Source organism: Kosakonia sp. Marseille-Q7440, assembly GCF_965119485.1.
This window is the reverse complement of sequence record NZ_CBCPLT010000001.1, coordinates 1721001-1776987: the sequence shown is the minus strand read 5'-3', so window position 1 is coordinate 1776987 and position 55987 is coordinate 1721001. Positions and strand designations below refer to the sequence as shown.

The following is a 55987-nucleotide window of genomic DNA, read 5'->3' as shown; positions in this document are numbered from 1 at the left end:
TCCCTCGGCTTAACCAGCACGGATCTGCTGTCGGAAACCACCGCTGGCATGACGATGGGTAAACTCGACCAGGCGCTGGAGAAAGTGAGCGGGTATCGGGCGCAATACGGCGCTTTTATTAATCGTTTTGAATCAAACAAATCGGTGCTGGCGCAGCAGAGTGTCGCCACGCAGGCGGCAAGAAGCCGGATAGAAGATGCGGATTATGCGCTGGAAGCGAGCAAGATGGCCAAAGCGCAGCTTTTACAGCAGGGTCAGGATGCCGTATTAAAAGTGGCTAACCAGGCGGCGGAGAATATTCTCTCGCTCCTGCGTAGTTGATAGTCTGAGATTTAACGCAACCAGAAATAAGCGTTATTAGCGCACCTTTTGCAAATAACCTGTCAGAAAGAACTCATTCCTAAACCTCTCTTGCCAACTTTAAAAACCGGTACCACATAATCCGGTTTTTAAAATAAGCAGATGAAACGGCTAAGAATAATCTTTATTCCCACTCACCGGCTACCAGCGTATGCGCATTAAAAGCAGCGGCGTTAGAGCCGTTTACTGCATGCGTACCGGGGATCATGTTTGAACCCGCTTCGATGGTGGTGACGTGATTAGTAGATTGTGCAGGCTGTGCCGCGAATACGCTAAAAGAGAGCGCAGAAATAACCAGCGCGGCTGCGGTTGTTTTGATTGTTTTCATGATCAAATTCTCTTGCTTGAATAGATTTAACTGGCCGGGCAGCAAAATGCCCACAGCAAGAATTGTAGATCTGGATCACACTTTTTCCCAGTCAATTTATTTAGCCGTTCGTGTCAAATAAACTGAATATGTTTCTCAAATAGGAAATGTGGAGAGAAAATGCAGGAGCGGACTTAAATAAAATTAACTGGCTAACTGCGCACTTCACGTAAATAAAAACGGGCCGGATAATCCGGCCCGTCCAATTAAATTTTGTAGCCTAAGGTAATCGACGTTCTGCGATCGGTATGATCCGGTGCCGATGACGGCGGCTCAGAGTTCCAGGTCACGTTGTAGGCGACCTTCAACGCGAAGTGGGAGTTAATCGCCACGTTCAGCGCGGTTTCGGAGTTGACGGTAGTATCGTCCGCACCAAATACCGAAACGCCCTGGGTAAATTTCGCATTGTCAGAGAACTGCCACGCGTATGTACCAGACGCGTAGCCCAGCGCCGTCGTTTTGGTATCGCCGTTTGTGTACTTGTCATAACGCACACCCGGACCGAATTCGAGACGGAAGCTGTGAACCGGGCCATTCAGGAACTGACGACCATAACCAGCGGTAGCGATGTCACGGGCATGATAACCGTTGTAGCGATCGGTCAACCAGCTCGCCTGGCCGAACAGGTAGTCGTAGTCAGTCATGTTATAACGGCTACGGCCACCAACAGCATACTTCTCGGAAGAACGTTCGTCGTTAGACGAGGTGTTACTGGCGTTGCCCCACAGGGACCAGGCCGTAGAATCGCCATACCATGTCAGGGTAGAGTCGGCCGTCAAAGAGGAACTCTTTGTGTTGCCTGACTGACCGAGATAGCCACCGTTGACATTACCTTCAAACGGTTTTTTCGCGGAGGCGGGGTCATCCATGACAGTAAAAACGGTATCATCTGCGACAGCATTCATCGACGCAAGCACGCCCGCAGCCATAACCAGCGCGGGTACTGTCTTAAAAAGCTTCATTTTTTTTAAATCCGTACAGTAAATGAGACCAACACGGTCCCGGAAACTTTCTTATGGATCAATGACCAACGGTCCGCAGAAAGGTAACAAATTATAAAAAGACCGCTTAAACATATCAATGAAATCTTATTTGATTTTTTGAATAAGAGAGATCTCAGAATAATTGTTATAGATTCCGAAATATCACCGTAAAAATAATATCGTATTTAAAATCATACTGTTATTTACTTTCCCTTCACTGTAAATGGTGCCAGGCTTACTGCACGCTACGTAACAGGAGGTCAAATATGGTACCGATTTATACGCTTACCCTCGCGCCATCCCTCGATAGCGCGACAATAACGCCGCAAATTTATCCGGAAGGAAAACTCCGTTGTACCTCGCCAGTATTTGAACCGGGCGGCGGCGGCATTAATGTTGCCCGCGCCATTGCCCACCTCGGGGGCAAAGCCACCGCGATTTTCCCGGCGGGCGGCGCAACCGGTGAACACCTGACTGCCCTGCTCGCCGATGAGCATGTCCCGACCCTCAGCGTGCAGACCGCCGACTGGACGCGACAAAACCTGCATGTGCACGTTGAGGCGAGCGGCGAGCAGTATCGCTTTGTGATGCCCGGTGCCGCCCTCAGCGAAGATGAGTTCCGCCAGATAGAAGAGAAAGTGCTGACGATAGAGAGCGGCGCGATTCTGGTCATCAGCGGCAGTCTTCCGCCGGGTGTCCAGCTCGAAAAGCTGACGCAGTTGATTACCGTTGCGCAAAAACAGGGGATCCGCTGCATTATTGATAGCTCAGGCGACGCACTGGCCGCTGCGCTGGAGATTGGCAATATCGAACTGGTCAAACCCAACCAGAAAGAGCTCAGCGCGCTGGTGGGCAGACCGCTCAACCAACCCCATGACGTGCTGCGCGCGGCGCAGGAGATCATTACCAGCGGCAAAGCGCGTCGCGTGGTGGTCTCGCTCGGACCGCAAGGCGCGCTGGGGGTGGATCAACAGGGCCATGTGCAGGTTGTGCCACCACCAATGAAAAGCAAGAGCACCGTTGGCGCGGGCGACAGCATGGTCGGTGCCATGACGCTTAAGCTTGCCGAAGATGCTCCCCTCGACGATATGGTGCGTTTTGGCGTCGCGGCCGGCAGCGCGGCAACCATTAATCAGGGTACCCGCCTGTGTGCCAGTGAAGATACGCAGAAGATCTACGACTATTTACGCGGTGCGTAAGCGCAGCGGAATCTCTGGCATCCAGTCGACAAATATTTGTCGCCGACTATGCTAAAAAAATTTGCATTAACAACGAGGTGAAATATGAGTAACGATGGCATCACCCGCTACGTCGTCACGGTGAAATTTCACGATGAGACGTTAACGGACATTAACGAGCTAAATAACCACTTTACACTTGCGGGCTTTCTTATCACCATGGCGGACGACGATGGCAAGGTGCACGATCTCGGCACCAACACCTTCGGCCTGATTAGCGCCTTAAATGAGCAAGAGGTTCATGAGCTTGCCAGCGGCCTGGCGGAAAGTGCCGTCGGGCGAAAAACAGACGTTACGGTTTCCACCTGGGAGACGTGGCGGCAACAAGAGCAATAAGTGCCATCCTGCGCCGTGCGTGCGCCTGGTGTGCGTTAAGTCGAATTTTTTCACAGCTTTAGTGCGCTAACCTAATGATCTGGCTGATTACATGGGAGAAATATCATGTGGCAAGCGATAAGTGGTCTGTTAAGCGAGCAACTGGGTGAAGGCGAAATTGAACAACGCGATGAGCTACCGGGCGGTGAAATTCACGCTGCATGGCGCATACGTTACGCAGGACGCGACTGTTTCGTTAAATGTGATGAACGCGCCCTGCTTCCCATCTTCACTGCCGAAGCCGATCAGCTGGCGCTGCTGGCGCGCAGCAATACGGTACGGGTTCCTGAAGTGTGGGCAGTCGGCAGCGACCGCGACTACAGCTTCCTGGTGATGGAGTATCTTCACGCCCGCCCGCTTGATGTGCATAGCGCCTTTTTACTGGGTCAGCAGCTTGCCCGGCTTCATCAGTGGAGCGATCAGCCGCAGTTCGGTCTCGACTTCGATAACGATCTCTCCACCACGCCGCAGCCCAACGCCTGGCAGCGCCGCTGGTCAACCTTTTTTGCCGAGCAGCGTATCGGCTGGCAGCTTGAGCTGGCAGCGGAGAAAGGGCTACAGTTCGGCAATATCGATGCAATTGTTGAGCATGTTCAGCAGCGGTTAGCTGGCCACCAGCCGCAGGCCTCTTTACTGCATGGCGATCTCTGGTCCGCCAACTGCGCGCTCGGCCCGGACGGCCCCTATATTTACGATCCCGCCTGCTACTGGGGCGACAGGGAGTGCGATCTGGCGATGCTGCCCCTCCATCCGGATCAGCCGCCGCAGATCTACGACGGTTACCAGTCCATCTCCCCGCTCCCGCCCGACTTCCTTGACCGCCAACCGATTTACCAGCTTTACACCCTTTTCAATCGCGCCATTCTCTTCGGCGGTGAACATTTGATGAACGCACAGAAGGCGCTGGATCGCGTATTGGCCGCGTAAAAGTGAAAGGCTAAGAAGCCCGATCGCGAATGCCATCGGGCGCTGTAACTTTACAGAAAGCCGAGCAGCTTAAAGAAGAAGTAGCCCGCCACGATAATGATCGCTGGCAGCCCGTAAAGCGGGAAAATCTGCAGGAAAATGGTGTGGTTTGGCACGTTAATGCGCGCTTCTATCTGCTCGCGGCTAAGCCCCTCATCGCCTTTGGCTTTTTCGAGGATCAGCTGGTTTTCCACCCCTTCGCGCACAAAGCGCGCCTGGCGGCTCATGCGCGCGCCGGAAGCCTGTAGAGCCAGGCCAACAAAGATCAAGGCGAAAATAATCCAGAACAGAACGTTCAGGCCCTGCTGAAAATGGGGCGTCGGCGAGTTGTACCAGAAGAGATTGAGGAATGGCGTATTGAACCGCATCATCTCAATCATTACATGGGCAAAATCGAGCATCACGGCGTTAATGCCGGGCTGTTTATCACTATGCTCATACATAAACTTCAGGATCGAAATAACGGTCGAAATAACGGCCGGAATAAAAATCACCCAACCCAGAACGCGTTTCAGTACGGCGATGCGTCCAGCTTGTTGATACGTCATGGATTCCCCTTGTTGTTGACGCACTGTTTGTGCCTTAGTCTACCTGCTGATAACTATTTTCGCCTGATTTTTAAAGACGCCAGGGTGAACGCATTGCCATACTCACTACCTTCACCCTGTTTTATTTCGCTAACCGGAGAGGTGTTATGTCTGCCCCGCGCCAAACAGTTGCAGCAATTTTTGATATGGATGGTTTATTAATTGACTCGGAACCGCTGTGGGATCGCGCCGAACTTGAGGTGATCTCAAGCCTCGGCGTCGACATCTCGCGCCGCGGCGAGCTGCCTGACACGCTGGGCCTGCGCATCGATATGGTGGTTGATTTGTGGTATGCGCAACAGCCGTGGAGCGGCCCGTCCCGCCAGCAAGTGACCGCACAAATTATTGAGCGCGCAATTGCGCTGGTAGAAGCAGAGCGTCCGCTGCTGCCGGGCGTGCGTGAAGCGCTGGCGCTTTGCAAAGCGAACGGTCTGCGCGTCGGGCTGGCCTCCGCATCGCCGCTGCATATGCTGGAGAAAGTGCTGGCGATGTTCGACCTGCGTGACAGCTTCGATGCGCTGGCCTCCGCCGAGAGCCTGCCTTACAGCAAACCGCACCCGCAGGTTTATCTCGATTGCGCGGCGAAGCTCGGCGTCGATCCCTTAGCCTGCGTGGCGCTGGAGGATTCCGTAAACGGGATGATTGCCAGCAAAGCGGCACGTATGCGTTCGATTGTCGTTCCTGATGAGGAGCATCGCGCTGATCCGCGCTATGTGCTGGCGAACGTCAAACTTGAAAGCTTGCAGCAACTTACTGCCGCCCATCTGCTCGGTTAAAAATGTGCAGGAGCGGTGCAAAGCCGCTCCTGCATCACAAAAATATTGAAACATCATTTCATTTGTTTGTATTTTGCGCTCCCGCCTTCTATTCTGATTCGCAGGCATTGACGCCCGTCACGACATGACATCACGCCGGAGTAGATATGATACTGGATGCTTTTAAGCTAACGGGTAAGGTGGCTCTTGTAACCGGATGCGATACCGGTCTGGGCCAGGGAATGGCAACAGGGCTGGCGGAAGCGGGCTGCGATATTGTCGGTGTTAACCGGAAAATCCCTCATGAAACGGCACAACGCGTCGAGGCGCTTGGTCGCCGTTTTCACGCGATTCAGGCCGACCTGCGCGACCAGCAGCAGCTGACGTCGATTGTCGATGAAGCGGTAGCGAAGATGGGGCACCTCGATATTCTCATCAATAACGCCGGAACGATCCGCCGCTGCGACGCCATCGATTTCAGTGAAAAGGATTGGGATGAGGTGATGGATCTCAACCTCAAATCGCTCTTCTTCCTCTCGCAGGCTGTCGCCCGGCAATTTATCGCCCAGCGCAGCGGCGGCAAAATTATTAATATCGCCTCGATGCTTTCATACCAGGGCGGCATCCGCGTTCCCTCTTACACCGCCTCAAAAAGCGGCGTGATGGGGCTGACGCGTCTGCTGGCCAACGAGTGGGCGAAGCACAATATCAACGTCAACGCGATTGCGCCCGGCTATATGGCGACCAACAATACCCAGCAACTGCGCGAAGATGCTGAACGTAATCAGGAGATCCTCGATCGCATTCCCGCTGGCCGGTGGGGCACGCCGGAGGATTTGCAGGGCGCGGCGGTTTTTCTCGCCTCTTCGGCGGCTGATTACATAAATGGTTACACGCTGGCGGTCGATGGCGGCTGGCTGGCGCGCTAAATTAGCAGGATTGTGACAAAGAGTTACACCGTCACCTCTTCCGCCTACTGTACAAACATCCTATACTGTATGCATCGACAGTTTAGCGAGTTTGATCATGACGGCGGAAGGACACCTGCTTTTCTCCATAGCCTGCGCGGTGTTTACCAAGAATGCCGAATTGACGCCCGTGCTTGCACAGGGCGACTGGTGGCATATTGTGCCTTCAGCCATTCTCACCTGCCTGCTACCGGACATCGATCACCCGAAATCCTTCCTTGGACAGCGGCTAAAGTGGATCTCAAAACCCGTTGCGCGCGCCTTTGGTCACCGCGGTTTCACCCATAGCCTGCTGGCGGTGTTTCTTGCGCTTATCCTCTTTGCCTTAAAAGTGCCTGACAGCTGGATCCTGCCGGCGGATGCGCTGCAGGGGATGGTGGTCGGCTATCTCAGCCATATCGTTGCAGATATGCTCACACCCGCCGGCGTGCCGCTGCTTTGGCCCTGCCGCTGGCGCTTTCGCCTGCCGATCCTCGCGTCGCAAAAAGGTAACCAGATGGAGCGTGTACTCTGCATGGCGCTGCTCACCTATGCCGTATGGATGCCGCAAACCCTGCCCGAAAATGGTGCAATCCGCTGGTCATCCGAAGCGATAAATATCCTGCAAAATGAGTTCAATCGCTTTATTGATCGCCAGTCTGCACGATAAATAGTCGATTTCGAACACTTCGCTATAAAGCATTCCATTTGGATATAAGCCGCCCCGGGCACTTCTGCTAACCTTGCGCCACAGGATGACCTCGATGTCATCAATATAATGAAATCAGGAGAACGGGGATGAATTTTCCATTAATCGCGAACGTTGTCGTGTTCGCAGCACTGCTGCTTTTGCTGGCGCAGGCGCGCCACAAACAGTGGAGCCTGGCAAAAAAAGTACTGGTTGGTCTCGGGCTTGGCGTGGCGTTCGGCCTCGCGCTGCAGGCCATTTACGGTGCCGATAATCCGGTGCTGAAAGAGTCTATTCAGTGGTTTAACATCGTCGGTAACGGCTATGTGCAACTGCTGCAAATGATCGTCATGCCGCTGGTTTTCGCCTCGATCCTCAGCGCCGTTGCGCGTCTGCACAACGCGTCGCAGCTGGGCAAAATCAGTTTCCTTACCATCGGCACGCTGCTGTTCACCACCCTTATCGCCGCGCTGGTCGGTGTGCTGGTGACCAATCTGTTTGGCCTCACTGCTGAAGGGCTGGTTCAGGGCAGCGCGGAAACCGCGCGTCTGAACGCCATTCAGAGCAACTACGTCGGTAAACTGGCCGATCTGACCGTGCCGCAGCTGCTGCTGTCGTTTGTGCCGAAAAATCCGTTTGCCGATCTGACTGGCGCAAGCCCGACGTCGATCATCAGTATCGTTATCTTTGCCGCTTTCCTCGGCGTTGCCGCGCTGAAGCTGCTGAAAGATGATGCGCCGAAGGGCCAGCGCGTGCTGACCGCCATCGACACCTTGCAGAGCTGGGTGATGAAGCTGGTGCGTCTGGTGATGCAGCTGACGCCTTACGGCGTGCTGGCGCTGATGACTAAAGTGGTCGCAGGCTCCAACATCCACGACATCATCAAGCTGGGCAGCTTTGTTATCGCCTCTTACCTCGGCCTCGGCATTATGTTCGTGGTCCATGGCGTGCTGCTGGGCGTGAATGGCGTAAGCCCGCTGAAGTTCTTCCGTAAAGTATGGCCGGTGCTGACCTTTGCCTTTACCAGCCGCTCCAGCGCCGCCTCTATTCCGCTGAATGTGGAAGCGCAGACCCGTCGCCTTGGCGTACCGGAGTCGATCGCCAGCTTCTCCGCCTCCTTTGGTGCGACCATCGGCCAGAATGGCTGTGCGGGTCTCTACCCGGCAATGCTGGCGGTAATGGTAGCGCCGACAGTTGGCATCAACCCGCTGGATCCGATGTGGATTGCAACGCTGGTCGGCATCGTCACCATCAGCTCTGCCGGTGTGGCGGGCGTGGGCGGCGGTGCAACGTTCGCCGCGCTGATTGTGCTGCCGGCGCTTGGCCTGCCGGTTACGCTGGTTGCGCTGCTGATCTCCGTTGAACCGCTGATCGATATGGGCCGTACCGCGCTGAACGTCAGCGGCTCAATGACCGCCGGGACGCTGACCAGCCAGTGGCTGAAGCAGACGGATAAAACCATTCTCGATAGCGAAGAGCACGCCGAACTGGCACATCGCTAAGCTTCCCGCGTAAAAACAAAAACGCCTGCACACTGCAGGCGTTTTTTTATTCCTCTATCTCGCCTTCCTGGCGCATCTGCGTCGCCCAGCGCTGCGCCGCATCCGGCGTAGTGAAAGTCGGCGAGCGGCGAAAATGCTCGCCCATCAACACAAACGCGACATATTTAGCGCGCAGCCTCCAGACATCACGATAACCTTCGACCTTTGACGCATGATCGGGGGGCGCCGGTTCGACGCGCGGGACATAGCTGATAATGACTCGATTCTGTTGACGAAGCGTTTTCATAAGCGATGCATTCACTAAAGACAAATTTCACACACACACGAAATCCAATGATAGCCGATTGTGACCCCGCGCGTCGCGCCCGGCGTGAGCTTCTGCGCGTTTTCCAGTCGCGGCCGGTTAACGGGCGCGACCGGGACATTGTTCTATAGTTAGAAGGGTTAATGGCAACAACCTGCCTTTTTAGTCATGGATAACAGGAGACGAGTTCAATGTCGCAGCATGAGAAAGAGACGCAACCTTCCCGCGCGCCGGTTGATGATGAAAACGAAGCCCGCCCGGGACTGGATTCCCTCGCACCATCTGATAATTCCCACCGCCCTTCGCCAAAACCGACCGCACCCGGTGAAGAGCCCACCGCACCAGGCAGCCTGAAATCACCCGATACCGCCAATGAGAAACTGAATGCGCTGGAGCCGTTCCGCAAGGGCGGCGAGAATGCCGCGCTGACCACCAACCAAGGGGTGCGCATCAGCGACGATCAGAACTCGTTGCGCGCAGGCTCACGCGGCCCGACGCTGCTGGAAGATTTTATTCTGCGCGAGAAGATCACCCATTTTGACCATGAGCGCATCCCTGAACGTATCGTGCACGCGCGCGGCTCGGCGGCGCACGGTTACTTCCAGCCCTATCGCAGCCTGCAAGATGTCACCAAGGCCGATTTCCTCTCCGACCCGGAGAAGATCACCCCGGTGTTTGTGCGCTTCTCAACGGTGCAGGGTGGTGCCGGTTCAGCGGATACCGTGCGTGATATTCGCGGTTTCGCCACCAAGTTCTACACCGAAGAGGGTATCTTCGATCTGGTCGGCAATAACACGCCAATCTTCTTCTTGCAGGATGCGCACAAATTCCCCGATTTTGTCCATGCGGTGAAACCGGAGCCACACTGGGCTATTCCGCAGGGCCAGAGCGCACACGACACCTTCTGGGATTATGTCTCCCTGCAACCGGAAACGCTGCATAACGTGATGTGGGCGATGTCCGACCGCGGCATTCCGCGCAGCTATCGCACCATGGAAGGGTTTGGTATCCATACCTTCCGCCTGATTAACGCCGAAGGAAAAGCGACCTTTGTGCGCTTCCACTGGAAACCGCTGGCGGGTAAAGCCTCGCTGGTGTGGGACGAGTCGCAGAAGCTGACCGGGCGCGATCCGGACTTCCACCGCCGTGAGCTGTGGGAAGCGATTGAAGCGGGCGACTACCCGGAATATGAACTGGGGCTGCAACTGATCCCGGAAGAGGATGAGTTCAAGTTCGATTTTGACCTGCTCGACCCGACCAAGCTGATCCCGGAAGCGCTGGTGCCGGTGCAGCGGGTCGGCAAAATGGTGCTCAATCGCAACCCGGATAACTTCTTTGCGGAAAACGAACAGGTTGCCTTCCATCCGGGCCATATTGTGCCAGGGCTGGATTTCACCAACGATCCGCTGTTGCAGGGGCGTCTCTTCTCCTATACCGATACGCAGATTAGCCGTCTCGGCGGGCCAAACTTCCACGAAATTCCGATTAACCGCCCGACCTGCCCGTACCACAATTTCCAGCGTGACGGCATGCACCGGATGGATATCGACACCAATCCGGCCAACTATGAGCCGAACTCGATCAACGATAACTGGCCGCGCGAAACGCCGCCGGGGCCGAAACGCGGCGGATTTGAGAGCTATCAGGAGCGTGTTGAAGGGCATAAAGTGCGCGAGCGCAGCCCCTCATTTGGCGAGTATTACGCCCATCCGCGCCTCTTCTGGCTGAGCCAGACGCCGTTTGAGCAACGCCATATCGTCGATGCCTTCAGCTTTGAGTTAAGCAAAGTGGCGCGTCCCTATATCCGTGAGCGCGTGGTCGACCTGCTGGCGCATATTGATGTCAACCTGGCGCAGTCCGTCGCGGAAAACCTGGGTATTACCCTGACGGAAGAGCAGTGCAACATTACCCCGCCGCCTGCGGTAAACGGCGTGGAGAAAGATCCCTCCCTCAGCCTGTATGCCATTCCGGATGGCGATGTGAAGGGCCGTGTGGTGGCAGTGCTGCTGCATGACAATGTTCGCGCGCAGGACGTGCTGACTCTGTTGCAAGGGCTGAAGAATAAAGGCGTGCACGCCAAACTGCTCTACTCGCGCATGGGCGAAGTAGTGGCTGATGATGGCTCGCGCCTGCCGGTGGCGGCAACGTTCGCCGGTTCACCTTCGCTGACGGTGGATGGGGTATTTGTGCCCGGGGGCGATATCAGCACGCTACTGCAAAATGGCGATGCGAAATATTACCTGCTGGAAGCCTATAAGCACCTCAAGACTATCGGTCTTGCCGGTGACGCTCGCCAGTTTAAAGGGGTGATCCACGTCAACCCGCAGGGTGAAGAGGGCATTATCGAAGGCGATATCGCCTCGACCGCGCTGGTGGAGGATTTTATCGAGCAGCTTTCAGCGCACCGTGTCTGGTCACGTATCAGCAAGATAGATAACGTGCCGGCATAAGGCATAAAAAAACCGGCCAGCTGGCCGGTTTTTTGTTTGCTCAGGCGAAATCAAAAAATTACTGCAGAGGTTTTTTCTGCTGAGACTGCTGCTGCGGTGCCTGCGGGTCGGTGTCGTATTCGGAACAGGTCTGATAACCCGAGTTCAGCACGTGACCGGTTTCGTCCAGTGCAACGAAGTAGGTTTCAGTTTTGCCGTTACGCTGGCCCAGGATATAAGTCTGGCAGGTACCACGAGCGTGAACCATGCTCACTTCTGATGACGGACGGCCTGCAATCTGCATTACCTGCTGGCGGCTCATCCCTTTTTTCACATCTTTAACGACCGGCTGACTAACCTGATCTTTCGCGCGATCGTAAGCGGTACAACCTGCCAGCATAGTCAGTACTGCTGCGGCGCCCAGAATTCCTGCGATATTCTTATTCATATTCCATCCTCTTTAGTATCCGCTTCTGTATCAGCGTGTTAACTAAGCCTGGAATATAATATTGGATTTTTCAACTCGGGACAGAAAATGATATATCTTTCAGAAAAATCTAATAAAAGTGCGTAAACGACCTGAATCGGCGCAAATTACGGCACGTAAAACTGTGAACCTTGTCGTTTTCCCACGAAGGGGTTAGCTTTAATGAATAACAATTTGCAACCTGCACAGCAGGATTCAACAACGGAGGGGTTAATGGCTCTGCAACAAGAGATTATTCAGGCACTGGGCGTCAAGCCAACCATCAATGCCGAAGAAGAAGTTCGCCGCAGCGTGGATTTTCTGAAAACGTATCTGAAAACCTATCCCTTTATCAAATCACTGGTGCTCGGCATCAGTGGTGGCCAGGACTCGACGCTGGCGGGGAAAATCTCCCAGTTAGCCATCTCGGAACTGCGTGAAGAGAGCGGCGACAGCGAGTTACAATTTATCGCCGTACGTCTGCCCTACGGCGCGCAGGCGGATGAGCAGGATTGCCAGGACGCCATTGCCTTTATCAAACCTGACCGCGTGTTGACCGTAAATATCAAAGCGTCGGTGCTGGCAAGCGAGCAGGCGCTGCGCGATACCGGTATTGAGCTGAGCGACTTTGTGCGCGGGAATGAGAAAGCGCGCGAGCGTATGAAAGCGCAGTACAGCATCGCCGGGATGTGCAAAGGGATTGTTGTCGGAACTGACCACGCGGCTGAAGCGGTCACCGGCTTCTACACCAAGTATGGCGATGGCGGCACCGATATTAACCCGCTGTTCCGCCTGAATAAGCGTCAGGGCAAGCAGTTGCTGGCGCACCTTGGCTGCCCGGAGCATCTCTACAAAAAAGCACCGACTGCCGATCTGGAAGATGACCGCCCTTCTCTGCCCGATGAAGCCGCGCTCGGCGTAACCTACGAAAATATCGATGATTATCTGGAAGGCAAAACGCTGGATGAAGCAACCGCCCGCATTATTGAGGGCTGGTATGTGAAGACCGAGCACAAGCGCCGTCCGCCGATCACCATTTTCGACGATTTCTGGAAAAAACAGTAAATCGTGACGCCCGCTCAGGCCTACAGATAAGCTGTAGGCCTGCTAAGCGAAGCGGCACAAGCTTCTCTCTCCCACCTGCACTTGCCTGATCTTTCCAAATGTTTCTTTTTTAACCTGAAGTAGCCTGCTACACTGTACAAGTAACCAGTATCAGGAGTTCCGTGTGGCAAGGCGTCAATCGGCCCCGCGTCTTTCATTTGAGGCGGCGGCAATCTATGAATACCCCGAACATCTGCGTCAGTGGCTTGAGGCGATGCCTAAGCACCCTGGCGTCTATATTTTTCACGGTGACAGCGAGGCGATGCCGCTCTATATCGGCAAAAGCGTCAATATTCGCAGCCGGGTGATGTCCCATTTCCGCACCCCGGATGAAGCCTCCATGCTGCGTCAGTCCCGGCGCGTTAGCTGGATCTGCACCGCCGGTGAGATTGGCGCGCTGCTGCTGGAAGCCAGGCTTATCAAAGAGCAGCAGCCGCTGTTTAATAAACGCCTGCGCCGTAATCGCCAGCTCTGCTCACTGCGCGTGGAGGAAGGTAAGCCGCAGGTGGTTTACGCCCGCGAAGTGGATTTCTCCTCTTCTCCCCATCTTTTTGGTCTGTTTGCCAACCGGCGCACGGCGCTGCAATCGCTGCAATCCATCGCCGATGAGGAGAAGCTCTGTTACGGCTTGCTCGGGCTTGAGCCGCTCAGCCGTGGCCGCCCCTGTTTTCGCTCGGCGCTAAAACGCTGCGCCGGTGCCTGCTGCGGAAAAGAGAGCGTTGAAGAGCATAACAGCCGTTTTCTCGCCGCGATGGCGCGTATGCAGCTGGTGTGCTGGCCGTGGCAGGGGCCGATCGGGTTAAAAGAGAGCTTCGGTGAGATGACGCAGTATCACATCATCCATAACTGGCTCTGGCTGGGTTCGGTCAATACGCCAGGCGAGGCGGCAGCGTTGCTGCGCACCCCCGCTGGCTTCGATCACGATGGCTATAAAATTCTGTGTAAACCGCTGCTGTCGGGCGAGCATGAGATTGTAGAGCTGGCTTAGTGCCCGGCCAGCCAGGTGATTTCGCTAAAGAGTAACTGCCCTTCGGCGCGGAGCAGCCGCAGGGTCTGCCGCCCCTCCTGCCAGCACGCGCCCTGATCGGCGGTGAGCAGTTTATCGCCCAGCTGCCATGCGCCGCTCAGCACGAAAACCACCCCGCCGCGCGAACCGAAGGTGGTGAAGGTGCGATCGGCGATGCGCACGTTCGCCTGGCAGCGATCGCGGCGGGTCATAATATTAAAATCCATCGACATACGGCCTTCGCAAAGCTCGGCCTTGACCGGCTGATCCCCTGCGAAAGTAAAAGGCTGGTGGCGCTTCAGGGTATGGCGCACACTGCCGCCGTTGAGCGTCACTTCCCCACCTTCTATCAGCGTGATCACGCGATCGACGCCGGGGAAAGGCGTAAATTCGCCGTTCCCGGCCAGCGAGGCAATGCTGGCGCGCCAGTTAAATTCGCGGGTAGCGGGCGGAAAGCAGCAAATCTCGCGGGTTTCGCCTGCGCCATTTCGCCAGAGATTGACCGGCATTTTGCGAATATCAAAGAATTCCATCATCACTCCTGAATAGCACAGCGATACGCTGCGCCGCTGCTTCTGAAACAGCGTGCATTCTTGTTCTTGTTCACATTGCTATAAACAGGTTATCGGCAGCCAGGCAGCGATGCCTTAGGCTACGACGTAACCAGAGATGTAAAAAAGTATAAACTTCAGATAAGTAGCAACTTCGGGCACACAGGAACAACGAGGATACCGCGCCGGTAGCGGCTGGCAAGAGGCAGGCGAGAAAAAACCGCCGGTTCTGCCCATCATGTGCTACTGGCGATGGGCAAAACCGGCGGTCTTAAGAGGGGTCGACTAATTTATTCAGCCGGTGCAGGAGGCATTTTATCGCCTGCGGCAGGACGTTCTGTCAGACGCTTCTCAAAATTGGCATTGAACTGTTTTTTCTGATCCGGCGTCAGAATGTTGTAAATCTTGTTCTGCGTTTCCATATGTTTGAGCATGTCGGCTTTGCGCTGCTCATCCATCTTATTGATTTGCGCTTCAGCTTTGGCTTTATCGAAGCTGTCGCTGGCGACAATCTCATGCATCGCGCGCAGTTCTTCCACAGGCGGACGCTTCATCTCTTCACGCTGGCTCTTCATGATGTCGCGGATTTGCGCTTTCTGCGCATCGGTCAGGTTCAGACCCTGGAACATCATCTCATGCGGCCCTTTTCCTTTGTGATGATGCATCATCGGTTTGGCATCAGCCGGTGCAGCCGGAGCATCATCAGCGTGCGCAAGGCTTGCAGCACCAAACGCCAGGGTAGAGGCAACAAACAGGGCAGTCAATTTACGCATAATATTCTTCCTTACTTCAGTTTTATATACGGCGGTTGCCGTGTTGACGCTAATCACTTTAGCGCTTCAAGCGTCAATTAATCAGAGCGATGGTAAAACAGTGAAAGTGTAAAAGTGAGAATTTAATCAAATATGAAGGAAATAAGGATAAACGGTGAAGAGTGGAAATAAAAATAAACAAGCCGCTGAAATATAAGTTTTTTATGGAGATAAGAAAAACCTGAGTATGCTATTTTTTTCAGCACTCAACAAGATAATTCCGTAATAAGTTCAGAGAGCAAAAATAAGCCCTGCGGTGGCAGGGCTTAACGCTACGCTATTTTTTCCAGCATTAATCCGGCGCGTAATCCAATCTCGACATTGGGGTTGGGAAATAGCACATACTCCTGCGGGTGCGTCACCAGATAGCGCTCGCCGCGATCCTCCGCCAGCAGCGTCCCCTCGCTGAACGGGGTAAAGTTCAGCGTCTCATTGTCCATATAGAGGGTAAACGCCTCACTGCGCCGGGTGAGTTGCTGCACCACCCGGTAACGCAGCGGAGGATGCTCGGTATCAGGCGCGGGTTCGCCGGCAAGCAGCGCCGCCAGCGCCCAGGCGGTGCGTTGAAACTGGCTGAGATCGTTGGCACCAAACGGCAGCGCTTTGCCCAGTTCCAGCGTGCAGGCGAGCGCATCGAAGGATTCACAACTGAAATGGGTAAAGGTTCCACCAGGTGCCTGGTGGAACACCAGCGCTTCAAGCCCTGCCGCGCCGAGCCACGTCAGGAAAGATTCATCCCACGGGGTGGCGCGCTGCGGCAGAACGCCAAAGCGCACATGATGCGAGCCGCGAATAGCGGTATGCAGATCGAGATGCCAGCGCGTCTCGTCGCCCTCAGAGAAAAAGTGCGTCACCGCGCGCTCAAGCTGCGCCGCGCGGATGGTTTCATCACTCGGCGGAAGCTGCTGCCAGCGCCCGCCGAACATGCGGTTGAGATCGCTTTTGATATAGCGCTTACCCTGCGCCAGCGCCTGCGGATTGCCAAGGATAATCAGCAGACGCCAGCTCAACGGCTGCTCACCGGAGAAGAGGTTGTGCAGCAGTTGATCGATAAGCTCTACCGGCGCTGTCTCGTTGCCGTGAATGGCGCAGGAGATCACCAGCGAACGTCCTGTCGGCTGCGGCGGCACCAGCTCGAGGATCCCCTGCTCATGCCACAACCAGTGAATTCCGCCCGCTTCACCGGACATCTTGCGTGGAATATCGCCCGCAATGGTTGCTGCCAGAAAGTTCTCCATACCGCCTCCGCTTAACGCTGAAAAGGATAAACCGACCCGAGATCCAACAGTTGAGTGAGGCGATCCAGTGCTTCACGCCCTTCGCGCAGCAGCTGAGGATCGGCTAAATCGGCCTGCGTAAGACGGTCGCGATAGTATTTGTCTACCCACGCATTAAGCGCGGCAAACAGCGTATCGTTCATCATCACCGCCGGGTTTACCGCCCGCTGCTCCGCCTCGCTCAACACCACCCGCAAACGCAGGCAGGCTGGCCCGCCACCGTTCGCCATACTTTCGCGCAGATCGAAGACCTGAAGGGCGCTAATCGGGTTATCCTGCGCCAGCAGGTCATTGAGGTAACGCCAGACGCCTGCATGCTCCTGCGACTCCTGCGGCAACACCAGCGTCATGCGGCCATCATCATGGCTCAATAATTGACTATTAAACAGGTAAGTTGCCACCGCGTCTGTGACCGATACCGCCTGTTGCGGCACTTCGATCGCCATAAAGCCCGGCACTTTTGCCGCAAGCTCAGCCAGCAGCTGAGCTTGCCCGGCAAACGCCTGCTCGTGGCAGAAGAGCAACTGGCGGTTGGAGACCGCAATCACATCATTATGGAAAACGCCCAGATCGATAACGTCCGGGTTTTGCTGAGCATAGACCACCTGATGCGCACGCACCTGGTTGAGGCGGGCCACCGCCTGGCTCGCCTCCAGCGTCTGGCGCGCCGGATAACGTCCGGGAGCCAGTTCGTTGCCCTCCTCGCGGCCATACACAAAGAGCTGCACGCCCGCATCGCCATACTCGCCGCCGAAGCGGTTATGGTTAGCGGCCCCCTCGTCACCAAAACGTGCCACCTGCGGCAGCGCGCCGTGTACGCTGAAGGTGTGCGGATCGCGGAAAATCGCCCGCAGCAGCGCTTCAGTCGTCGGCGCTTCGATTGAGCGGTGGAACTTGTTGTTGAGGTTCGCCACCGTCAGGTGGACTTTGCCATCCTCGGCATCTGCCGACGGGCAGACGGTGGCGGCATTCGCCACCCACATCGCTGAAGCGGAACTGGCGGCAGAGAGCAATTCCGGCGCCTGGGTTGCGGCTTTTTCAACGACCTGCTCATCGCTGCCGCAAAAACCTAACTGGCGTAACGCAGCAATGTTCGGGCGCTCGTGAGGCGGAATAACCGCCTGCGGAAAGCCGGCGTCCGCCAGCGCTTTCATCTTCAAAAGCCCCTGCTTCGCCGCCAGCTTCGGGTTGGAGCGCTGAAAACGGTGTTTGGTCGAGGCTTCATTACCAAAGGATAAGCCCGCGTAGTGGTGCGTCAGCCCGACCAGGCCATCAAAGTTTACTTCACGCGCGCTCATGGCTGCTCCTCACGCAAATGACTAAGCCCCGGGCTGAGGCTTTGCGGCAGAGTCAGATCTGCCGTCTCCAGGCTCGCCATCGGCCAGGCGCAGTAATCCGCCGCATACCAGGCGCTGGCGCGATGGTTGCCGGACGCGCCAACGCCGCCGAACGGCGCAGTACTCGCCGCACCGGTTAACGGTTTATTCCAGTTAACGATCCCGGCGCGCGCCTCCAGCAGCAGGCGATCAAACTTCTCCCGCTGCGGCGAAACCAGGCCGCAGGCGAGGCCATAACGCGTGTTGTTCGCAAGCGTGATGGCATCGTCGAAGTCGTCATAGCGCCAGACGCAGAGCAGCGGGCCAAACACCTCTTCATCAGGCACGTTGCCCACCGCGGTCATCTCAATAATGCCCGGCGTCAGCAGAGAGGTGCCCGCCGCCAGCAGGCGCGGAGCCAGTAACGTTTTGCCGCCGCGCGCTTCATGCTCCTGCCAGGCGTGATAGACCTGCTCCGCCGCCTGGGGTGAGATCAGCCCGCCGAAAAAGGGCTGCGGCTCGGCGTCCCAGGCAGCCGGTATCAGCTTGCTGGCGACCTCCACCAGCCTTTTCAGGAAGGCATCGCCCGCCGCCGAGCGTTTCACCAGCAGCCGCCGCGCGCAGGTGCAGCGCTGTCCGGCGGTCACAAAGGCGGACTGGATCGCCAGATGCACCGCCGCATCAATATCGTCCGGATCTTCAACAATCAGCGGGTTATTGCCGCCCATCTCCAGCGCGAGGATCTTCTCCGGCTGACCCGCCAACTGGCGATGCAGCTGATAGCCAGTATTGGCACTGCCGGTAAACAGCAGCCCATCCAGCCCCGGCAGCGCGCTCAGCGCCTGGCCGGTCTCGCGCCCGCCCTGCAACAAGTTGAGCACTCCAGCCGGTAAGCCAGCCTGCTGCCACAGTTTCACCACCGCCTCGCCGATCCACGGCGTCAGCTCGCTCGGTTTAAACAGCAGCGTATTGCCCGCCAGCAGTGCCGGGATGATATGCCCGTTGGGCAAGTGGCCGGGGAAGTTATAGGGGCCAAAAACCGCCAGTACGCCGTGCGGACGATGACGCAGGGTCGCTGCACCGTCTGCCATCTCCGTCTGCTGCTCGCCGGTACGCGCGTGATACGCCTTCACCGAGATCGCCGCTTTGTTGATCATCGCGGTGATTTCGGTCGCTGCTTCCCAGCGCGGTTTGCCGGTTTCACGGGCGATGATCGTCGTTAACTCCTCTTTATTGCTCTCCAGCAGCGCGGCAAACTTTTCCACGATCGCCTGGCGGGCGCTAAAGGGCTGACGCGCCCAGGCGGGGAAAGCCGCGCGCGCGGCCTGATAAGCCGCTTCGACCTGAGCGCTATCCGCATCAAAGCCCTGCCACAGCACCTCGTGATTCACCGGGTTGGTTTTCTCTCGCCGTGCGCCCTGGCCCTTTATCCACTCACCGTTGATCCATAAACTCATTGCGCTCTCTCCTCACCACTCTTCTCTTCCGCACACAGGCGCACCAGCCGGACGCTATCGCCGGGCTGACACTTCAGCGCATCCAGTTCGCCCGCCGACAGCAGCAGCCGTTCGGTCTGCGGGTCGACGTTGATCAGCATCGCGCGAAAATCGTCATAGCGCTCATTCGACACCATGCAGGCCGGCCACTCGCCCGGCGCACGCTGCCCTTCGCCAACCGCCACCAGGCGACTTTTGCGGATTGCCCGCACGCGGTCGATATCGCACTCCAGCGTTGGCCCGCCATCAAAGATGTCGACATAGTTACGGTAGCGGAACCCCTCTTTCTCCAGCACAGCTCGCGCAGGCGCGGTTTGCGGATGGACGTGACCGATCACCGACTGCGCCTCTTCCGAGAGGAAGTGGGTATAAATGGGGTGTTTCGGCATCAGCTCAGCGATAAACGCTTTCTGCCCGGTGCCGCAGAGATAATCCGCGCGGCTGAACTCCATTGAGAAGAAGCGTTTACCCACGCTCTCCCAGAAGGGGGAGTAGCCATGCTCATCAATTACTCCGCGCATCTCGGCGACCACTTTCTCGTTGAAGCGATCGCGAAACGCCGCCATAAACATAAAGCGCGATTTCGACAGCAGGTAGCCGTTGCCTGCTTTGCGCCAGGCGGGATCGAGAAACAGCGTGCAGAGCTCGCTGCTGCCGGTGTGATCGTTACTGAGAAACAGCGTCGGCAGCGCGTTGTAGACATTCAGCTCTTTCGAGGCGTGCACCTGGGTACCAACGCGGTAGTTGTACCAGGGATCATTTAGCCCGACGGCGACCTCAATGGCGCAGATGCCGCCCACTTCGCCGCTCTGCGTATCTTCCAGCACAAAAACATAGCCCTGCTCGCCCTTCGGCAGCGTGCCTTGCCAGGTCTGGCGGGCGCGCTCAATACGCGCCGCCAGGGTTGCCTCATCGGCGGGCAGCGAGGTTAAACCGCCGCCGGTTTTGCCGGCGAGTTTCATCAGGGCTGCGAGATCGCTTGCCGCGACCGGACGAATCACCATCATGTTGTGCTCTCCGAGAGGAATTTTTCACAGGCGCGGGCAAAGCGCTCAAGGCCGATGCGCACCTCCTCTTCGCTGATGTTCAGCGCCGGGGCGAAACGCAGCACGTTGCTACCGGCAATCAGCACCATTACCCCTTCCGCTGCCGCCAGCTGGGAGATCTGCTTCGCTTTACCGCTGAAGGCGGGCACCAGCTGGCAGCCTATTAACAGCCCAAGGCCGCGAATATCGCTGAACAGCAGGTGGCGGGCGTTGATGGCGTTAAGCTGTTCGGTGAACCACTCGTGGCGCTGTTTCACGCCGTTGAGCATTTGTGGGGTGTTGACGGTATCAAGCAGCGCGCCTGCCACCGCGCCCGCCAGCGGGTTACCGCCATAGGTGGTGCCGTGGGTGCCGACATTCATCACCTTGCCGAAGGTTTCGGTAGTTAGCATCGCGCCAATCGGGAAGCCGCCGCCGAGCGCTTTTGCGGTGGTTAACACATCCGGCGTCACGCCATAGTGCATATAGGCATAGAGTTCGCCGGTGCGGCCGACGCCGGTCTGCACTTCATCAAAAATCAGCAGTGCATTGTGGCGGGAGCAGATCTCGCGCAGCCCCTGTAAAAAGGCTGGATCGGCAGGCACTACGCCGCCCTCACCCTGCATCGGCTCAACAATCACCGCGCAGGTGTCGTCGTTAATCAGTGCGCTGGCAGAGGCGAGATCGTTAAAGGTGGCATGCTGGATCTGCGGCGGCAGCGGCGCGAAATCCTGCGAATAGGCGGGCTGACCACCGGCGCTGACGGTAAAGAGCGTGCGGCCGTGGAAGGCATTTTTGAAGGCGACAATGCCGCTCTTCTGCGCGCCAAAGGTGTCGTGGGCATATTTACGCGCCAGTTTCAGCGCCGCTTCGTTGGCTTCCGCCCCGGAGTTACAAAAGAAGATCCGGTCGGCGAAGGTGGCATCAATCAGCCGTTTTGCCAGCCGCAGCGCCGGCTCGTTGGTATAACCATTGCCGGTATGCCAGAACTTCGCCGCCTGCTCGCTTAATGCTTTGCACAGCACCGGGTTAGCGTGGCCCAGCGCGTTAACCGCAATGCCACCAGCGAAGTCGATATACTCCGTACCCTGCTGATCCCACAGACGTGAGCCCTCGCCGCGAACCGGGATAAAGGGCGCAGGCGCATAGACCGGCAGCATCCATTGATCGAAATTTTCACGCGTAACAGACAGAGACATAGCGACCTCACCCGTAAATAAATAGTTGAATAAATGTTAATAAAAATGACGTTTTCGCCCTTAATGTAGATTGCACGCTTCGTGCCAGCCAGAGGGAAAAATGCATAAACGGTGTACAAGAACGTTATTTCAATAACTTACAACCGAGCGCTATTCACTTATCATGCATAAAAAGTGAATAATTTTAGATATTGCGGCGAAGCAGGGCGGGATTTAGCGATAGTTTATGCATTTATAAAATTTAATTCTGGAACTGTGACTGTCCTCGAAATTAATTCTGCCAGAACGCCCCATTTTGGCGCAGCGCGCCCTGAAAAGAGGCAGCTGGCCTGATTTTTGCGCAGACGCGATGCGCGCGGGAATAAGTGGCAGTGATTGAAAGTAAACTCTGATAACATTCCTGCATCTTTCACCCCATTAAGTGGCTGCGACTATGAAATTTGTCTCGTTCAATATCAACGGCCTGCGCGCCAGACCCCACCAGCTTCAGGCGATCGTCGAACAACACCAGCCCGATGTGATTGGTTTGCAGGAGACGAAAGTCCATGACGATATGTTCCCCCTCGAAGAGGTGGCGCGTCTCGGTTACAACGTCTTTTATCACGGGCAAAAGGGTCACTACGGCGTGGCGTTGCTGACCAAAGAGACACCGGTTCTGGTGCGTCGCGGCTTCCCGGAAGATGACGAAGAGGCACAGCGCCGCATCATCATGGCGGAGATCCCCTCCCCGCTTGGCAATATCACGGTAATTAACGGCTACTTCCCGCAGGGGGAAAGCCGCGACCATCCGACCAAGTTCCCGGCAAAAGAGAAGTTCTACCGGGATCTGCAATACTTCCTCGATAACGAACTGAAGCGCGAGAACCCGGTGCTGATTATGGGCGATATGAATATCAGCCCGACGGATCTCGATATTGGGATCGGAGAAGAGAGCCGTAAACGCTGGCTGCGTGCCGGCAAATGTTCCTTCCTGCCGGAAGAGCGTGAGTGGATGGAACGCCTGAAAAACTGGGGGCTGGTGGATACCTACCGCGAAGCCAACCCGGACACCACGGATCGTTTCTCATGGTTTGATTACCGCTCAAGAGGTTTTGATGATAACCGTGGGCTGCGTATCGATCTGCTGATGGCGAGCCAGCCGCTGGCGGAGCGCTGCATTGAGACCGGCATCGATTACGATATCCGCGGCATGGAAAAACCCTCTGACCATGCACCAGTCTGGGCGACGTTCAAACTCTGATGACGCAGACGCCAAAGAGCATCGACGTGGTCGCCGCCATCATTGAGCGCGACGGCCATATTCTGCTGGCGCAACGCCCGCCGCACGCGGATCAACCCGGGTTATGGGAGTTCGCAGGCGGCAAGGTGGAAGCGGGTGAAACGCAGCCGCAGGCGCTGGTGCGCGAGCTGCGTGAAGAGTTGGGTATCGAGGCGGTTCCGGCGCGCTTTGTTGCCAGCCACCAGCGGGAAATCTCCGGGCGGCTGATTACGCTTCACGCCTGGCACGTGTACACCTTTGCAGGCGAGCCAACGCGCCATTATCACAGTGAGCTTGCGTGGGTGACACCCGCCGACGCGGTCAACTACGCGCTGGCTCCGGCGGATATCCCCCTGCTGGAGGCGTTCAGGGTTTTACGCGACGCCACACCAGCGGATTAGTGGAAATCGTGCGTTCATCGCGCTGGCACTGCAACAGCACCCCTTCCATTTTGATCACCGACCCTTCGCTGTAATTTTGATTGCCATAGACGCAGCACTGCATGCAGGGCTGTGTCGTTTGCGTCTGCCCGCCGCTGCTGAATACTTCAGCCGGCACATTCACTTCCACACCCGGCGACGGGTAGCGATCCGCGAGCGCGCTGCCCGATGCGACCAGCAACAACGCGGCGGCAACGCCTGTAAATCGGCTCATAGCCTCTCCTTTTTGATTGACTGCACTTATTACTATAACGGATCTATTTTCCGGGACTTTAGTTTCCCGCTTCATCGTTTTTCATTATGACCGTAAACAGGTTCTTAATTTATCTGATGAGCGAGATTTTCCCTTGCGGCGTGGCCTGTCGCCGATGTTATAGTCGAAAAGCGCCCGTTTTTTGCGCATTGCAAACACAACAACACTCATCAACATAATAAGAGACGCTTATATCTATGGATCAGACCCCCTCTCTTGCAACATTCCTTGATACCGTTCATCAGCGCGATCCGCACCAGCCGGAGTTCTCCCAGGCCGTTCGCGAAGTGATGAGCACCCTCTGGCCCTTTCTCGAAGCCAACCCGCGCTACCGTCAGCTTTCGCTGCTTGAACGTCTGGTGGAGCCGGAGCGCGTGATTCAGTTCCGCGTCGCCTGGGTGGACGATCGCAACCAGGTGCAGGTTAACCGCGCGTGGCGCGTGCAGTTCAGCTCCGCCATCGGCCCCTATAAAGGCGGCATGCGTTTTCACCCCTCGGTAAACTTATCGATCCTCAAGTTCCTCGGCTTCGAACAGACCTTCAAAAATGCCCTCACCACGCTCCCGATGGGCGGCGGTAAAGGCGGCAGTGATTTCAACCCTAAAGGCAAAAGTGACGGCGAAGTGATGCGCTTCTGCCAGGCGCTGATCACCGAACTTTATCGCCACCTTGGCGCAGACACCGACGTGCCTGCCGGCGATATCGGCGTGGGCGGGCGCGAAGTGGGCTTTATGGCCGGGATGATGAAAAAGCTCTCCAACAACACCGCCTGCGTCTTTACCGGAAAAGGCCTCTCGTTTGGCGGCAGCCTGATCCGCCCGGAAGCGACCGGTTACGGCCTGGTCTACTTCACCCAGGCGATGCTGGAGCGCCACGGCCTTGGCTTTGAAGGGATGCGCGTGGCGGTTTCCGGCTCCGGCAACGTTGCCCAGTATGCGATTGAGAAAGCGATGTCGCTCGGCGCGCGCGTGATTACCGCCTCTGACTCTGCGGGAACGGTGGTGGACGAAGCGGGCTTCACGGCAGAAAAACTGGCGCGCCTGTGTGAGATCAAGGCGAGCCGCGACGGCCGGGTAGCCGATTATGCGCGCGAGTTTGGCCTGACCTATCTGGAAGGTAAACAGCCGTGGTCGGTGCCGGTCGATATCGCGCTGCCCTGCGCCACGCAGAATGAGCTGGACGTCGAGGCCGCGCAGACGCTTATCGCCAACGGCGTCAAAGCGGTGGCCGAAGGGGCTAATATGCCGACCACCATCGAAGCGACGGATCTCTTCCTCGATGCGGGCGTGCTGTTTGCCCCGGGCAAAGCGGCGAATGCTGGCGGCGTGGCAACATCGGGTCTTGAGATGGCGCAGAATGCGGGCCGCATCAGTTGGAAAGCCGAAGAGGTGGATGCCCGTTTGCAGCACATCATGCTGGATATTCACCAGGCCTGCGTGGAGTACGGTGGCGAAGAGAAGCAGACCCATTACGTGCGCGGTGCGAATATCGCGGGCTTTGTTAAAGTCGCCGACGCGATGATCGCCCAGGGCGTGATTTAACCGCAGCACACTGCCGGATGGCGGCGTAAACGCCTTATCCGGCCTACGGGCTGTCACGCTCTTGTAGGCCCGATAAGCGCAGCGCCATCGGGCAGGTTTTCAGACACGCTGCGGATTGCCGGATGGCGGCGTATCGCCTTATCCGGCCTACGGGTCGGCACGCTGTTGTAGGCCTGATAAGCGCAGCGCCATCAGGCAGGGTTTCAGACCCTGTGCGCACTGCCGGATGGCGGCGTATCGCCTTATCCGGCCTACGGGTCGGTACGCTGTTGTAGGCCTGATAAGCGTAGCGCCATCAGGCAGGTTTTGAGGCACGGTGCGGATTGCCGGATGGCGGCGTATCGCCTTATCCGGCCTACGGATCGGCATGCTGTTGTAGGCCTGATAAGCGTAGCGCCATCAGGCAGGGTTTCAGGCACGGTGCGCATTGCCGGATGGCGGCGTATCGCCTTATCCGGCCTACAAAACCGTAGGCCCGATAAGCGCAGCGCCATCGGGCATTGCTGACGGGATTACGAGGCAGGTGCTTCCGCCGCGGGCGGGCGTTTCTTACTCTTTCCTTTGACGAAGGATTTTTTCTTATCGCCGCCGGGTGCCATCAGGCCGCGGAACTGCCGCACCGGGGTGCTGCGCGCCTGGTGGATCAACTCATGCAGCGTGCCGACCAGCGGTTGCATAAAGTCCTGGTAACGACACTCCTTTTCGCTGATCTGCGTCAGCACCGACTCCCAGTGCGCGGTCATATCCGGCCGCGCCGCCATCTCCGGCAGCGAGTGAATCAATGCCCGCCCTGCGTCGGAGGAGTGAATATAGCGCCCTTTCTTCACCAGAAATCCGCGCTTAAACAGCAGTTCGATAATGCCCGCGCGCGTCGCTTCCGTGCCTAATCCATCGGTGGCGCGCAGGATCTTTTTCAGATCCTTATCCTGCACAAAGCGCGCAATACCGGTCATCGCAGAGAGCAGCGTCGCATCGGTAAAATGGCGCGGCGGCTGCGTCTGGCGCGCCACTACTTCGCCCTTCTCACACAACAGCTCATCGCCTTTTGCTACCACCGGCAGCGGCGTGCCGTCATCATCTTCATCGCGCTCTTTCGCGCCAAGCAGCGTCCGCCAGCCCGCTTCCGCAAGGAAACGCGCTTTGGCGAGAAACTTGCCGTTGGCGATATCGAGATCGATCTGGCACTTGCGGAACACCGCATCCGGACAGAACTGCATCAGATATTGCCGCGCAATCAGGTTATAGACTTTGGACTCGTTATCGCTGAGGCTCACCTTCGAGCTGCGCGCGGTCGGAATGATGGCGTGGTGAGCATCCACATTTTTGTCATCCCAGCAGCGGTTGCGCGTATCGGGGTTGACCACCGGCTGCGGCAGCAGATCGGCGGCATGCACGCCAATCGCGTTTAGCACCGCATGGCGACCGGCAAAGTGCTCCTCCGGCAGATAGCGGCTGTCGGAGCGCGGATAGGTAATTAATTTGTGGGTTTCATAGAGCTTCTGGCAGATATCGAGCACGTTCTGCGCGCTCAGGCCAAAACGCTTCGCCGCCTCAATCTGCAGTGAGGAGAGGGAGAACGGCAGCGGTGCCATTTCTGATTCCCGTTTATCGTTATAAGCGGTGACCATCGCCGGTTGACCGCTGATGCGGTTAACCACGTGCTCCGCGAGCGCGCGATGGAGCAAACGCCCCTCTTCATCCTGGTAAGGCTCACAGGCATCGCTCGGCTGCCACAGGGCGGTAAAGCGCTCCCCGGCGGGCGTCACAATGTGCGCTTTCACTTCAAAAAAATCTTTCGAAACGAAGTTCTCAATCTCTTCATCGCGCCGCACCACCAGCCCCAGCACCGGCGTCTGGACGCGCCCAACGGAGAGCACCCCCTGATACCCGGCGTTGCGGCCTAAAAGCGTATAGGCGCGGGTCATATTAATGCCGTAAAGCCAGTCTGCGCGGGCGCGGGCCAGCGCGGAGACGCAGAGCGGGATAAACTCGCTGTTGGCGCGCAGCCGCCCAATCGCTCTCTCCACCGCCTGCGGGTTGAGATCGTTAATCAGACAGCGCTGCACATGCTGGCGCTTTTCCGCCGGCAGTTGCAGGTAGTCAATCACCTCATCCACCAGCAGTTGCCCTTCGCGATCCGGGTCACCGGCATGCACCACTTCGTCGGCGTCGGCAAGCAGACGCTTAATAACGTTGATCTGCTTGAGCACCGACGGGCGCGGCTGCAGCTGCCACTTCTCAGGCACGATAGGCAAGTCCGCCAGGTTCCAGCGCGCATAGCGGCTGTCATAGACATCCGGCTGCGCCTGCTCCAGCAGGTGACCGATGCACCAGGTCACCACCTGGCCATTACCGCACTCAATGTAGCCGTCGCCTTTGCGATGCGGCTTAGGCAACACATCGGCAATGGCGCGCGCCAGACTGGGCTTTTCGGCAATAAATAACCGCATCGACTTATCGGATCTCAATCATCGGGCGACCACCGCGGGCGGTAACCAGTTCGCCAATGGCGCTCAGTTCAATGCCGTACTCCGCCGCCGTGGCTTTCACCTGTGCTTCAGCGTCCGGCGTCACCGCCAGCAGCAGGCCGCCGGAGGTTTGCGGATCGCAGAGCAGATTGCGCACCGCGTCGGGCATCTCGCCCATCAGGTGGCCGTAGCTGGCAAAATTACGCTGCGTGCCGCCCGGCACCGCGCCCTGGGCAATATACTCTTCTACGCCCGGCAGCTTCGGCACGTCGGCGTAGGTAAGTTGCGCCTGCACGCCCGCGCCCTGGCACATCTCGCTCAGGTGGCCGAGCAGACCAAAACCGGTGACGTCGGTCATCGCTTTCACGCCCTCAATATCGGCAAACGCCGCACCGGCGAGGTTCATCCGGCACATCACTTCCGTTGCCAGCCCGACATGCTCCGGCTTAAGCAGGGATTTCTTCTCAGCGGTGGTCAACACGCCAATGCCCAGCGGTTTGGTGAGGAAGAGTTTGCAGCCCGCCTGCGCGGTGCTGTTTTTCTTTACGCGCTCGGTCGGCACTACACCGGTGACGGCGAGGCCAAAAATCGGCTCCGGCGCGTCAATCGAGTGGCCACCGGCCAGCGCAATGCCCGCCTGCTGGCAGGCAAAACGCCCGCCTTCGATCACTTCGCGGGCAACCTCAGGGGGCAGCTTATCGAGCGGCCAGCCGAGGATAGCGATCGCCATAATCGGTTTACCGCCCATCGCGAAGACGTCGCTGATGGCATTGGTCGCAGCGATGCGGCCAAAGTCGAAGGGGTTATCGACGATCGGCATAAAAAAGTCAGTGGTGCTGATAACACAGGTGCCATTACCAAGGTCGTAAACCGCGGCGTCGTCACGCGTCTCGTTGCCGACCAGAAGGTTGGGATCGAGGAATTTCGCCTGCTCGCTGTGCAGAATGGTGTCCAGCACTTTGGGGGAAATTTTACATCCGCAACCGGCTCCGTGGCTGTATTGCGTTAAACGAATAGCTTGCTCGCTCATGGAGATCTCCTGTCTTTGCAATGGCGCTATGGTAGCGCCCAAACCGTAAGGTGGTAAGTGTGACTATCCGATTTCGCATCCCGTTGCTCATTAAGCGAACGAAAGAGTGACATCACCAGGTTATATCTTGAGCAATCGCCACCGCTAGAACCCACTCAGGTGCGGTTTTGCGATTCACCGCAACGTCATTTCCTAAGAATTATGACAAAAAGATGACAACAGCCACTTATGGCTGTTGCAGTCAAAAATCTAAGGAATCTCTAATGAAAAAAAGCCTTATTACCCTCTGTCTTGCGGGTTTACTTTCTGCCAACGCCTTTGCTCTTGTACCGACTGGAAATGATGCCACCACCAAACCGGATCTCTACTACCTGAAAAACGACCAGGCGATAGATAGCCTGGCACTGCTGCCACCGCCGCCGGAAGTGGGCAGCATCGCCTTTTTGAACGATCAGGCGATGTATGAGCAGGGTCGTTTACTGCGCAATACCGAGCGCGGCAAGCTTGCCGCAGAAGACGCCAACCTGAGCAGCGGCGGCGTGGCCAATGCCTTCTCCGGCGCATTTGGTTCTCCGATCACCGAGAAAGATGCCCCGCAGTTGCATAAGCTGCTGACCAATATGATTGAAGATGCGGGCGATCTGGCGACGCGCGGCGCAAAACAGAAGTACATGCGCATTCGTCCTTTCGCCTTCTATAACGTGCCAACCTGCAATACCAAAGATCAGGATGAGCTGTCGAAGAATGGTTCCTACCCGTCAGGCCATACGGCGATTGGCTGGGCCACGGCGCTGGTGCTGGCGGAAGTGAACCCGCAGCGGCAGAACGAAATCCTCAAGCGCGGCTTCGACCTGGGCCAAAGCCGGGTGATTTGTGGTTACCACTGGCAGAGCGACGTGGACGCCGCGCGCGTTGTCGGCTCGGCGGTTGTCGCCACCCTGCACACCAATCCGGCTTTCCAGCAGCAGTTGCAGAAAGCCAAAGAGGAGTTTGCCGCGACTCATAAGTAACCCTACTGCCGGATGACGGCAGCGTTTAATCCGGCCTGCAAAACCTGCGAGGTGGCCCAGGCCGGATTAGCGTTTAACGCCATCCGGCAAAAGCGGCACTCAGAAGTGGGTAACGAACGGCGTATGATCCGGCACGGTCACCGTGGTAGAGGCTTTCAGTTGCGGGGTACCGAGGTAGAGGAAGCCAACAACCTGATCCAGCTCACCACAGTTAAACGCCTGGCGAACCTCGGGGCTATTGGTCAGCGGGCCGGTGCGCCAGATGCCGTTAAAGCCCTGCGCCAGCGCCGCCATCTGCATCGCCATCACCGCACACCCGGCGGAGAGCAACTGCTCCCACTGCGGCACTTTGTGGTGCTCCTGACACTTTGCCACCACGGTGATAATCATCGGGGCACGAAACGGCGAGGTGCGCGCTTTCTCAATACCCTTTTCATCCTGGCCTGCGGCACGCGCCGCCTGCTCCATTGTCTGGCTGAAGCGCTCGCGCCCTTCCCCCTCAATCACAAAGAAGTGCCACGGTTGCAGTGTGCCGTGGTCTGGCGCACGCATGCCGGCGCGCAGAATGTTATCCAGTTGCTCTCCAGCCGGAGCCGGTTCTGCCAGGCGAGAAGCACTGCGTCGGTTGACGAGAAGTTCAAGTGCGTCCATTAGTTAACCTCTTGTTGTGAAATTTGTTCATAAAATTAACATGGGCGTAGAAATTGTTACAGCGCCGGAGGCGATTCCTGCTGACAAGAGGCAGCGGGATAATTAGGATAACCACACTTTGCCGCTCGGGCAGCGGTGGCCGTTAACTCGCAGGGAGAATACATGCAAACCCTTTGGCGCATTATTGCCGGATTTTTTAAGTGGTGCTGGCGATTGCTGAACTTTACCCGCAACCTGGTGATGAACGTTATCTTCATCGTGTTGATATTAGTGGCAGTCGGCGTATGGATGCAGGTCAGCGACAGCAAAGCGGAACGCAGCGGGCGCGGCGCGCTGCTGCTGGATATCTCCGGCGTGGTGGTTGATAAAACCTCCGCCAGCGGTCGCCTCGGCGCGCTGGGTCGCCAGCTGTTCGGCGCCAGCTCCGATCGTCTGCAGGAGAACTCACTCTTCGATATCGTCGAAACTATCCGTCAGGCACAGCAGGATCGCAACATTACCGGCATTGTGCTCGATCTGAAGAATTTCGCCGGTGCCGATCAGCCCTCGATGCAGTACATCGGTAAAGCGCTGCGCGAATTCCGCGAAAGCGGCAAACCGGTCTATGCGGTGGGCGATAACTACAGCCAGGGCCAGTACTACCTTGCAAGCTTTGCCAATAAGATCTGGCTCTCGCCGCAGGGCGTGGTCGATCTGCATGGTTTCGCCACTAACGGCCTCTACTACAAAGCGCTGCTCGACAAACTGAAAGTGACGACCCACGTCTTCCGCGTCGGCACCTACAAATCCGCCGTTGAGCCGTTCATTCGCGACGATATGTCCCCTGCCGCGCGTGAAGCAGACAGCCGCTGGATCGGCGAGCTGTGGCAAAACTACCTCAACACCGTGGCGGCCAACCGCCAGATCACCGCCCAGCAGGTCTTCCCTGGCGCGCAAGCGATGCTCGACGGTCTGCGTAAAGTGGACGGCGATACGGCGAAATATGCGCTCGATAACAAGCTGGTTGATGAGCTGGGCTCTGCCGCTGACGCAGAAAAAGCGATGGTGAAACAGTTTGGCTGGAGCAAGGAAGATAAAAACTTCCGCGCCATCAGCTTCTATGACTATCAAACCAAAACGCCGGCCGATGTCGGCGGTACCGTGGCGGTGATCTTCGCTAACGGCGCAATTATGGATGGCGAAGAGACGCCGGGGAACGTGGGCGGTGATACCACCGCGGCGCAGATCCGCGATGCGCGTCTGGATGATAAGGTCAAAGCGATCGTCCTGCGTGTCAACAGCCCGGGCGGCAGCGTCAGCGCCTCCGAGGTGATCCGCGCTGAACTGGCCGCTGCGCGCGCGGCAGGCAAACCAGTTGTCGTTTCGATGGGCGGCATGGCAGCGTCTGGCGGGTACTGGATCTCAACACCAGCCAACTACATTGTTGCCAACCCGAGCACCCTGACCGGCTCCATCGGCATCTTCGGCGTGATCAATACGCTGGAGAATAGCCTCGACAGCATCGGTGTGCATACGGATGGCGTTGCCACTTCGCCGCTGGCGGATGTGAGCATGACCAAAGCGCTGCCTGATGAAGTTCAGCAGATGATGCAACTGAGCATTGAGAATGGCTATAAGCGCTTTATCACGCTGGTTGCGAAGTCGCGCAACAGCACGCCGGAGCAGGTGGATAAAATTGCGCAGGGCCACGTCTGGACCGGTCAGGATGCGAAAAACAACGGTCTGGTCGATGCGCTGGGCGACTTCGATGACGCGATTGCTAAAGCCGCAGAGCTGGCGAAGCTGAAACAGTGGCATGTTGATTACTACGAAGAGGAGCCAGGCTTACTGGATCGCGTGGTGGACAGCATGACCGGTTCAGTGCGCGCCATGCTGCCGCAGGCGTTGCAGGCTTATCTGCCGGCACCGCTGGCCAGCGCAGCGCAGGAAGTGAAAGCCGAAACGGATAAACTGGCGGTGTTTAACGATCCGCAAAACCGTTATGCGCTGTGCCTGAACTGCGCCACCGTTCGCTAATTTTTCCTTACGCATCCCCTCCGCCGGAGGGGATTTTTTTGATTCAGTCAGAACCTACTTACCATGCAAAAAAAATCCATTTACGTAGCCTACACGGGCGGCACCATCGGCATGCAGCGTTCAGAGCATGGCTATGTGCCGGTTTCCGGCCATCTGCAACGCCAGCTGGCGCTGATGCCTGAGTTCCATCGCCCGGAGATGCCCGACTTCACCATCCACGAATATGCCCCGCTGATGGACTCCTCCGATATGACGCCGGAAGACTGGCAGCATATTGCGGATGATGTGAAGGCGCACTACGACGAGTATGACGGTTTCGTGATCCTGCACGGCACCGACACCATGGCCTACACCGCGTCCGCGCTGTCGTTTATGCTGGAAAATCTCGGCAAGCCGGTAATTGTGACAGGGTCACAAATTCCGCTGGCGGAACTGCGCTCCGACGGGCAGATCAACCTGCTTAACGCGCTCTATGTAGCGGCGAATTTCCCCATTAACGAAGTGACCCTCTTTTTCAACAACCGTCTCTATCGTGGCAACCGTACCACCAAAGCCCACGCGGATGGTTTTGATGCTTTTGCCTCACCGAATCTCTCGCCGCTGCTGGAAGCGGGTATTCATATTCGCCGTCTGGGCACGCCGCCTGCGCCGAGCACCGTGGGCGAACTGATCGTTCATCCGATCACCCCGCAACCGATTGGCGTGGTGACTATCTACCCGGGTATTTCTGCCGATGTGGTACGTAATTTCCTGCTGCAGCCGGTAAAAGCGCTGATCCTGCGCTCCTATGGTGTGGGCAATGCGCCGCAAAACCGCGAGTTTCTTAAGGCGCTGCAGGAAGCGAGCGAGCGCGGCATCGTGGTTGTGAACCTGACCCAGTGCATGTCCGGTAAGGTCAATATGGGCGGTTATGCTACCGGTAACGCCCTCGCCCATGCAGGCGTAATTGGCGGCGCGGATATGACGGTCGAGGCGACGCTGACTAAACTGCACTATCTGTTAAGTCAGGATCTGGACGCGAATGCGATCCGCACCGCGATGACGCAAAACCTGCGCGGTGAACTGACCCCGGACGAGTAAGGAGTTAACGATGAAAGCACGCGCTCTGCTGCTGGTCGATCTGCAAAACGATTTTTGTGCCGGTGGCGCGCTGGCCGTTGCGGGCGGCGACAGCACCGTGGATGTGGCAAACACACTGATCCCATGGTTTAAAAGCCGCGGCGAGCCGGTGCTGACCAGCATGGACTGGCATCCGGCGAATCACGGCAGTTTCGCCAGCCAGCATGGTGTTGAACCGTTTGTCACCGGCGAGCTGGAGGGATTACCACAAACCTTCTGGCCCGATCACTGTGTGCAAGGGAGCGAGGGCGCGGCGCAGCATCCGCTGCTCGATCGGCAGGCCATCGATGCGGTGTTCCACAAAGGGGAAAATCCGCGTATCGACAGTTACAGTGCCTTTTTCGATAACGGCCACCGTCAGCAGACGGCGCTTCACGACTGGTTGCAGGCGCATGGCGTTCGTGAGCTGGTAGTGATGGGCTTAGCCACCGATTATTGCGTGAAGTTTACGGTGCAGGATGCGCTACAGCTTGGGTATGAGGTGAATGTGATTACCGACGGTTGCCGCGGCGTAAACCTGCATGCCGACGACAGCGCGCAGGCGTTTATGGCGATGGCAAGCGGCGGCGCAACGCTCTATACGCTGGCGGACTGGCTGGAGACGCAGGGGTAAGTGTTGCTGATTCCCGCGCACTGCCTGATGGCGGCTTCGCCTTATCAGGCCTACAAAAGCGTGCAAGCCCGTAGGCCGGATAAGGCATTTATGCCGCCATCCGGCAATCCGCACCGGGTCCGAAAACCTGCCTGATGGCGCTGCGCTTATCAGGCCCACAAAAGCGTGCAAGCCCGTAGGCCGGATAAGGCATTTGTGCCGCCATCCGGCAATCCGCATCGGGTCCGAAAACCTGCCTGATGGCGCTACGCTTAGCAGGCCTACAACAGCGTTCCACTCCGTAGGCCGGATAAGGCATTTAGCCGCCATCCGGCAATCCGCACCGGGTCCGAAAACCTGCCTGATGGCGCTGCGCTTATCAGGCCTACAAAATCGTGGCGCTCCGTAGGCCGGATAAGGCGTTTACGCCGCCATCCGGCATATCGTCAGGATTTGAAGGTGGCGATCGGTTTGGGCGTGATGCCAAACTCCTCTTTCAGCTGCTGTTTGCTCTTCATCACCATCTGCCCGTTGGTATCGATGGTCATATGCTGCGCCTGCACGTTATTGCGCGCCTGCCACAACATCACCAGTTGCAGACTGTTCTCTTTCTGCTCCGGCGTCAGCGCCACGCCATCGGGCCATTTTCCCAGCTCAACTGCCGTTGCCAGACGCTGGTAAATCTCCGGCGTCATGTTGCTCACGATCTCATCAATATTCATCTTACTCTGCTCTCTGGAATAATCGCTGAATCGATTTTTCAACCGCGTGTCTGGTCGCCATTCTCTTCATCGGTGAAGCTCAGCGACGCGGAGTTGACGCAATAACGCTCGCCGGTTGGCTGCGGGCCATCCGGGAAAACGTGCCCAAGATGCGCATCGCACTTACCGCAGCGGATTTCCACCCGCTGCATGCCGTGGGAGTAATCATTGATATAACGAATCGCCTCTTCGCTTACCGGCTCGTAGAAGCTCGGCCAGCCGCAGCCAGAATCATACTTGGTCTCGGCGCTGAAGAGCGCGGCATCGCACACCAGGCAGTGGTAGACGCCATCGCGTTTGTTGTGCAGCAGGCGTCCGCTAAACGGCGGCTCGGTGCCATGATTTTGCGTTACGTAGAACTGCATTTCGGTCAGATCGTTTTTCAGATCGTCCTGGGAGGAATTGTTCGCCATTTGTTTACATCTCGCGGTCATGATTCGACAACTTATCAGCCTGATTCTAACAAAACATTAACACTCAGGGTTCGACTTTTGTTCTAAACTTAGCAGTTGCGATAAAGCAGCCAGGGAATTGTGATGAGTCTCACACTTTTATCTTTAGTGACCTTTAAAATCTTGGGCGGCACCCCATATGGGGAAGATGCTCAAAGGGAAAGTGAGATTAATCAGTCTGACCACGGACATGCGGATGATTGATTTGTCGCAATGATTGACACGATTCCGCTTGACGCTGCGTAAGGTTTTTGTAATTTTACAGCCAACCTTTTATTCACTAACAAATAGCTGGTGGAATATATGACTATCAAAGTAGGTATCAACGGTTTTGGCCGTATCGGTCGCATTGTTTTCCGTGCTGCTCAAGAGCGTTCTGACATCGAAATCGTTGGTATCAACGATCTGTTAGATGCGGATTACATGGCGTACATGCTGAAGTACGACTCCACTCACGGTCGTTTCAACGGCACCGTTGAAGTGAAAGACGGCCACCTGGTTGTTAACGGCAAAACCATCCGTGTTACTGCTGAGAAAGACCCGGCTAACCTGAAGTGGAACGAAATCGGCGTTGACGTTGTTGCTGAAGCTACCGGTATCTTCCTGACCGACGAAACTGCTCGTAAGCACATCACTGCCGGCGCGAAAAAAGTTGTTCTGACCGGTCCGTCCAAAGACAACACCCCGATGTTCGTGCGTGGCGCTAACTTCGAGAAATATGCAGGCCAGGACATCGTTTCCAACGCCTCCTGCACCACCAACTGCCTGGCTCCGCTGGCGAAAGTTATCAACGACAACTTCGGCATCATCGAAGGTCTGATGACTACCGTTCACGCGACCACCGCAACTCAGAAAACCGTTGATGGCCCGTCTCACAAAGACTGGCGCGGCGGCCGCGGCGCAGCTCAGAACATCATCCCGTCCTCTACCGGCGCTGCTAAAGCAGTAGGTAAAGTTCTGCCGGAACTGAATGGCAAACTGACCGGTATGGCGTTCCGCGTTCCGACTCCGAACGTATCCGTTGTTGACCTGACCGTTCGTCTGGAAAAAGCAGCGTCCTACGAAGAGATCAAGAAAGCCATCAAAGCCGCTTCTGAAGGCGAAATGAAAGGCGTTCTGGGTTACACCGAAGACGACGTTGTTTCTACCGATTTCAACGGTGAAGTTTGCACTTCCGTGTTCGATGCTAAAGCAGGTATCGCACTGAACGACAACTTCGTGAAACTGGTCTCCTGGTACGACAACGAAACCGGCTACTCTAACAAAGTTCTGGATCTGATCGCTCACATCTCCAAATAAGTTGAGATGGTAAGCTTTCTGAAAGGGCGACTTCGGTCGCTCTTTTTTTGTTTTGAAGACAGAGGATTGCGTTAATGATTAATAAAATTTTTGCACTTCCGGTAGTCGAACAAATCACGCCGACGCTCTCGCGCCGCACGCTGGATGAACTCGACGTGCTGGTTGTCGATCATCCGCAGGTCAAAGCCGCGTTTGCTTACCAGGGCGCGCACCTGCTGTGCTGGAAACCGCAGGGTGAAGAAGAGGTGCTGTGGCTGAGCGGCAATACGCCGTTTAAAGAGGGTGTGGCGATCCGTGGCGGCGTGCCGATTTGCTGGCCGTGGTTTGGCCCGGCGAAGGAGCAGGGTCTGCCGGCGCACGGTTTTGCCCGTAACCTGCCGTGGGAGCTAAAAGTGCATAACGAAGATGAGAGCAGCGTAGTGCTGACCTTCGAACTGCAAAGCAGCGACGCGTCGCGCCAGCACTGGCCGCACGACTTCACCCTCTTCGCCCGCTTCAAGCTGGCAGCAACCTGCGAAATGGAGCTGGAAGCGCACGGTGAATTCGAAACCACCTCTGCGCTGCACACCTACTTCAACGTTGGCGATATTGCGGACGTTAAAGTGAGCGGCCTCGGCGATCGCTTTATCGATAAAGTGAACGACGCCAAAGAGGATGTGCTGGCTGACGGCGTGCAGACCTTCCCGGATCGCGTCGATCGCGTCTACCTCAACGCCGAAGGATGCAGCCTGATCCACGACGCGAAACTCAAGCGCGCAATTGAAGTGACTCACCACCACAACGCCAACGTCGTTGCCTGGAACCCGGGCCCGGCGCTCTCCGTCAGCATGGCCGACATGCCGGATGATGGCTACAAAACCTTCGTCTGCGTCGAGTCGGTCAATGCGACCGTGGCGCAGAAAGCGAGCGAAGAGAAACCCTCCCGCCTCGCGCAGACCATCCGCGTCGTTAAACGCTGATCGCCCTGCCTCCCCTCTCCCGCCGGGAGAGGGAACTGCCTGCCTTACACCACATCAAGCGGGGTTTTGCCCTTCGGCGCCGGAAACGCCGCGTCCAGCTGTTGCATTTCCTCATCACTGAGCACAATAGCGAGCGCTGCGGCATTCTCTTCAACGTGCTTAATGCCCGACGCTTTTGGAATCGCCATCACGCCCTGATGATGGATCACCCACGCCAGTAAGATTTGCGCCGCGCTGGCTCGATGCGCGTCGGCAATCTGCTCCACCACGCTGTTTTCCATCAGACCGTCGCGCAGCCGCCCGGCCTGCGCCAGCGGGCAGTAGGCCATCACCGGCATCGCCTGCTGCTGACACCACGGCAGCAGATCGTATTCAATGCCGCGCGAAGCAAGATGATAGAGCACCTGATTGGTGGCGCAGGCGTCACCGCCGCTCACCTGCATCAGCTCCTGCATATCGCTGTAACCGAGATTGGAGACGCCCCAGCGGCGAATTTTCCCCTGCTGGATGAGCTTCTCCATCACCTCAACGGTTTCCGCCAGCGAATAGTTACCGCGCCAGTGCAGCAGATAGAGATCGAGCGCGTCGGTTTTCAGCCGACGCAGGCTCGCTTCGCAGGCGGCAATCGCCTTCTCCCCGCCCGCGTTCCACGGGTAGACTTTCGATACCAGAAACACCTTTTCGCGCAGGCTACCCTGCAATGCCTCGCCGACCACCTCTTCTGCCGCGCCATCGGCGTACATCTCCGCGGTGTCGATAAGCGTCAGACCCAGATCGATGCCCGCCCGTAGTGCAGAAACCTCCTGCTGCCGGGAACGGGCATTTTCCCCCATATACCACGTGCCCTGCCCGATGGCGGGCAGTAGCGTGCCGCCGAGGCGTACCGTTTTTTCTGCCATCTTCTCCTCCTGGGTTGAACGCACCACCATAAAACAAAACAGGGCCATAGGCCCTGTTGGAATGCACAACATGCACTGTAGACGTGCACAATCAGAAGCGGTAGGTCACACCCGTTGAGAGCAAACCAGACCAGGATTTATCCACCATCGGGCTGTCTTTGATCTCATCAGAGAGGTGCGAGTAGCGGCCGGTGCCGTAAACGCTCCAGTTGTCCGCGAAACGGTAGCTGACGGTCAGCTCGAGGTACGGATCCCAGCTGCTGTCCGGATCGTAGCTCGACAGCCCGCTGCGGCGCGATTCTGAACGCGATACGCCGTAGTAGTATTCGTTCTGGTTATCGCTGCTCCACTCGACGCCGATACCCGGCGTCACGGTCAGACCGCCGTTGGTGTAGTTGTAAAGCCAGGCCAGATCCCACACCACGCCGTTGCTGTTATCCAGCACGTCACCGGCAAGGGTGGTGCGCAGGAAACCATATTGCGTGTTATGGATATAGCTTAAACCGGCCATTGCCGTTGATTTGCGGCGATCGAGCTGGCGCAGCTGGATGTTGTCGCTATCTTTCGGCTTGAACTGCCACGGTGAATAGAAAGCCATCACCGACAGTTTGTCCGCTTCGTCATTCCATAAGTAGTAGCCGCCGCCGATGCCGCGGAACCAGAAGTCATCGCTCTCATAGGTCACAACCGGAAGCGGCGTTACGCGCGTGTCGTACTCCTTATAAGGAGACTCCATCACGCCCACACCCGCACCGAGAGAAAAATTGCTTTCTGCATTGGCCGCGCAGGCAGAGATCGCCGTCACTACGCCCAGTGCCAGGAGTTTGAATTTGGTCACAGTCCTTTCTTTCCTGTTCGTCAAATAATTGGCGGATGAAGTGTAGTCGCCCCGCGCACCCCGCCCAACTCTTTTTGTCTGAAGATTACAAAAAATTAACTTTCTACTCTGAAGCGGAGTTATGACGCTTCCATTACAGCGTTATGAAACAACGATGAAAGCGCTGGCTGCGGCTTATGACAAAAACAGGATTTTTAGGATGAGTTATTGATATGCCATTGAAATTGGTTTTGGGGCGCATGCAAGATTTGCAAAGCCTTCTACGCTTAAATTAAGAAGATGATTTACCTGATCCGCGCTCAGTTGTTGGCATGCAACCTGGCATAAGGGTTGCTCGGTGACTAAAAGCGTCGTTCAGCTAACGCTTCCGGGAGCCTCCATTACTCATACGAACGGCTCTTAACCTGTGCTAAAAAACGAAAGGACGGCATGCCATGAATATATTCGATCACTATCGCCAGCGCTATGAAGCTGCCAAGGACGAAGAGTTCACACTGCAGGAGTTTCTTGCCATCTGTAAGCAAGATCGCAGTGCCTATGCTAACGCGGCAGAACGGCTATTGATGGCCATTGGTGAGCCCGTGATGGTTGACACCGCTCAGGAGCCACGGCTTTCCCGTCTCTTTTCGAACCGGGTTATCGGACGCTACCCGGCGTTTGAAGAGTTCTATGGTATGGAAGAAGCTATCGAGCAGATTGTCTCCTACCTCAAGCACGCCGCGCAGGGGCTTGAGGAGAAGAAACAGATCCTCTATCTGCTCGGCCCGGTCGGGGGCGGTAAATCCTCGCTGGCTGAACGCCTCAAATCCTTAATGCAGCGCGTGCCGATCTACGTGCTGAGCGCCAACGGCGAGCGCAGCCCGGTCAACGACCATCCACTGTGCCTGTTTAACCCGCAGGAAGATGCGCAGATCCTCGAAAAAGAGTACAGCGTGCCGCGCCGCTATCTCGGCACCATTATGTCGCCGTGGGCGGCAAAGCGGCTGCATGAGTTTGGCGGCGATATCAGTAAATTCCGCGTCATCAAAGTGTGGCCGTCGATTCTGGAGCAGATCGCCATCGCCAAAACCGAACCGGGCGATGAGAATAACCAGGATATCTCCGCGCTGGTGGGTAAAGTCGATATCCGCAAACTGGAAAACCACGCGCAGAACGACCCGGACGCCTACGGTTACTCCGGCGCGCTCTGCCGCGCCAACCAGGGGGTGATGGAGTTCGTCGAGATGTTTAAAGCGCCAATTAAGGTGCTGCATCCGCTGCTGACCGCCACCCAGGAGGGGAACTACAACGGCACCGAGGGGATCTCCGCCCTGCCGTTTAACGGCATTATTCTTGCTCACTCCAACGAATCGGAGTGGGTGCAGTTCCGTAACAACAAAAACAACGAGGCGTTCCTCGACCGTGTTTACATCGTCAAGGTGCCGTACTGCCTGCGCATCTCGGAAGAGATGAAGATTTACGAAAAGCTGCTTAACCACTCCGAACTTTCCCACGCGCCGTGCGCACCGGGGACGCTGGAAACACTGGCGCGCTTCTCTATTCTCTCGCGCCTGAAAGAGCCGGAAAACTCCAGCATCTACTCCAAAATGCGCGTGTATGACGGCGAAAGTTTGAAAGACACCGATCCGAAAGCGAAATCCTACCAGGAGTACCGTGATTACGCCGGCGTCGACGAAGGGATGAACGGTCTTTCAACGCGTTTTGCCTTTAAGATCCTCTCACGCGTATTTAACTTCGACCATGTGGAAGTGGCAGCCAACCCGGTACACCTCTTCTATGTGCTGGAGCAGCAGATTGAGCGCGAGCAATTCCCGCAGGAGCAGGCCGAGCGCTATCTCGAGTTCCTCAAAGGCTACCTGATCCCGAAATACGCCGAGTTTATCGGCAAAGAGATCCAGACCGCCTATCTCGAATCCTACTCGGAGTATGGGCAGAACATTTTCGACCGTTATGTCACCTACGCCGATTTCTGGATTCAGGATCAGGAGTACCGCGATCCCGATACCGGACAGCTGTTTGACCGTGAATCGCTCAATGCGGAGCTGGAAAAAATTGAGAAACCGGCCGGGATCAGCAACCCGAAAGATTTCCGTAACGAGATCGTCAACTTCGTGCTGCGCGCCCGCGCCAATAATAGCGGTCGCAACCCGAACTGGACCAGTTACGAAAAACTGCGCACGGTTATTGAGAAGAAAATGTTCTCCAATACCGAAGAGCTGCTGCCGGTCATCTCCTTTAACGCCAAAACCTCGACCGACGAGCAGAAAAAACATGATGACTTTGTCGACCGCATGATGGAGAAAGGTTATACCCGCAAGCAGGTGCGCCTGCTGTGCGAATGGTATCTGCGGGTTCGTAAATCCTCATAACAGCACCACCCCGGCCGCGCCCCGTGCGCGGTCTGTTGCAAAGTTGGCATACGCAGCGGGAGGGAACTATGACCTGGTTCATTGACCGGCGTCTGAACGGCAAAAACAAGAGCGCGGTGAACCGCCAGCGCTTCTTACGCCGTTACAAAGCGCAAATAAAGCAGTCCATTTCCGGGGCGATCAATAAACGATCGGTCACGGATGTCGAGAGCGGCGAGTCTGTCTCAATCCCGACGGAAGATATTAGCGAACCGATGTTCCACCAGGGGCGCGGCGGCTTACGCCATCGCGTACATCCGGGGAACGACCATTTTGTGCCCAACGATCGCATCGAGCGTCCGCAGGGCGGCGGCGGTGGCGGAGGCAGCGGTCAGGGCGACGCCAGCCAGGATGGTGAAGGTCAGGATGAGTTTGTTTTCCAGATCTCGAAAGATGAGTACCTCGATCTGCTGTTTGAAGATCTTGCCCTGCCAAACCTGCAAAAAAACCAGCAGCGGCAGATGAACGAGTATAAAACGCACCGCGCCGGGTATACCGCGAACGGTGTACCGGCAAACATCAGCGTTGTGCGATCCCTGCAAAACTCCCTCGCCCGCCGCACGGCGATGACGGCCGGTAAACGTCGTGAACTGCGCGAGCTGGAAAGTAATCTGGAAACCGTCGCCAGAAGCGAACCGGCGCAGCTGCTGGAGGAGGAGCGACTGCGTAAAGAGATTGCCGAGCTGCGGGCGAAAATCGAGCGCGTGCCGTTTATCGACACCTTCGACTTACGCTACAAGAACTACGAAAAACGCCCGGAGCCCTCCAGCCAGGCGGTGATGTTCTGCCTGATGGACGTTTCCGGCTCGATGGATCAGGCCACCAAAGATATGGCCAAACGCTTCTATATTCTGCTCTATCTCTTCCTGAGCCGGACCTATAAAAACGTTGAAGTGGTCTATATCCGCCATCACACGCAGGCGAAAGAGGTGGATGAACATGAGTTCTTCTACTCGCAGGAGACGGGCGGCACCATTGTCTCCAGCGCCCTGAAACTGATGGATGAGGTGGTGAAGGAGCGCTACGACCCCGGGCAGTGGAATATCTATGCCGCGCAGGCCTCCGATGGCGATAACTGGGCGGATGACTCACCGCTGTGTCACGAAATTCTGGCGAAGAAGATCCTGCCGGTGGTGCGTTACTACAGCTACATCGAGATCACCCGTCGGGCGCACCAGACGCTGTGGCGCGAGTATGAACATCTGCAAACGATGTTTGATAATTTCGCTATCCAGCATATTCGCGACCAGGATGATATCTACCCGGTATTCCGTGAGCTGTTTCACAAGCAAAACGCCTCAAATTAGCCTCTCATTCAGCCAGTTACAGGCAAATAACTGGCTGTTTCCCTGCCTGCCTACGCAATAACTTAGCTTACTTAACCGCCCTCAATATTTGCAAAACCCGCAATTAACTAACGCGCGACACAATTGAACACATTTTGATTGATTTCAACCCTAATGGTTTCTCATCCCCTTGCCGATAGTGCTCCACACCATAAATATGATGAGAAAACCAATGAAAATTTCTACCCGTCTGAGTGTGGGTTTTGGCCTGCTTATTCTGTTATTTATCATTTGTGCAGCGACCGCCCTGCACGGCCTGTGGCAGGCGCGTGACAGCATGAATGACACCGTTAACTCCAAAATGAAACGCTATGACCTGGTGCTGGATATGCGGGGCAGCGCGCGCGATATGGCTATCGCCGTGCGTAACCTTGCCCTGCTGACGGACCCGGCTCAGATGCAGCCGGAGTGGAAACGACTGAACGATCAGCGCGAACTCTTCATCCATAACCGTGAACTGCTGGAGCAGAGCATGGCGTCAAACGTCTCCGACGAGGGTAAAGCGGCGCTTAAGCACATTGTTGCGGCTGAACCAGCGGCACTTTCTACGCTGATAGAAGCGGGAAAACTGGGGCTGTCGAACCGTCAGGAGGAGACCACCACCTACCTGATGAACACCGCCCGACCGGCGCAAAAAGCGCTGCTGGACGCGCTTAACGAACTGACTGAAGTGCAGATGAAATTAAGCCGCGATACGCTGGCTGAAAACGGTGAAAATATCTCCCGCACGGCGCTGATCCTGATGGGGCTGGCAGTGTTGTCAATCTTACTGGCGGTGGCAACCTGTATGATTACGGTGCGCGTGCTGATGCGCCAGCTCGGCGGCGAACCCGCCCAGGCGCAGACCCTTGCGGCGGCGATTGCCGGGGGCGATCTCAGTTCGCCGGTAGCACTGCGTCGCAACGATACCAGCAGCCTGCTGGCTTCTCTTGCCGGTATGCAGTCCAATCTGCGCAGTCTGGTCTCTGATATCCGCGATGCCTCCGTCTCGGTAGCCTCGGCGGCAGATGAGATCTCGCAGGGCAATACTGAACTCTCCTCCCGTACTGAGCAGCAGGCCGCTGCCTTGCAGGAGACGGCTGCCAGTATGGAGCAACTGACCGCCACGGTAAAAAGCAATGCCGACGGCGCGCGCCAGACCGCTGATACTGCCCGTACCACCGCTACCCTTGCCCGCACCGGCGGCGAAGAGCTGGGGCGCATGTCGCAGACCATGAACGCCATCTCCCAGAGCGCGGTAAAAGTGCGCGAGATCACAAGCGTAATAGAAGGCATCGCCTTCCAGACCAACATCCTGGCGCTGAACGCCGCGGTGGAAGCGGCCCGCGCCGGTGACCAGGGACGCGGCTTTGCCGTGGTAGCCGGTGAAGTTAGAACGCTGGCACAGCGCAGCGCCAGTGCGGCACTGGATATCAAAACGCTGATCGAACAGGCGGTTGCGCAGGTGGAAGATGGCGTGGCTGAAGCCGCCGACACCGGCGACAACATCCTGAAAGTGGTTGGCATGGTGGGCGATCTGGCAGACGCTATGGATAATCTCTCCCTCTCCTCCTCCGAGCAGATGCAGGGTATCAGCCAGGTCAGCCTGGCAGTCAGCCAGATGGACGGCGTGACGCAGAACAACGCCGCACTGGTAGAGGAGTCCTCCAGCGCATCGCAGTCGCTCTCTGCCCAGGCGCACGCGCTGCGCGGCATGGTCGACACCTTCCGCCTGTAACCTGTCACAGCGCGCCGCCTGAAAAGCGCGTAAAGGCGGCGCGGTTATGCCTGTGATTCATACACCAGCCTTAATTATGTTGACGTCAACATAATTAGACTCAATACTTCGCTCTGACAACCGACGCGCAGGCCGTTTTTCCTCTTCCCCTGCGCCTCTTTAATCCGACGTGAACGTGCCGGCCTCCCTGAATCGGTTGCCGCTATTCAGAGAGAATTCCATCTTTCCAACAGGCCCATATTGCTTATGTGTATCGACGCAAATAACGACAGCGATGAGAATAATGACCTGCTGGCTCCGGGCAATGCGCCAGTGACCGTGGATCAGTTTCTCTGCTTCGCGCTCTACTCCGCCTCACTGGCGATGACCCGGCTTTACCAGTCACGGCTGAAACCGCTCGGGCTGACCTACCCGCAGTACCTGGTGCTGCTGGCGCTGTGGGAAAAAGATAACGTGACGGTGTCGGAAGTGGGCGCCCGCGTTCAGCTGGACTCCGGTACGCTGAGCCAGCTGCTGAAAAGGCTGGAGGCCTCCGGTCTGGTCGCCAGAAACCGCGATACGCAAGGTGACGAGCGGCGGGTGCTGATCACCCTGACCGAACAGGGGCAGCAGTTAAAGATCGATGCCGCCGGTGTTCCCGCCGATATGATCTCGGTAATGGACACGCCGTTTGCAGAGCTATCTGACCTGGCAACCCGGGTTAGCGCGCTGCGTGAAAAACTTTTAAAAGCTCTGCCCTGATACATTTTTTCGTGCCTCAGGCGAGGCGACCAGTGGCTACGCACCATCAGCACCGGCGCGTAGATAAGCCATCAACTGGATTAGCATCCTGAGGAACACAGCGTGACATTTTCCCACTCAGACGACAACGACGCCGTCCATGCCGCGATAGGCAACGCCGCACAAGCATTGCTTAGCGCGGGGCGCACCCTGTGCAGGGGGAATCTTATAGCGCACCTTATTAAGTGTGAACAGGAGTCGGTAGGTGCCGCAAAGGCGGTTTATGCACAGGCCATCGCGCTGCTACAGCCCAAAAAGCACTCGTAGAGGACCTGAACCCTGCTCGCAGAGGGAAACGCCATGAAAAAGTTTATCTCCACGCTCCTGCTCACTCTGCTCTGTACGTTGTTGCCCGGCTGCAAGAGCCTGAAAAAGATCGAGCCTGAAAAGCACTTTTCGGGCGCTCAGTTAGTTCTGGCAAAGGCAATTCAGGCCGGAGATCGCTACACCATTCTGCGTCTGGCAAAAAAGACGGACCTCAGCACGCCGGGAAATGAGGATCTGACGATCCTCTTTTTTGCCCTCAATGAGTCTTTCTATAATGGCAACCCGCCTGAGCGGTTGCAGATCGTCACGGATTTGGTGCGCCTGGGGGCAGACCCGTTGCAGCCGCAGCCGGATAAATCCTGGAGCCCCGCCGAAATGGTGGCGATGGGCGATAAGGATATCTGGCTGAAAGCGATGCTTGACGGCGGCCTCGATGCAAACGCCCGCGATAAGCGTTACGCTGAGCCGCTTATCTTCTCGACCATCAGGGCGAAAAACAACGCCACGCTGGCGCTACTGCTGGCACGCGGTGCGGATATAAATAGCCGCGACTCGCTGGGCAACACACTGCTGGCCGAGGCGTTTTTTGGTGCCGAGTTCGACAAGATCGCTCTTCTGCTGGATAAGGGGGCTAACCCGGATCTGCGCAACCACCAGGGGGACTCTTTCAGGCAGATGGTCAGTGAACGTCTGGCGGAAATTAAAAAAGAGGGTGAGTTCTACCACAACTTATTCAGGGTGAACGAGAGGCTTCAAAGCCACGGGGCGTAGGGCGTGGCGCGTTGCTGACGCCACCCTCCCGTTCCATATTGCCCGCAAGGCGCTGTTAAGCGGTCATCTGCATACAGACCTCGGCACAGCGGCGGCACTCTGCGGCGCACTGCTGGCAGTGATCGTGCTGGTGCTTCGAGCACTCTTCGGCACAGGCGCGGCAGACATCCGCGCAAATGCGGCACACCTGCTTCGCTTGCTCGCTCTCAAGGCTTAACAACTGCGCAGTAACGCGGCAGAGCGCCGCACACTCCATATCCGTTTTAATGCACGCTCTCATCATCTCAAGATGCGGCTCCTGCAAACAGGAGACCGCACAGCGATCGCAGGCTTCGGCGCATTGATAGCAGGCATCAATACATGACTGATATTCATTACCCATAGTCATACTCCCGATGTGGATAAAGTGAATCTTTAAGTCTAGTTAAGCCACCTGAGATCGCCATTTAGTCGGAAATTATGCTGCTAATAGCTGAGTAAATTGGCGCTAAAAGCAAGAATTAGCGCCTAAAAGCATGGTTATTTAGCCTCTAACCGTAGGAAGTTTATGGCAAAGTAGCCTCATTAAATTTCGTCAGCTATGCCAACTGTATTGTTCAGGACTACGTGCATGATCGAGCTCAAAGACTTAAAGGTATTTTTAGAAGATCCGGAAATGACACGGAAGATCGATCAGGTGTGGAACGATCTGGGTGAGCAGTTTATTCAGGCGCAGGCTACTCTTCCGCCGGAAAAAGCGATGCCGCGACGCGAGCTCTCTTTTCATGACCAGGTCAAACTTCTGGGCTACCTCTGCTGGCTGGTGAATAACGCCAACTCAGAGGGCGACATTATTGAGATTGGCGTCTGGAAAGGTAAATCCAGCGCGTTTATGAATGTAATGTGTGAGCGCAAGCGCCGCATTATTAGCATCGATCCGATGGAGCTTGCTAATCAGCACCTGGAACTGGGCTTTTATCACGAGCATATCTTCCCGGAAATTACGCTGATACGCGGCTATTCAGAGCGCAGCATTGAACGTGTGCTGGCGCTGGAGCCGAAAACGATTTTACTGCATATCGACGGCGGTCACCTGAAAGAGCATGTCCTCGCCGACTTCCTGCTGTATGCCCCGACGGTGGTGAGCGGTGGATTTGTTGTGTTCGATGATTATCGCGATCATCAATACTCACCGGAAGTCGGACCGGCGGTCGACCTGCTGCGCGCAGGCGGTTTCTTTAGCGGCTACGATGTCATCGGCAGCGTTCCGGGTTTTGAAAACAGCTATCTTTTGCAGAAGCATTAATCGTACACACAAAGAATTGTTTGTAGTGCTTGTATTTTTTGGCCGCCCCCCGGGGCGGCATTTTTATTTTCAGCCCCCGTGATGTGAGGTAATGTAAACATCTTTACATTTTCCGGGAGCGAACATGTCTGAGATTGCCAGCCGCGATATCCACGCGCATCTACTCCAACTTCTTACCGAGCAACAGGCACGCTTTCACGTGGTTGAGCATGAGGCCGTCGGCAAGTGTGAGGCGGTGAGTGAAATTCGCGGCACCGCCCTCGGCCAGGGTGCCAAAGCGCTGGTGTGTAAAATCAAAGGCAACGGTGTGAAAAAACATGTGCTGGCGATCCTGGCCGCCGATCTGCAGGCCGATCTCAGCCGCTTAGCGCAACACTTTGGCGGCCTGAAAGCCTCGCTGGCAAGCCCGGCGGAGGTCGATACCCTCACCGCCTGCGTCTTTGGCGCCATTCCCCCCTTCTCTTTTCACCCTGATCTCGAACTGGTTGCCGACCCGGTGCTGTTTCAACGCTTCGATGAGATCGCCTTTAACGCCGGGCTGCTGGAAAAGTCGGTGATCATGAATACCCACGACTATTTGCGCATCGCCCAACCGACGCTGGTCGATTTTCGCCGCGAAAGCGAGTAAGGACGCTTTGCATGTTTGATACCACGCTGTTTATTCTGCTCGCCCTCGCCGCGCTCGGCTTTGTCAGCCATAACACCACCGTCGCGGTCTCGATACTGGTGCTGATCATTGTGCGCGTCACGCCGCTCAACACCTTCTTTCCCTGGATCGAAAAGCAGGGGCTGACGGTCGGCATTATCATTCTGACGATTGGCGTGATGGCACCGATTGCCAGCGGATCGCTGCCGCCCTCGACGCTACTGCACTCCTTTGCCAACTGGAAATCGCTGGTGGCGATTGCCGTTGGGGTGTTCGTCTCATGGCTTGGCGGGCGCGGGGTTACGCTGATGAGTTCGCAGCCCTCGCTGGTCGCGGGGCTGCTGGTGGGAACGGTGTTAGGCGTGGCCCTGTTCCGGGGCGTGCCGGTCGGGCCACTGATTGCCGCAGGCCTGGTATCGCTGCTAATTGGCCGGCAGTGAAATCCGCCGCTGCCAGCGCTTCACACCAAACTCCAGCGCGCTGCACAGCAGGTAGTAAACCAGCCCGGTGAAGATAAACAGCGCCGCCGGGTAAACCTGCACGCGGTTGTTCACCTGGCCGGCAACGGTGGTCAGTTCCGGGACGTTAACAATAAAGGCCAGCGAGGTATCTTTCAGCAGCGCGATCAGCAAGCCGATAAACGACGGCAGCGCATTGCGTAATGCCTGCGGCAGCAGCACGCGAAGCAGGATCTGTGCGCTGGAAAAACCGCTGCTCAGCGCCGCTTCATACTGCCCGCGCGGCAGTGCGCCGAGCGCCGCCAGCGTCGAGTACATCACCGAGGCCGAGGTAAACCACGCCAGCGCCAGCGTCACCGTTACCGCGCCGGGCAGATCCGCCCCGGTTATCCACGGCAGTAAAAACCAGAGCCAGAAGATAACGAAAATCAGCGGGATACCGCGAATCAACTCCGCCCACAGAAACAACACCTTGCGCGGCCAGCCGCGAAAACGCCAGGCGCAACAGGCCAGCAGAATGCCGCCGGGAAACGCCAGTGCCGCCGCGCCAATAGTCATCAACAGCGACAGCAACACACCGCCCGGCTCACCCTGCGCGGCTCTGCCCCACAGCAGGTAGTCGAGGTTATCGGTAATGACGGTGATATTAGCGATCACGCGACACCTCCGTGGCGTGGCGCAGTGCCCGCCAGTGGCGCGGCAGGTTAAACAGCACGCTCATCAGCAATCCAAGCAGCAGATAGAGCGCGCTGCCCACGGCAAAGGCTTCCAGCGCGTGGGCGTTAAAGCTCTCAATCTGCCGGGTCTGGTAGGTCAACTCGCCCAGCCCAATCCCGGTCGCCAGCGAGGAGAGTTTCATCAGGTTGAGATACTGCCCCACCACCGGCTGCCAGGCATTTTGTAGCCCCTGCGGCAACAGCACCCAGCGAAAGATCGCCAGCGGGCTGAAGCCCTGCGACTGCGCCGCTTCCACCTGACCGCGCGGCACGGCGAGCAGCCCGGCCTGGATCTCCTCCACCAGAAAGGCGGCGGTAAAGAGCCCAAGCGCCCAGGCAGAGGAGAGAAACTCCGGCGTAAACCACCAGACATCGCCCGGCAGAATGCTAAAGGCGTGCTCATCATTCACGTACTGGCGAGCCGCCAGCGGCAAAACGTTCCACGCGGCGAAATACCAGAACAGCAGTTGCACCAGTAAAGGTGTGTTTCGAAACAGCGATACCCATGCTGCCACCACGCCCCGTCCCACACGGCCACCTGCCAGGCGCAGCGCCAGCAGCAGCACGGTAAGCAGGGTGGCGAGGATCATGCCCACCAGCGTGACCCACACGGTAGTGAGAAAACCGGAGAGGATCCACGCTGCGGGCTGGCCGCTGAGCACGCCCGCCCAGTCAAGATGCAGTGCCATCACAACTCCTTGTTATCGGCATGCAGCGGGTTAAGCACCTTTTGCAGAAAACGCTGCGCGCGCGGATGCTGCGGCGCGGTAAAGAAGTCAGCGGGCGCGGCCTGCTCAAGAATTTCGCCGCCGTCGATAAAAATCACCCTGTCGGCGATCTCGCGCGCAAACTGCATCTCGTGCGTGACCACAATCAGGGTGATACCGCTGTGCGCCAGCGATTTCATCACCTGTAGCACTTCGCCAATCATCTCCGGATCGAGGGCCGAAGTCGGCTCATCAAACAGGATAATGTGCGGATCGGCCGCCAGCGTGCGCGCAATCGCTACCCGCTGCTGCTGCCCGCCGGAGAGCTGCGCCGGGTAGTGCTGCGCTTTCTCCTGCAAGCCAACGCGCGCCAGCAGCGCAAGTGCGATCTGCTGCGCCTCGGCAGCACTTTTGCCGTGAATATGGCGCAGCGCGAGGGTGATATTCTCAAGCGCGGTGAGGTGGGCGTAGAGGTTGAACTGCTGGAAAACAAAGCCAACATGGCGGCGCAACTCGCGCAACTTCCGCCCGGTGAGCTGGCTGGTGGGCTGACCATCAACAAAAATTTCGCCGCTGGAGAGATTTTCGAGCTGGTTAATCAGGCGGATCAGCGTCGATTTCCCGGAGCCGGAAGGGCCGCACACCGCCACCACTTCTCCCGCCGCAACCTGTAAATCAATCGCTTTCAGCACCACATTATCGCCGAAGCGTTTGCTCGCCTGGCGAAACACTACCGTGCCTTTTTGCACGGGCAACGCCCCTGCGGCATCTGCCGCAGAGGGAGAAAAGAGACCTGCCAACATCGCTATTTCGCTTCTATGGTAAAGCTGCGCGGAGCCGGGGTTTTGGTTTGCGGGCCAAACCAGGTGTCGTAAATCTTCGCTGCTTCACCGCTCTTCTCGAGGTTGACCAGCTCTTCGTTAACTTTGTTCAGCAGTGCGCTCTCCCCTTTGCTGACGCCGACGCCAATCTCCTCTTTCGACAGCAGATCGGGCAGGATCTTAAACTTCGCTTTGTCCGGCGCGCCCGCCAGCAGACCCGCCAGAATGGTGCTGTCCTGGGTGATCGCCTGCACGTTGCCGTTACGCAGCGCGGTCAGCGCCAGCGGAATGTCATCATAGGCCAGCACGCGCGATTGCGGGAAACGCTGATGCAGCGCCTGCTCGCCGGTGGTGCCTTTCACCGCGCCGATGCGCGCTTTGCTGTAGGCATCAAGCTTATCCGGTGAAGAGGCCGGGACGAGGAACTGCTGGCCGGTAACGAAATAGGGCGTCGAAAAATCAATCACCTGCGCCCGCTCCGGGGTGATGGTGATATCTGCAACAATCAGGTCGACCTTGCCGGATTGCAGCAGCGGGATGCGGTTCGCCGGGTTGGTGGCAACCAGTTGCAGCTTCACGCCGAGGCTTTTCGCCAGCGCTTTTGCAAAATCGACGTCGTAGCCAACAATATCGTGGGTTTTAGGATCGATCGCGCCAAAGGGCGGGTTTGCATCAAATGTGGCGACTTTGACGACGCCTGCGGCTTTGATATCCGCCAGCTTATCTGCCTGCGCGGAGAAGGAGAGCGCCGAAAGCAGCGCCAGCGCGCTGAGCGCAACGATCTTTTTTGTGTGTAATGTGGTTGCCATGCTAATCCTTATGCCCGGTTATTGTGTTATTGCCGCGTTAAAGTCACATAAGGTTTTTCATCACACAAATATCAAAAAGTGCATTGAATATCTGAAAAAGTTATTAAAAACAGTTTCGCGATATTAATGACTTATCCTTTTGTTTCGGGCGCTATAAACGATTTAATTCCACACAACATAAGCGGATTTGGCAGGAAAAAATATTACCGCTCGCCAAGCGTTGCCAGATAGCGCCCAGGCGTCTGCCCTAACCCCTTTTTAAACATGGTGATAAACGCCGTGGTTGAGTCATACCCCAGCGCCTGGGCGATGTGCTGCACGCTGTGGCCCTCAATCAACAGGCGCAGGGCGAGGATCAATTGCAACTGGTGTCGCCAGCGGCGAAAGCTTAGCCCCGTCTCCTTTACCACCAGGCGCGCGAGGTTGCGCTCGCTCATGGCGAAGCGCTGCGCCCACTGCGCCAGCGTCTGCCTGTCGGCCGGGGTCTGCTCCATGGTCTCGACCATCTGGCGGATCCTGGCATGCATGGAGACCGGCAACTGGAGCTGCATCTGCGGCTGATGGGGTAACTCATCGAACAGCACCTGGATCAGACGCTGGGTCTGCGGCTCACGCCGCTCGGTGGCTGAACGAGCGGCAAGTTGCAGGATCAGTTCGCGCACCAGCGGTGAGATCTTGAGGGTGCAGCAGTGCTCCGGCATCACCACCGCCCAGCTTTCAATAAACAGAAAGCAAAGCTGTGCATTGGCGGTGGCGTGATTGCTGTGCGGCACAAAACCCGGTAACCACATGGCGTGGTGCGGCGGCACCATCCAGCGGGCATTCTCCACTTCACAGGTGATCGCCCCTTTTAAGGCGAGGATCAGCTGCCCTTTGCGGTGATGATGAGCGGGAATGCGCTGTTCATGCGCTGTCATGCGGATGTGAAAGGCGACGGCGGCTTCCTGCTGGCTGTCGGGATCGAAGCCCGCTAAGGCTAAGTCGTGCATAAAGTTGTCCGGATTTAGCGATAAAGTGTCATTTTAGCTTGATTCAAACAGCGGTGAAAAACGCTATCGTAGTGCCCTCTGTTTATGAATGAGAACACCATGATTACTCCCTCCTCTGACGGCAAACAGCGCGTGTTGCTGATTGTCGGCATTCTGATGATTGCTACCACGCTTCGCGTCACCTTCACCGGCGCCGCGCCGCTGCTGGATGCCATTCGCGCCGAATATGGTTTAACCACGGCGCAAACCGGGATGCTCACCACGCTACCGTTACTGGCCTTCGCGCTGATTTCGCCGCTGGCGGCGGGCGTGGCGCGCCGGATTGGCATGGAGCGCAGCCTGTTTGCCGCGCTGCTGCTGATCTGCTCGGGCATCGCCCTGCGCTCGCTGCCCTCTTCTCTGCTGCTGTTTATCGGTACGGCGGTGATTGGCTGCGGCATTGCGCTCGGCAATGTGCTGCTGCCCGGCATGCTGAAGCGGGATTTTGCGCAGCATGTCGCCAAACTGACCGGAGCCTATTCGCTCACCATGGGCGCGGCGGCGGCGCTCGGCTCCGCGGCGATGGTGCCGATTGCGCAGAGTGGCGCGGGCTGGCATGGCGCGTTATTGACGCTGATGATCTTTCCGCTGCTGGCACTGCTGCTCTGGCTCCCGCGGCTGCGCCACGGCGCACCTGCTGCGCTCAGTACCAGCGGTGCGCTTCACAGCCGCGGCATCTGGCGCTCGGCGCTGGCCTGGCAGGTGACGCTCTATCTCGGGATCAACTCGCTGATTTACTACATTGTGATTGGCTGGCTGCCATCGATTCTGATAAGCCAGGGTTTTAGCGAGGCGCAGGCTGGTTCGCTGCACGGCGTGCTGCAACTGGCTACGGCTGCGCCCGGTTTGCTGGTTCCGCTGGTGCTGCACCGCCTTCGCGATCAGCGGGCTATCGCGGCGCTGGTTGCGTTGCTGTGTGCTGCGGGCGCGCTGGGGCTATGGCTGCAACCGGGGCACGCGGCGATCTGGACGGTGGTATACGGATTTGGCTCCGGGGCGACGATGATCCTCGGCCTGACCTTTATTGGCCTGCGGGCAAGCTCGGCGCATCAGGCCGCCGCGCTGTCGGGGATGGCACAATCAGTAGGTTATCTGCTCGCCGCCTGCGGACCGCCGTTGATGGGGAAAGTGCATGACGCCAGCGGCGACTGGCATCTGCCGCTGATCGCCTGCGCATTGCTGTCGGTGGTGATGGCGCTGTGCGGCGCGTTTGCCGGACGTGACCGGGAGATCGTTTCAGGGTAGATACAGGATGGCAGGTAAATGCCGGATGGCGCGTAAACGCTTATCCGGCCTACAACACCACGGTACCGCTTTTGTAGGCCGGATAAGGCGCAAGCCGCCATCCGGCACAGCGTAAGTGTCACCCTCGAACCGGTACCGCTTTTGCAGGCCGGATAAGGCGTCAGCCGCCATCCGGCACAGCGTAAGCGTCACCCTCGAACCGGTACCGCTTTTGTAGGCCGGATAAGGCGCAAGCCGCCATCCGGCACAGCGTAAGTGTCACCCTCGAACCGGTACCGCTTTGTAGGCCGGATAAGGCGTCAGCCGCCATCCGGCACAATCCACGGGCTTATTCGCCTGCGGCGCGCAGCATTGCATGCACCAGCGGCACCGGACGACCTTCCAGCGCACCGCGCTCGTGCTGGAACAGCGTGGCGACAAAGAACGGATGGGTGATCAACTCTACCGCCCGCACCTCACCCTCTTCATCCCAGCCGGTCACCCGCAGATCGCCGCGCTCCAGCTCGCTGGCAAACTCCGGGGAGACGCCAAAGCTACAGCGGTAGGCTTCATCAATCTCATTGCGCCCATAGGCGCGGGCAATCAGCGTATTGGGTCTTAACTCAATGGCACCGGTTTGATCCACCAGCGCGCAGGTCAACGGCGTAATCACCATCCGCCCTGCGTTTTGCGTTTCAGCATGGGCGGCATCTTCCCAGCCCAGCACATTGCGGGCGTACTCGATCACCGCATGCTGGAAACCGCCGCAGGTGCCGAGAAACGGAATGGCGTTTTCACGCGCATACTTGATGGCGATAAACGCCCCTTCTGCATTTTCATACGGGCTGCCTGGCACGACCCAGATGGCGTCATAACCGACCAGATCTTCAGGATTGTCGATCTCGCGGGTTGCCAGCCAGTCATAATCAGCGGTGATCTCAAGGACAGCCGCGGCATCATCAATGGCAAGCGGGATCGCCTGATGCGCAACAATGTCATGGTTATAGTCGCCGATCAGCGCAATACGCAGTGTCTTTTTAGGCGGAATGTGGTTCATGGAGAAGTGCCCCTATGCCGTGGTAGATAATGGCTAACATAAGGCGCATCACACTAGACGTCTTTAACGTTAATCACAACACCTTAAATCAGCAGGGCCGAATTACGAACAATTATGAAACAATAAGTTGCCAGTTTAAGAAAAGGAGAGAACGCGATGATCCAGTGTAAACGTGTTTACGACGCCGCCAGTAAAGAGGATGGCTATCGGGTGCTGGTCGACAGGCTCTGGCCGCGCGGCATAAAGAAAGTCGATCTGGCTTATGACGAATGGTGCAAAACGCTGGCCCCGTCAGCGGAGCTACGCAAAGCGTTTCACGGCGAGGCGATCGATTTTGCTGCCTTTAAGAAGAGCTACCGGGAAGAGCTTGAGGCGCAAAAAGAGGCCGGAAAAGAGCTGGCGGCGCGGGGGAAAAACGGCGCCGTCACGCTGTTATATGCGGCAAAAGAGAGGGAGCAAAACCACGCCGTCGTGCTGGCGGAATGGCTGCGCGCGCTGCGTTAGCTCATCACCTGCGAGCGCTCGTCCTGCGGTGCGCTGTCCGGCTGCAGGGGCATCAGGTGCTCGGCGCGCACAAAGGCGAAACCGTGCTGACCGTCAAACGCGGT

Annotated in this window: 58 protein-coding genes (2 of these 58 only partly in view); 30 read left to right on the top strand and 28 right to left on the bottom strand. The window is 57.1% G+C overall.

What is annotated here, in order from left to right; translation table 11 throughout:
- On the top strand, positions 1 to 321 hold the 3' portion of the coding sequence (locus tag ACWPW2_RS08200; RefSeq protein ID WP_454122351.1) for a flagellin N-terminal helical domain-containing protein. The gene continues 1125 nt to the left of window position 1, outside the view; the window shows 321 of its 1446 coding nt (coding positions 1126-1446); its start codon lies off the left edge, out of view; it ends in the stop codon at positions 319 to 321.
- A gap of 163 nt (positions 322 to 484) precedes the next feature.
- Here the strand turns inward: ACWPW2_RS08200 and ACWPW2_RS08195 are convergent, their stop codons facing one another.
- Entirely contained in the window at positions 485 to 688 is a 204-nt protein-coding gene (locus ACWPW2_RS08195; protein ID WP_023481611.1) for a hypothetical protein, read from the bottom strand.
- Between the two features lie 245 nt (positions 689 to 933).
- Entirely contained in the window at positions 934 to 1689 is a 756-nt protein-coding gene (locus ACWPW2_RS08190; RefSeq protein ID WP_023481849.1) for a DUF481 domain-containing protein, read from the bottom strand.
- Between the two features lie 287 nt (positions 1690 to 1976).
- On the opposite strand from ACWPW2_RS08190, the gene pfkB reads away from it, so the two are divergent.
- The 3 genes from pfkB to ACWPW2_RS08175 all read left to right on the top strand — a co-directional run bounded on the left by pfkB (position 1977) and on the right by ACWPW2_RS08175 (position 4250).
- On the top strand, positions 1977 to 2909 hold the full coding sequence (gene pfkB / locus ACWPW2_RS08185) for a 6-phosphofructokinase II (RefSeq protein ID WP_454122348.1): 933 nt from the start codon (positions 1977 to 1979) through the stop codon (positions 2907 to 2909).
- A gap of 84 nt (positions 2910 to 2993) precedes the next feature.
- A complete protein-coding gene (gene ghoS, locus ACWPW2_RS08180; protein WP_124968492.1) occupies positions 2994 to 3284 on the top strand; it encodes a type V toxin-antitoxin system endoribonuclease antitoxin GhoS in 291 nt (96 codons plus the stop codon).
- Positions 3285 to 3389: 105 nt separating this feature from the next.
- On the top strand, positions 3390 to 4250 hold the full coding sequence (locus ACWPW2_RS08175) for a fructosamine kinase family protein (RefSeq protein WP_124968493.1): 861 nt from the start codon (positions 3390 to 3392) through the stop codon (positions 4248 to 4250).
- Positions 4251 to 4300: 50 nt separating this feature from the next.
- Here the strand turns inward: ACWPW2_RS08175 and ACWPW2_RS08170 are convergent, their stop codons facing one another.
- Positions 4301 to 4837 carry a YniB family protein gene (locus tag ACWPW2_RS08170; protein ID WP_454122345.1) on the bottom strand — a complete coding sequence of 179 codons (537 nt, stop codon included), beginning with the start codon at positions 4835 to 4837 and terminating at the stop codon, positions 4301 to 4303.
- A gap of 146 nt (positions 4838 to 4983) precedes the next feature.
- Between ACWPW2_RS08170 and hxpB the strand changes: the two genes are divergently transcribed.
- The 4 genes from hxpB (at position 4984) to ACWPW2_RS08150 (ending at position 8768) form a co-directional block, all read left to right on the top strand.
- Positions 4984 to 5652, top strand: coding sequence for a hexitol phosphatase HxpB (gene hxpB, locus ACWPW2_RS08165; RefSeq protein WP_023481710.1), 669 nt, complete (start codon positions 4984 to 4986; stop codon positions 5650 to 5652).
- Positions 5653 to 5798: 146 nt separating this feature from the next.
- A complete protein-coding gene (gene kduD, locus ACWPW2_RS08160; RefSeq protein ID WP_270220781.1) occupies positions 5799 to 6560 on the top strand; it encodes a 2-dehydro-3-deoxy-D-gluconate 5-dehydrogenase KduD in 762 nt (253 codons plus the stop codon).
- A 97-nt stretch (positions 6561 to 6657) separates the two neighbouring features.
- Positions 6658 to 7248 carry a metal-dependent hydrolase gene (locus tag ACWPW2_RS08155; protein WP_454122342.1) on the top strand — a complete coding sequence of 197 codons (591 nt, stop codon included), beginning with the start codon at positions 6658 to 6660 and terminating at the stop codon, positions 7246 to 7248.
- Positions 7249 to 7376: 128 nt separating this feature from the next.
- Positions 7377 to 8768, top strand: coding sequence for an L-cystine transporter (locus tag ACWPW2_RS08150; RefSeq protein WP_454122340.1), 1392 nt, complete (start codon positions 7377 to 7379; stop codon positions 8766 to 8768).
- 46 nt (positions 8769 to 8814) lie between these two features.
- Here ACWPW2_RS08150 and cedA read toward each other — a convergent pair whose 3' ends face one another.
- Positions 8815 to 9069 (bottom strand): cell division activator CedA, encoded by a 255-nt coding sequence (gene cedA / locus ACWPW2_RS08145; RefSeq protein ID WP_270220779.1) that lies wholly within the window; start codon positions 9067 to 9069, stop codon positions 8815 to 8817.
- A gap of 194 nt (positions 9070 to 9263) precedes the next feature.
- Here cedA and katE point away from each other — a divergent pair, with 194 nt between their 5' ends.
- A complete protein-coding gene (gene katE, locus ACWPW2_RS08140; protein ID WP_023481496.1) occupies positions 9264 to 11522 on the top strand; it encodes a catalase HPII in 2259 nt (752 codons plus the stop codon).
- 58 nt (positions 11523 to 11580) lie between these two features.
- On the opposite strand, the gene osmE is transcribed toward katE, so the two are convergent.
- Complete coding sequence (gene osmE, locus ACWPW2_RS08135) at positions 11581 to 11949, bottom strand: osmotically-inducible lipoprotein OsmE (protein WP_023481703.1); 369 nt, start codon at positions 11947 to 11949, stop codon at positions 11581 to 11583.
- A 252-nt stretch (positions 11950 to 12201) separates the two neighbouring features.
- Between osmE and nadE the strand changes: the two genes are divergently transcribed.
- On the top strand, positions 12202 to 13032 hold the full coding sequence (nadE, locus tag ACWPW2_RS08130) for an ammonia-dependent NAD(+) synthetase (RefSeq protein ID WP_023481665.1): 831 nt from the start codon (positions 12202 to 12204) through the stop codon (positions 13030 to 13032).
- Positions 13033 to 13195: 163 nt separating this feature from the next.
- Complete coding sequence (gene cho / locus ACWPW2_RS08125; protein WP_023481516.1) at positions 13196 to 14059, top strand: excinuclease Cho; 864 nt, start codon at positions 13196 to 13198, stop codon at positions 14057 to 14059.
- Here the strand turns inward: cho and ves are convergent.
- From ves to ACWPW2_RS08090, 7 genes are all read right to left on the bottom strand, one after another.
- A complete protein-coding gene (gene ves / locus ACWPW2_RS08120) occupies positions 14056 to 14610 on the bottom strand; it encodes an environmental stress-induced protein Ves (RefSeq protein ID WP_023481716.1) in 555 nt (184 codons plus the stop codon). The two genes, cho and ves, sit on opposite strands and share 4 nt — an antisense overlap.
- 308 nt (positions 14611 to 14918) lie before the next feature.
- A complete protein-coding gene (spy, locus tag ACWPW2_RS08115) occupies positions 14919 to 15401 on the bottom strand; it encodes an ATP-independent periplasmic protein-refolding chaperone Spy (RefSeq protein ID WP_124968499.1) in 483 nt (160 codons plus the stop codon).
- Positions 15402 to 15712: 311 nt separating this feature from the next.
- Entirely contained in the window at positions 15713 to 16678 is a 966-nt protein-coding gene (astE, locus tag ACWPW2_RS08110; RefSeq protein ID WP_454122336.1) for a succinylglutamate desuccinylase, read from the bottom strand.
- An 11-nt stretch (positions 16679 to 16689) separates the two neighbouring features.
- Positions 16690 to 18015 (bottom strand): N-succinylarginine dihydrolase, encoded by a 1326-nt coding sequence (gene astB, locus ACWPW2_RS08105; protein WP_454122334.1) that lies wholly within the window; start codon positions 18013 to 18015, stop codon positions 16690 to 16692.
- A complete protein-coding gene (gene astD / locus ACWPW2_RS08100) occupies positions 18012 to 19490 on the bottom strand; it encodes a succinylglutamate-semialdehyde dehydrogenase (RefSeq protein ID WP_454122332.1) in 1479 nt (492 codons plus the stop codon). Before astD ends, astB begins: the two co-directional genes overlap by 4 nt.
- Positions 19487 to 20536, bottom strand: a complete 1050-nt coding sequence (astA, locus tag ACWPW2_RS08095) for an arginine N-succinyltransferase (protein ID WP_454122330.1) — start codon at positions 20534 to 20536, stop codon at positions 19487 to 19489. Before astA ends, astD begins: the two co-directional genes overlap by 4 nt.
- Positions 20533 to 21753, bottom strand: coding sequence for a bifunctional succinylornithine transaminase/acetylornithine transaminase (locus ACWPW2_RS08090; protein ID WP_454122328.1), 1221 nt, complete (start codon positions 21751 to 21753; stop codon positions 20533 to 20535). The genes astA and ACWPW2_RS08090 overlap by 4 nt, the downstream gene beginning before the upstream one ends.
- Before the next feature lie 433 nt (positions 21754 to 22186).
- Between ACWPW2_RS08090 and xthA the strand changes: the two genes are divergently transcribed.
- Both xthA and ACWPW2_RS08080 read left to right on the top strand, forming a co-directional pair.
- Positions 22187 to 22993: an exodeoxyribonuclease III gene (xthA, locus tag ACWPW2_RS08085; protein ID WP_454122326.1), complete on the top strand. Its 807-nt coding sequence runs from the start codon at positions 22187 to 22189 to the stop codon at positions 22991 to 22993.
- Positions 22993 to 23412 (top strand): pyrimidine (deoxy)nucleoside triphosphate diphosphatase, encoded by a 420-nt coding sequence (locus ACWPW2_RS08080; protein ID WP_454122324.1) that lies wholly within the window; start codon positions 22993 to 22995, stop codon positions 23410 to 23412. The genes xthA and ACWPW2_RS08080 overlap by 1 nt, the downstream gene beginning before the upstream one ends.
- On the opposite strand, the gene ACWPW2_RS08075 is transcribed toward ACWPW2_RS08080, so the two are convergent.
- Positions 23378 to 23665 (bottom strand): DUF1496 domain-containing protein, encoded by a 288-nt coding sequence (locus tag ACWPW2_RS08075; protein WP_023481322.1) that lies wholly within the window; start codon positions 23663 to 23665, stop codon positions 23378 to 23380. The two genes, ACWPW2_RS08080 and ACWPW2_RS08075, sit on opposite strands and share 35 nt — an antisense overlap.
- 236 nt (positions 23666 to 23901) lie before the next feature.
- Here ACWPW2_RS08075 and gdhA point away from each other — a divergent pair, with 236 nt between their 5' ends.
- Positions 23902 to 25245: an NADP-specific glutamate dehydrogenase gene (gene gdhA / locus ACWPW2_RS08070; protein ID WP_128483088.1), complete on the top strand. Its 1344-nt coding sequence runs from the start codon at positions 23902 to 23904 to the stop codon at positions 25243 to 25245.
- Between the two features lie 512 nt (positions 25246 to 25757).
- Here the strand turns inward: gdhA and ACWPW2_RS08065 are convergent.
- Entirely contained in the window at positions 25758 to 27695 is a 1938-nt protein-coding gene (locus tag ACWPW2_RS08065; RefSeq protein ID WP_454122321.1) for a DNA topoisomerase III, read from the bottom strand.
- A 4-nt stretch (positions 27696 to 27699) separates the two neighbouring features.
- Positions 27700 to 28743, bottom strand: coding sequence for a selenide, water dikinase SelD (gene selD / locus ACWPW2_RS08060; protein WP_128483090.1), 1044 nt, complete (start codon positions 28741 to 28743; stop codon positions 27700 to 27702).
- 263 nt (positions 28744 to 29006) lie between these two features.
- On the opposite strand from selD, the gene phoC reads away from it, so the two are divergent.
- Positions 29007 to 29753: an acid phosphatase PhoC gene (phoC, locus tag ACWPW2_RS08055; RefSeq protein WP_023481723.1), complete on the top strand. Its 747-nt coding sequence runs from the start codon at positions 29007 to 29009 to the stop codon at positions 29751 to 29753.
- 99 nt (positions 29754 to 29852) lie between these two features.
- On the opposite strand, the gene ACWPW2_RS08050 is transcribed toward phoC, so the two are convergent.
- Positions 29853 to 30404 carry an NAD(P)H nitroreductase gene (locus ACWPW2_RS08050; RefSeq protein WP_023481722.1) on the bottom strand — a complete coding sequence of 184 codons (552 nt, stop codon included), beginning with the start codon at positions 30402 to 30404 and terminating at the stop codon, positions 29853 to 29855.
- Positions 30405 to 30566: 162 nt separating this feature from the next.
- On the opposite strand from ACWPW2_RS08050, the gene sppA reads away from it, so the two are divergent.
- The 3 genes from sppA (at position 30567) to pncA (ending at position 34152) form a co-directional block, all read left to right on the top strand.
- Positions 30567 to 32420: a signal peptide peptidase SppA gene (gene sppA / locus ACWPW2_RS08045; RefSeq protein ID WP_454122318.1), complete on the top strand. Its 1854-nt coding sequence runs from the start codon at positions 30567 to 30569 to the stop codon at positions 32418 to 32420.
- Between the two features lie 63 nt (positions 32421 to 32483).
- On the top strand, positions 32484 to 33500 hold the full coding sequence (gene ansA, locus ACWPW2_RS08040; protein ID WP_023481446.1) for an asparaginase: 1017 nt from the start codon (positions 32484 to 32486) through the stop codon (positions 33498 to 33500).
- Positions 33501 to 33510: 10 nt separating this feature from the next.
- Positions 33511 to 34152, top strand: coding sequence for a bifunctional nicotinamidase/pyrazinamidase (gene pncA / locus ACWPW2_RS08035; RefSeq protein WP_454122315.1), 642 nt, complete (start codon positions 33511 to 33513; stop codon positions 34150 to 34152).
- A 425-nt stretch (positions 34153 to 34577) separates the two neighbouring features.
- On the opposite strand, the gene ACWPW2_RS08030 is transcribed toward pncA, so the two are convergent.
- Both ACWPW2_RS08030 and msrB read right to left on the bottom strand, forming a co-directional pair.
- Positions 34578 to 34853: a YeaC family protein gene (locus tag ACWPW2_RS08030; RefSeq protein ID WP_023481791.1), complete on the bottom strand. Its 276-nt coding sequence runs from the start codon at positions 34851 to 34853 to the stop codon at positions 34578 to 34580.
- 38 nt (positions 34854 to 34891) lie between these two features.
- A complete protein-coding gene (msrB, locus tag ACWPW2_RS08025) occupies positions 34892 to 35305 on the bottom strand; it encodes a peptide-methionine (R)-S-oxide reductase MsrB (RefSeq protein WP_054802950.1) in 414 nt (137 codons plus the stop codon).
- A gap of 342 nt (positions 35306 to 35647) precedes the next feature.
- Here msrB and gapA point away from each other — a divergent pair, with 342 nt between their 5' ends.
- Together gapA and ACWPW2_RS08015 are read left to right on the top strand one after the other, a co-directional pair.
- On the top strand, positions 35648 to 36643 hold the full coding sequence (gene gapA / locus ACWPW2_RS08020) for a glyceraldehyde-3-phosphate dehydrogenase (protein ID WP_023481291.1): 996 nt from the start codon (positions 35648 to 35650) through the stop codon (positions 36641 to 36643).
- Positions 36644 to 36717: 74 nt separating this feature from the next.
- Positions 36718 to 37602 carry a D-hexose-6-phosphate mutarotase gene (locus ACWPW2_RS08015; RefSeq protein ID WP_454122312.1) on the top strand — a complete coding sequence of 295 codons (885 nt, stop codon included), beginning with the start codon at positions 36718 to 36720 and terminating at the stop codon, positions 37600 to 37602.
- A gap of 44 nt (positions 37603 to 37646) precedes the next feature.
- Here the strand turns inward: ACWPW2_RS08015 and ACWPW2_RS08010 are convergent, their stop codons facing one another.
- Both ACWPW2_RS08010 and ACWPW2_RS08005 read right to left on the bottom strand, forming a co-directional pair.
- Positions 37647 to 38501 (bottom strand): aldo/keto reductase, encoded by an 855-nt coding sequence (locus ACWPW2_RS08010; RefSeq protein WP_454122310.1) that lies wholly within the window; start codon positions 38499 to 38501, stop codon positions 37647 to 37649.
- A gap of 91 nt (positions 38502 to 38592) precedes the next feature.
- On the bottom strand, positions 38593 to 39339 hold the full coding sequence (locus ACWPW2_RS08005) for a MipA/OmpV family protein (RefSeq protein ID WP_023481831.1): 747 nt from the start codon (positions 39337 to 39339) through the stop codon (positions 38593 to 38595).
- A 434-nt stretch (positions 39340 to 39773) separates the two neighbouring features.
- On the opposite strand from ACWPW2_RS08005, the gene yeaG reads away from it, so the two are divergent.
- The 5 genes from yeaG (at position 39774) to ACWPW2_RS07980 (ending at position 46628) form a co-directional block, all read left to right on the top strand.
- A complete protein-coding gene (gene yeaG, locus ACWPW2_RS08000; protein ID WP_454122307.1) occupies positions 39774 to 41708 on the top strand; it encodes a protein kinase YeaG in 1935 nt (644 codons plus the stop codon).
- Between the two features lie 68 nt (positions 41709 to 41776).
- Positions 41777 to 43054: a YeaH/YhbH family protein gene (locus tag ACWPW2_RS07995; protein WP_454122305.1), complete on the top strand. Its 1278-nt coding sequence runs from the start codon at positions 41777 to 41779 to the stop codon at positions 43052 to 43054.
- A gap of 211 nt (positions 43055 to 43265) precedes the next feature.
- Positions 43266 to 44810: a methyl-accepting chemotaxis protein gene (locus ACWPW2_RS07990; RefSeq protein ID WP_312118780.1), complete on the top strand. Its 1545-nt coding sequence runs from the start codon at positions 43266 to 43268 to the stop codon at positions 44808 to 44810.
- Between the two features lie 246 nt (positions 44811 to 45056).
- Positions 45057 to 45551, top strand: a complete 495-nt coding sequence (locus tag ACWPW2_RS07985; protein WP_279791613.1) for a MarR family winged helix-turn-helix transcriptional regulator — start codon at positions 45057 to 45059, stop codon at positions 45549 to 45551.
- 339 nt (positions 45552 to 45890) lie between these two features.
- Positions 45891 to 46628, top strand: coding sequence for an ankyrin repeat domain-containing protein (locus ACWPW2_RS07980; RefSeq protein ID WP_454122302.1), 738 nt, complete (start codon positions 45891 to 45893; stop codon positions 46626 to 46628).
- Positions 46629 to 46683: 55 nt separating this feature from the next.
- On the opposite strand, the gene ACWPW2_RS07975 is transcribed toward ACWPW2_RS07980, so the two are convergent.
- On the bottom strand, positions 46684 to 47010 hold the full coding sequence (locus ACWPW2_RS07975) for a four-helix bundle copper-binding protein (protein ID WP_454122300.1): 327 nt from the start codon (positions 47008 to 47010) through the stop codon (positions 46684 to 46686).
- Positions 47011 to 47238: 228 nt separating this feature from the next.
- Here ACWPW2_RS07975 and ACWPW2_RS07970 point away from each other — a divergent pair, with 228 nt between their 5' ends.
- The 3 genes from ACWPW2_RS07970 (at position 47239) to ACWPW2_RS07960 (ending at position 48999) form a co-directional block, all read left to right on the top strand.
- On the top strand, positions 47239 to 47913 hold the full coding sequence (locus ACWPW2_RS07970) for a class I SAM-dependent methyltransferase (RefSeq protein WP_023481459.1): 675 nt from the start codon (positions 47239 to 47241) through the stop codon (positions 47911 to 47913).
- Positions 47914 to 48037: 124 nt separating this feature from the next.
- On the top strand, positions 48038 to 48541 hold the full coding sequence (locus ACWPW2_RS07965; RefSeq protein ID WP_312118777.1) for a YbaK/prolyl-tRNA synthetase associated domain-containing protein: 504 nt from the start codon (positions 48038 to 48040) through the stop codon (positions 48539 to 48541).
- A gap of 11 nt (positions 48542 to 48552) precedes the next feature.
- Entirely contained in the window at positions 48553 to 48999 is a 447-nt protein-coding gene (locus ACWPW2_RS07960) for a DUF441 domain-containing protein (protein WP_054802901.1), read from the top strand.
- Here the strand turns inward: ACWPW2_RS07960 and ACWPW2_RS07955 are convergent.
- From ACWPW2_RS07955 to ACWPW2_RS07935, 5 genes are all read right to left on the bottom strand, one after another.
- Complete coding sequence (locus ACWPW2_RS07955) at positions 48982 to 49674, bottom strand: amino acid ABC transporter permease (RefSeq protein ID WP_454122297.1); 693 nt, start codon at positions 49672 to 49674, stop codon at positions 48982 to 48984. The genes ACWPW2_RS07960 and ACWPW2_RS07955 overlap by 18 nt on opposite strands.
- Entirely contained in the window at positions 49664 to 50422 is a 759-nt protein-coding gene (locus ACWPW2_RS07950; protein ID WP_454122295.1) for an amino acid ABC transporter permease, read from the bottom strand. Before ACWPW2_RS07950 ends, ACWPW2_RS07955 begins: the two co-directional genes overlap by 11 nt.
- On the bottom strand, positions 50422 to 51243 hold the full coding sequence (locus tag ACWPW2_RS07945; protein WP_124968536.1) for an amino acid ABC transporter ATP-binding protein: 822 nt from the start codon (positions 51241 to 51243) through the stop codon (positions 50422 to 50424). Before ACWPW2_RS07945 ends, ACWPW2_RS07950 begins: the two co-directional genes overlap by 1 nt.
- Before the next feature lie 2 nt (positions 51244 to 51245).
- Entirely contained in the window at positions 51246 to 52070 is an 825-nt protein-coding gene (locus ACWPW2_RS07940) for an ABC transporter substrate-binding protein (protein WP_454122292.1), read from the bottom strand.
- Positions 52071 to 52273: 203 nt separating this feature from the next.
- A complete protein-coding gene (locus tag ACWPW2_RS07935; protein ID WP_454122290.1) occupies positions 52274 to 53059 on the bottom strand; it encodes an AraC family transcriptional regulator in 786 nt (261 codons plus the stop codon).
- A gap of 99 nt (positions 53060 to 53158) precedes the next feature.
- Between ACWPW2_RS07935 and ACWPW2_RS07930 the strand changes: the two genes are divergently transcribed.
- Positions 53159 to 54343 carry a CynX/NimT family MFS transporter gene (locus ACWPW2_RS07930; RefSeq protein ID WP_454122288.1) on the top strand — a complete coding sequence of 395 codons (1185 nt, stop codon included), beginning with the start codon at positions 53159 to 53161 and terminating at the stop codon, positions 54341 to 54343.
- Between the two features lie 328 nt (positions 54344 to 54671).
- Here the strand turns inward: ACWPW2_RS07930 and ACWPW2_RS07925 are convergent, their stop codons facing one another.
- Positions 54672 to 55379: a CTP synthase C-terminal region-related (seleno)protein gene (locus ACWPW2_RS07925; protein ID WP_454122286.1), complete on the bottom strand. Its 708-nt coding sequence runs from the start codon at positions 55377 to 55379 to the stop codon at positions 54672 to 54674.
- 156 nt (positions 55380 to 55535) lie between these two features.
- On the opposite strand from ACWPW2_RS07925, the gene ACWPW2_RS07920 reads away from it, so the two are divergent.
- A complete protein-coding gene (locus ACWPW2_RS07920; protein ID WP_454122284.1) occupies positions 55536 to 55883 on the top strand; it encodes a DUF488 domain-containing protein in 348 nt (115 codons plus the stop codon).
- Here the strand turns inward: ACWPW2_RS07920 and ACWPW2_RS07915 are convergent.
- Positions 55880 to 55987: the end of a hypothetical protein gene (locus ACWPW2_RS07915; protein WP_023481862.1), read on the bottom strand. 198 nt of this gene lie beyond the right edge of the window; the window shows 108 of its 306 coding nt (coding positions 199-306); its start codon lies beyond the right edge, outside the window; it ends in the stop codon at positions 55880 to 55882. The genes ACWPW2_RS07920 and ACWPW2_RS07915 overlap by 4 nt on opposite strands.

Coding starts and splice junctions, on each gene's coding strand:
- ACWPW2_RS08195 (WP_023481611.1), bottom strand. CDS start 688: ATGAAAACAATCAAAACAACCGCAGCCGCGCTGGTTATTTCTGCGCTC.
- ACWPW2_RS08190 (WP_023481849.1), bottom strand. CDS start 1,689: ATGAAGCTTTTTAAGACAGTACCCGCGCTGGTTATGGCTGCGGGCGTG.
- pfkB (WP_454122348.1), top strand. CDS start 1,977: ATGGTACCGATTTATACGCTTACCCTCGCGCCATCCCTCGATAGCGCG.
- ghoS (WP_124968492.1), top strand. CDS start 2,994: ATGAGTAACGATGGCATCACCCGCTACGTCGTCACGGTGAAATTTCAC.
- ACWPW2_RS08175 (WP_124968493.1), top strand. CDS start 3,390: ATGTGGCAAGCGATAAGTGGTCTGTTAAGCGAGCAACTGGGTGAAGGC.
- ACWPW2_RS08170 (WP_454122345.1), bottom strand. CDS start 4,837: ATGACGTATCAACAAGCTGGACGCATCGCCGTACTGAAACGCGTTCTG.
- hxpB (WP_023481710.1), top strand. CDS start 4,984: ATGTCTGCCCCGCGCCAAACAGTTGCAGCAATTTTTGATATGGATGGT.
- kduD (WP_270220781.1), top strand. CDS start 5,799: ATGATACTGGATGCTTTTAAGCTAACGGGTAAGGTGGCTCTTGTAACC.
- ACWPW2_RS08155 (WP_454122342.1), top strand. CDS start 6,658: ATGACGGCGGAAGGACACCTGCTTTTCTCCATAGCCTGCGCGGTGTTT.
- ACWPW2_RS08150 (WP_454122340.1), top strand. CDS start 7,377: ATGAATTTTCCATTAATCGCGAACGTTGTCGTGTTCGCAGCACTGCTG.
- katE (WP_023481496.1), top strand. CDS start 9,264: ATGTCGCAGCATGAGAAAGAGACGCAACCTTCCCGCGCGCCGGTTGAT.
- osmE (WP_023481703.1), bottom strand. CDS start 11,949: ATGAATAAGAATATCGCAGGAATTCTGGGCGCCGCAGCAGTACTGACT.
- nadE (WP_023481665.1), top strand. CDS start 12,202: ATGGCTCTGCAACAAGAGATTATTCAGGCACTGGGCGTCAAGCCAACC.
- ves (WP_023481716.1), bottom strand. CDS start 14,610: ATGGAATTCTTTGATATTCGCAAAATGCCGGTCAATCTCTGGCGAAAT.
- spy (WP_124968499.1), bottom strand. CDS start 15,401: ATGCGTAAATTGACTGCCCTGTTTGTTGCCTCTACCCTGGCGTTTGGT.
- astE (WP_454122336.1), bottom strand. CDS start 16,678: ATGGAGAACTTTCTGGCAGCAACCATTGCGGGCGATATTCCACGCAAG.
- astB (WP_454122334.1), bottom strand. CDS start 18,015: ATGAGCGCGCGTGAAGTAAACTTTGATGGCCTGGTCGGGCTGACGCAC.
- astD (WP_454122332.1), bottom strand. CDS start 19,490: ATGAGTTTATGGATCAACGGTGAGTGGATAAAGGGCCAGGGCGCACGG.
- astA (WP_454122330.1), bottom strand. CDS start 20,536: ATGATGGTGATTCGTCCGGTCGCGGCAAGCGATCTCGCAGCCCTGATG.
- ACWPW2_RS08090 (WP_454122328.1), bottom strand. CDS start 21,753: ATGTCTCTGTCTGTTACGCGTGAAAATTTCGATCAATGGATGCTGCCG.
- xthA (WP_454122326.1), top strand. CDS start 22,187: ATGAAATTTGTCTCGTTCAATATCAACGGCCTGCGCGCCAGACCCCAC.
- ACWPW2_RS08080 (WP_454122324.1), top strand. CDS start 22,993: ATGACGCAGACGCCAAAGAGCATCGACGTGGTCGCCGCCATCATTGAG.
- ACWPW2_RS08075 (WP_023481322.1), bottom strand. CDS start 23,665: ATGAGCCGATTTACAGGCGTTGCCGCCGCGTTGTTGCTGGTCGCATCG.
- gdhA (WP_128483088.1), top strand. CDS start 23,902: ATGGATCAGACCCCCTCTCTTGCAACATTCCTTGATACCGTTCATCAG.
- ACWPW2_RS08065 (WP_454122321.1), bottom strand. CDS start 27,695: ATGCGGTTATTTATTGCCGAAAAGCCCAGTCTGGCGCGCGCCATTGCC.
- selD (WP_128483090.1), bottom strand. CDS start 28,743: ATGAGCGAGCAAGCTATTCGTTTAACGCAATACAGCCACGGAGCCGGT.
- phoC (WP_023481723.1), top strand. CDS start 29,007: ATGAAAAAAAGCCTTATTACCCTCTGTCTTGCGGGTTTACTTTCTGCC.
- ACWPW2_RS08050 (WP_023481722.1), bottom strand. CDS start 30,404: ATGGACGCACTTGAACTTCTCGTCAACCGACGCAGTGCTTCTCGCCTG.
- sppA (WP_454122318.1), top strand. CDS start 30,567: ATGCAAACCCTTTGGCGCATTATTGCCGGATTTTTTAAGTGGTGCTGG.
- ansA (WP_023481446.1), top strand. CDS start 32,484: ATGCAAAAAAAATCCATTTACGTAGCCTACACGGGCGGCACCATCGGC.
- pncA (WP_454122315.1), top strand. CDS start 33,511: ATGAAAGCACGCGCTCTGCTGCTGGTCGATCTGCAAAACGATTTTTGT.
- ACWPW2_RS08030 (WP_023481791.1), bottom strand. CDS start 34,853: ATGAATATTGATGAGATCGTGAGCAACATGACGCCGGAGATTTACCAG.
- msrB (WP_054802950.1), bottom strand. CDS start 35,305: ATGGCGAACAATTCCTCCCAGGACGATCTGAAAAACGATCTGACCGAA.
- gapA (WP_023481291.1), top strand. CDS start 35,648: ATGACTATCAAAGTAGGTATCAACGGTTTTGGCCGTATCGGTCGCATT.
- ACWPW2_RS08015 (WP_454122312.1), top strand. CDS start 36,718: ATGATTAATAAAATTTTTGCACTTCCGGTAGTCGAACAAATCACGCCG.
- ACWPW2_RS08010 (WP_454122310.1), bottom strand. CDS start 38,501: ATGGCAGAAAAAACGGTACGCCTCGGCGGCACGCTACTGCCCGCCATC.
- yeaG (WP_454122307.1), top strand. CDS start 39,774: ATGAATATATTCGATCACTATCGCCAGCGCTATGAAGCTGCCAAGGAC.
- ACWPW2_RS07995 (WP_454122305.1), top strand. CDS start 41,777: ATGACCTGGTTCATTGACCGGCGTCTGAACGGCAAAAACAAGAGCGCG.
- ACWPW2_RS07990 (WP_312118780.1), top strand. CDS start 43,266: ATGAAAATTTCTACCCGTCTGAGTGTGGGTTTTGGCCTGCTTATTCTG.
- ACWPW2_RS07985 (WP_279791613.1), top strand. CDS start 45,057: ATGTGTATCGACGCAAATAACGACAGCGATGAGAATAATGACCTGCTG.
- ACWPW2_RS07980 (WP_454122302.1), top strand. CDS start 45,891: ATGAAAAAGTTTATCTCCACGCTCCTGCTCACTCTGCTCTGTACGTTG.
- ACWPW2_RS07975 (WP_454122300.1), bottom strand. CDS start 47,010: ATGGGTAATGAATATCAGTCATGTATTGATGCCTGCTATCAATGCGCC.
- ACWPW2_RS07970 (WP_023481459.1), top strand. CDS start 47,239: ATGATCGAGCTCAAAGACTTAAAGGTATTTTTAGAAGATCCGGAAATG.
- ACWPW2_RS07965 (WP_312118777.1), top strand. CDS start 48,038: ATGTCTGAGATTGCCAGCCGCGATATCCACGCGCATCTACTCCAACTT.
- ACWPW2_RS07960 (WP_054802901.1), top strand. CDS start 48,553: ATGTTTGATACCACGCTGTTTATTCTGCTCGCCCTCGCCGCGCTCGGC.
- ACWPW2_RS07950 (WP_454122295.1), bottom strand. CDS start 50,422: ATGGCACTGCATCTTGACTGGGCGGGCGTGCTCAGCGGCCAGCCCGCA.
- ACWPW2_RS07945 (WP_124968536.1), bottom strand. CDS start 51,243: ATGTTGGCAGGTCTCTTTTCTCCCTCTGCGGCAGATGCCGCAGGGGCG.
- ACWPW2_RS07940 (WP_454122292.1), bottom strand. CDS start 52,070: ATGGCAACCACATTACACACAAAAAAGATCGTTGCGCTCAGCGCGCTG.
- ACWPW2_RS07935 (WP_454122290.1), bottom strand. CDS start 53,059: ATGCACGACTTAGCCTTAGCGGGCTTCGATCCCGACAGCCAGCAGGAA.
- ACWPW2_RS07930 (WP_454122288.1), top strand. CDS start 53,159: ATGATTACTCCCTCCTCTGACGGCAAACAGCGCGTGTTGCTGATTGTC.
- ACWPW2_RS07925 (WP_454122286.1), bottom strand. CDS start 55,379: ATGAACCACATTCCGCCTAAAAAGACACTGCGTATTGCGCTGATCGGC.
- ACWPW2_RS07920 (WP_454122284.1), top strand. CDS start 55,536: ATGATCCAGTGTAAACGTGTTTACGACGCCGCCAGTAAAGAGGATGGC.